Genomic DNA, 57,671 nt, shown 5'->3' with positions numbered 1-57,671 from the left:
TATTCGATCGACTTCGAGCGTGTCCTGGCTGACAGCGCCAGCCAGCGTCAGCTTCAATCCGCATCCAGCGAACTGCGCGGCTTCAAGCTCGCGATGTCGTCGGACTGGCGGTCCGCGGTGCTGCTGTTCGCGGTCGTGTGTTTCTGTGGCCAGATCGTCGTCTATGGAATGAATGTCTGGCTTCCGACGCTGATGCGCAAGGCCGGGTATCCGCTCGGATCGTCGCTGCAGTTTCTTCTGGTGATGCAATTCGGCGCCGCCGTGGGCAATCTGTGTGGCGCGTGGCTGGCCGATCGTTTCGGATCCCGCAAGATACTGATTTCCCTTTTTGCCATTTGCGCAATTTCGTTGCTGGTCATGAGCCAGAAGCCGGATTACATCTGGTTGATGCTCGCCGTGTTCGGTTCAGGTCTGGGTTCGATCGGATCGACAACGCTCGGCTACGGCTACATTGCCGCGTACTTCCCCGCATCCTGCCGCGGCTCAGCCATCGGCACAGCCCAAGGTCTGGGGCGGATCGGCTCGGTGCTGGGGCCGATGATCGGTGGGTGGGTTGTCGGGTCGACCCTGGGACATCAGTGGAATTTCTACGTGTTCGCGATTCCGTCCGTGATTGCCGCCATCATGGTGACCCAAATACCGAAAAAGACGCGTGTGGACGTGTCGTTGGCGAAGGCCTGATCCGACGTTGCCGTCTCGACGCGCGGCCGCGCACGGCGGCGTATGCACGCCCCGTCGACTGCAGGCTCGGCGACAGGTGCATGCTCGGTAGCGTACCGCCGCCGGAATGATCGCGAACGTGCCCGACGATTCCAAAACAGGAACGTCGGGCACGTTTCATTTGGAGCGCGAGGTGGCCTCGCGCGATCGAACATGACCGTCCCTCGGAGCAGATCGCCCGACGCGAAGGTGTCGCTTACCGTCTTCGCCATTTTCGAATTGCCGCTTCGAAAATGACCAGTTGGATCGCTTCCGACGTGGCCCTAACCTGAAGGTCATGACGAACAAGGCCGATGCGCGAGCAGACGCCACACAACTGGAGCGAAGACAAATGGCAAACTTTCTCGACGAATCGCAAACGATGTGGCTCGACACCGTGAACAAGTTCATGGACAACGAGATCACCGTCGAATACGTGCGCAAGTGCGACATGAATCGCGACTACCCGTACGAGGCGTACGAAAAGATCGCGAAGCAAGGGTGGCTGGGCATCCTGATTCCGGAAGCCGAGGGCGGCTCGGGCGGCGACATTTTCGACTACTCGCTGATGGCCGAAGGCCTCGGCAAGTTCGGCTTCGACTTCGCGTGCTCGGTGCTCGTGCCGACGTTCACCGCGATGAACATCATCAAGTTCGGCACGCCCGAACAGAAGAAAAAATACGTGCAGCCGTTCATCGACGGCAAGATCCGCTTCTCCGTGTCGATTTCCGAGCCCGATGCCGGTTCCGATGCGGCGAACACGAAGACGCGCGCCCGCCGCGACACCAACGGCGACTGGATCGTCAGCGGCCAGAAGCTGTGGTGCAGCGGCGCGGCGGCGAAGGACACCGTGATCGCGATGCTGGTGCGCACGAGTACCGACGACAAGCACAAGGGCCTGTCGGTGCTGCTGATCCCGAACAACACGCCGGGGATGGTGATCAACAAGCTGCCGACGCTCTCGCGTCACGCGACCGGTACGACCGAGATCTTCCTCGACGAGGTGCGTGTGCCGGGCGACGCGCTGCTGGGCGAGGAAGGGCAGGGCTGGAAGATCATCACCGAACACCTCGAGCTCGAGCGCTGCGCGGTGGCCGCCGCTTATACGGGTAACGCCCAGCAGGCAGTGACGACGGCGACGCGCTACGCGCACGACCGTATCCAGTTCGACCATCAACTGTACGACTTCCAGGTGATTCGCCACCTGCTCGCCGACTGCCAGACGAAGGTCGACGCGGCGCGTCTGCTCTGCTATCGCGCGGCGCGGATGGCGGCGGACCATGTGCCGTGTAGCCGCGAGGTGTCGATGGCGAAGCTGTATGGGTCCGAGACGCTGAAGGAGTGCGCGCTCGCCGGCATGCAGATCCTCGGTGGCTACGCCAACCTGCCGGAAGCCGACATGGAGCGCTACCTGCGCGAAAGCATTCAATCGACGATCGGCGGTGGCACGTCGCAGATCCAGCGCACGATCATCGCGAAATCGATGCGCCAGTAACGTCGTATCGCTTCATCCGAACGGAGCGCGCGGGCAGGACCGCGCGCCGTTACCTCGAATTCAACAGGAGACACCGTAATGAGCGTTATCAACAACAGCATCAACATTCCGCTCGACGAGCTGGAGGTGGGCACCAAGTTTCGTTCGCCTGGCCGTACCGTGACCGAGAGCGATGTCGTGATGTTCTGCATGTTCACGGGCAACTGGATCGAGATCCACTCGAACAAGGAATACGCGGAGAGAACGCGCTGGGGCGAGCGCATCGTGCAGGGCATGCTGACGTTCTCGCTGATCTCCGGCCTGCTGCAGTTCGGCCCGGCGATCCAGGCGAACTACGGCGTCGACAAGATGCGCTTCCTGAATCCGGTGAAGATCGGCGATACGGTCTACGCGAGCGCCGAAGTCATCGCCAAGAAGGAGAAGGACGACAAGTTCGGCGTCGGCACAATGCTGATCCAGGCATACAACCAGCGCGGCGAAGTCGTGCAGCGCAGCGAATGGAGCCTGCTGATGCTGCGCAAGCGCGCGGATCTCGAGGCGCTGATCGCTGAAGCGCAGCCCGAGTTCAAGGTCTGAGGAGCGCGGTCATGACTCCTCGTCCGGTTGCGGCGATCGTCGGCATGGGTGACGCCTATGCGTCACGTGCGAATCGCAAGGACCCGCTGCAGTTGGCCGCCGAGGCAACGCTCAACGCGCTTGCCGACGCGGGCATCCGCAAGGACCAGGTCGATGCGGTATTCACGGGACGCTCGCCGTGGGCCGACAAGCGTTCGCAGTGGAGCAACATCTTCATCTCGCACATGCAGATGCCGGTGACGCTCACGAGCGAGCTGACGATGCATGGCGCCGGCCTGACGTCGACGCTCGCGATCGCATCGCAGATGATCGCGGCCGGCCGTGCGGAATATGTGCTGTGCCTGCAAAGCGATGCGACCGAGCTGTTCGTCGACGCGGTGGCGATGGGCGCGGAAGCCGACGCGGACCCGCAGTTCGAAATCCCGTACGGCCCGACGATTCCGGCGTTGTATGCGCAGGCGGCGCAGCGCTACTTTCACGAGTTCGGCATCACCGAGGACGATCTCGCCGATGTCGCGATCGCGAATCAGCGCTGGGGACGTCATCATCCGCACGCGGCGAAGGCGAAGTTCGGCGAGATCGATCGCGCGGCCGTGCTGTCGTCGCCGTATGTGGCGACGCCGCTGCGGCGCTGGATGTGTTCGACGTGGGGCGGCGGCACGGGTGGCGCGCTGGTCGTGACCTCACCGGAAAACGCGCGCAACGCACGTGATCCGGTGTACCTGCTCGGTTACGGATCGGCCACGACGCACGAATACCTGACCGACCGCATGAACATGCGTCGATGCAGGTTCGACAGTCTCGGCGCATTTCCGAGCCTGACGACCACGGCAACGGCCGAGGCGGCGCGACAAGCGTATGCGATGTCGGGCCTGACGCCTGCCGACATCGACATGGCGCAGATCTCGGTGAACTTCGCGCACATGGGGCCGATCGTGATGGAGGATCTCGGTTTCGCGAAGAAGGGACGCGGCATCGATCTCTATCGGGAAGGCCGTACGAGCGTCGACGGCGATTTGCCGACCGACACGAACGGCGGCTGGCTGTCGTTTGGCCAGCCTGGCATTTCGTGCAACATGGACAGCATCGTCGAGGCCGTTCGCCAGTTGCGCGGTGAGCCGCTTGGACTGGCGCCAACGCGCCGGCCGAAGACCGCGCTCGTGCAGGGCGCCGGAGGGATGCTCGCCGCGGGTGCGGTTCTGCTCCTGTCGTCCGAGACCTGATACCCGATCGAGAGGATCCCATGACGGAAACCCATTTGCCGAATAGCTGGCCGCAACCGTACCGGTTGCTCGATGCGCAGCCTTACTGGGACGCGTTGGCCGACGAGAAACTGACGTTCCAGCGCTGTACCGCATGCCGTGAATCGGTATGGCCGGCTCATTCGTTTTGCACGCACTGCGGTGCGAAGTCGCTGGACTGGACGCAGTCGTCCGGCCGCGGCGAGATCTACTCATACAGCACGATCACGCGTGGGCCGACGCCGGTGTGGGCCGGCATCGTTCCGTACACCGTCGGTTTCATTCGCATGGACGAGGGCTATTTCCTCTTCTCGCAGATTGACGAAGTACCGGAGGCGTTGCGGATTGGCCAGCGTGTCGAGGTTCGGTTCGTGCAGCGTGGCGAACAGAAGTTGCCGGTATTCGTGTTGTCGAAACAATAACGCTGACTGCGTGATCAGGCATCGCACGTCGGCACGCGGCCGAGTCCGTATCGATGCGGCACCGGCCGATGTTGCGATGACCTGATCGAGACATTGAAGTGGAGGAGCGACATGTTACGAGATCTACCGCTTTCGAACGTGGTGGTGGTTGAATTGAGCGACAGCGCGTCCGCGCCGTTCAGCGGGAAAATACTCGCGTCGCTCGGAGCAGAAGTATGGAAGGTCGAACGGGCGACGGGCGATTCCGCGCGTGGGTGGGGCCCGAGCATGTGGAAAGGCAGCGGCGCGGCTTATCACGCATTGAATCGCGGCAAGCGCAATATCTGCATCGACATCAAGGACAAGGAGCAACTGGCGACGTTGCATCGGCTGATCGCCGAGCGTGCCGACGTATTCATTCACAACCTGCGGCCGGGGGCGGCCGCGGATTATGGGCTCGACGCAAACAGCCTGCGGATTACGAAGCCGGAGCTGATCTGCTGCGAGATCGGTGCATTCGGCCATGTCGGACCGATGAATACGCTTCCCGGTTACGACCCGCTGATGCAGGCGTTTTCCGGGATCATGAGCATCACGGGTGAAGAAGGTCAGGCACCGGTGCGAGCGGGGGTGTCGATCGTCGATTTCGGCGCGGGCATGTGGGCTGCCATGGGCATTCTGGCAGCGCTGTATCGGCGCCAGATGAAGCACTGCGGGGCGACCGTCAATGCCTCCCTGCTGGAGACCGCACTGGCGTGGATGTCCGTCGGCATCGCGAACTACAACGCCGACGGCGAACCGGGTGGCCGGCATGGGTCGGGCGTCGCGTTTATCGTGCCGCACCGTGCGTTCGCGACCGCGGATGGCTTCCTCATCGTGAGTTGCGCGAACGATCCGCTCTTCGCGCGGTTGTGTGCCGCGCTCGACCATCCGGAATGGGCGACGGACGAGCGGTTCGCGACGAACGCGGGGCGCCTGAAGAACCGCGCCGAGATCGACCGCCTTATCGGCGACCGGTTGTCGACGGGAACGCGGGAGTTCTGGACGGAACGGTTGCAGGCCGCTGGCATTCCGGTTGCGCCGATTCAGACGACCGCGGAAGTGCTGGCGCACGAGCAGACGCAGGCGCTCGGCATCATCGAGAAGCCGTCGGACGACGAGATCGGTATCGTCGGCCTGCCGCTTTCGTTCGACGGCAAGCGGTCCCCGCCGCTGCATCTCGCGAAGGATACCGGCGCCGACAATTCGCTGCTCGACAGTCTGCTGAAGGTCAGTCATTAGCCGCCTTTCCCGAGGCAGACAACGATGCGGCATGGCGGATACAGTGCCGTTCGAGTCGTCTGTCGACGCTTGATTCGCCCGCCAGCCATGCGATTTGCGTCGGGTTGGCGGGGGCATTTATTGGCGTACCGGACAGATGACGTTGGTGTACGATCAGGGTCGACGTCAGTCGACGAGGAAGCACATTGCGCTGCCATCGATGCGTTATCGTGGAGAGGCGTTTGAGAGTGGAAGTGCACGCCGTGTGACATGACGCCTGACAACGTCATGAAGACGTGCACGTGAGGAGACATGAGTACATTCAACCGATTGCACCTGATTCGTCAGGTGGATTTGTTCACGCTGAAGCTGTTCGTGTCAGCGGTTGAGGAGCAGCAGATCGGCCTGGCCGCGATCCGGGAGAACATCGCCGCGTCCACTGCAACCAAGCGTATTCAGGATCTCGAAGATATTGCCGGCGTAAAACTCCTCGAACGAGGCCCGAAGGGCGTCTCGCCCAGCCCGGCGGGCGCGGTGCTCCTGCGCTATATCCGCAAGATTTTCGATGACCTGGACGATATGCGGTCCGAGATCGCGTCGTTCACCGACGGCATGCAGGGCGAGCTGACGATCGCATCCGCACGGTCGATCATCGTTCCGTTTCTTTCGCGCGAAGTAGGCGAGTTCAGTCGGGAATACCCGCTTGTCGAACTCGTCATGCAGGAGCTCGAGAATGCCGAAATCGTGCAGGCCGTTGTTCGGGGCGAAGCCGATGTCGGGGTGTTCGCCGCCACACACGAGCTGGACCTCGGCGGCGTCGATGTCACGCCGTACCGGGAAGACCGGCTGATTGCCGTCGTTCCGAAGGGGCATCGCCTGAGCGAGCAGGCCAGCGTGACCTTCAAGGATCTCCTGCCCGAGAATGTCATCGCCGTCACGGCGATGCTTGGGGCGGTACGTGCGGCCACGCGGCGGCTGGGCGAAGAGTACAAGCCGCGCTACAGCGTCCGGAGCGCCGGTGTTGCAGTGAGTCTGGTGCAGGCCGGGCTGGGCGTCACGATTCAACCGGAATGCCTCGTCAGTCATGAACTGTTCAGCCGGGTTGCCGTGCTGGAATTGGCCGAACCATGGGCGTTGCGACGCATTCATATCGCCACGGCGCGCGGCCGAGACCAGAATCCGATTGTGCGCGCACTGATCAAGCAACTGCTGGACCGGCCTCGCGACTGAGTGACCGCGTCGGTGCTGGATGGCCACGTTCTCGCACTTTCGACATGGAAATCACCACGACAGACAAGGAGACGCTACGATGCAGCCCATTGTGCTCGGCAGGTTGGAGATTCAGAAAGTTGTCGAGATGGAAACGAGCCTTCCGATCGAAGTGCTGTTTCCGGGCGTCACTGCAGGCGACCTTTCGCGGCTGAAGGGCTGGTACTGGGACGATGTGCTTTCGCTCGATCCGGCTCAAGCGGGGTGCGGCCTGAGCATGCACAGTTACCTTGTACGATTCGGCGGAAAGACGATCCTGGTCGACAGTTGCAACGGGAACGACAAGGATCGCTCGACCGAAGCCTTTCATCGGCTGAATACGCCATGGCTCGACCGGCTGCGGAAACTCGGCATTGCTCCGGAAGATGTCGACATGGTCATGTGCACGCACCTGCACGTGGATCATGTCGGCTGGAACACGCGTCTCGACAACGGGCGCTGGGTACCGACGTTTCCCAATGCGCGCTATGTCATGAACAGGCGCGATGTCGACCATATCAGTTCGCCGAGCACCGATGCGATGATTCGCGAGCCGTGGCTCGATTCCGTCTCGCCGGTGATCGATGCCGGGCAGGCCGATCTCGTCGACGGAGACGAGGTCATTCTCGGGAAGGTCGGTGACGGCATGTGGCTGCGGCCGGCGTATGGCCACTCGCCCGGCAGCTGCATGATCCAGGCTTGCTGCGGCGGTTCGCCGGCGGTGTTCTCCGGCGACGTGGTGCATCATCCGGTTCAACTGATCCGTCCGGATCTTCATTTCGCGTATGACTGGAACGGCGATCTGGCGGAACAGGTTCGCATCGCGCTGCTCGAGGAAATCGCGGGAACCGACACGATGCTTTTCCCGGCCCATTTCAGGTATGGATCGGGCGGGCACGTCGAGCGGGATGGTGACAAGTATCGCTTCCGCTTCACCCAGGTCTGATGAGTCGGTCCCGTACGCCGGTTCATCGAGTGGTACCGATGCCCACTTGGTTCGTATCGGCGTACGGCGTCAGACGAAGGCGGGTTTGACGCCCTCGGTTCCCGGTTTGTTGACGCCCACGTTGCCGCGCATCAGCTTGTCGGGATGTTCGACGAGCTCGGTAACCAACGCAGCGACGCTTTTGCGCGAAACCTCGGTTCCCTTGAACGGTTCGTTCCGTGCCGTGACCTCATAGGCCACTTCATCGTTGTCCTGAAGCCATGCCGCGCGGAGGATCGTGTATTCCGAGTCGGAGGCTTCGATCAGATCGGCAGACTTGCGATAGGGCGGCAGATACTGCCCGATCTCCCGACGGTTCCACTCGCCGAATTCGCCCGGTACTTCATCGTAGATGCCGAGCGAGTTGATGAAGATCAGCCGTTTGACGTTCTTGGCCTTCATGGCGGCCAGGATATGTTCGGTCTGGGTGTCCACGTCGCCGGCCAGGTTGGCATAGACGATATCTTGCCCTTCCATGATCCGTGGCAGGAGTTTCTTGTCCAGTACGTCGCCGATGACGACGCTCGCGTTGGCGGGCTCGTTGCCGGCCAGTTTTTTGGGATCGCGGATGAGGAGAGTCTGTTTGACGTCCTTTTTCTCGCCCAGCATCCGTACGACCCAGCGCGCGATCTGTCCGCTGGCGCCGAGGATCAATACCTTGGTCATGGTGTTTATTCCGGATTTGGAAAGTAGGCTTCGCGCAAGAGCGCGGGAGCATGGTCGATGAGCGTGGCGAGACCTGCGCATGAGCGGCCACGAGGCCGCAGGTGCCCCCGCATGGAGCGTTGAGCAACGACGCCAGGAAGACTCGTGTCGGCTCCCTGGCGCGAGACGCGGCGATCGCGGCGATGGGGATTACAGGTTTTCCTTGTAGAAGGGAATCAGCTTGGCCAGCGCCTGGCCGACCGGCTCAGGCTTGTCGTAGAGGTCGTAATGCGACCAGCCTTCGACGACCACCAGTTCCTTCTTCTTCGACGCCGCGCGGCCGATAATTTCGCAGCCGTCGCGGTAGGCTCCGAAGGCACCGACCTGATCGCCGACCACCACCATCAGCGGCTGCGTCAGCAAGGTTTCGCAGAGGTGGAAGGCGTCCCAGCCGATGGCGACGGCCTGATGCGAGAACAGCGCGCGGTTGAGGCCGTTGGGTGCGCGGCCACGGTCACTGCGGTAGTACTCGGTGGCGCCCAGCACGTCGATTTCCTTGATCCCGGCTTCTTTGGCCGCCTCGGGCGAAGGCGGCAGCAAGTCGTCCACGCGCAGCGCGGCACCGCGGGCCTCTGCCGTGCGCTGCTTGGCCATGGCCTCCAGCGCACCGATCGGATCAAAGCCGCTGAAGCCTTCGCGCATCAGGCGGCCATAGTTGGCGCCAGTGACCGTACCAACCGCCTTGATGCGGCGCTCGGTCATCGCTGCATTGATCGAGTAGCCGCCGCCGCCGCAAATGCCCAGCACGCCAATGCGTTCTTCATCCACATAGGGGAGCGTTACGAGGTAGTCGCAGACCACGCGGAAATCCTCGACGCGCAGTGTCGGGTCTTCGGTAAAACGTGGTTCGCCGCCGCTGGCACCCTGGAAGCTGGCGTCGAAGGCGATGACGACGAAACCTTCCTTGGCCAGCGCCTCGCCATACACGTTCCCCGATGTTTGCTCCTTGCAGCTGCCGATCGGATGCGCGCTGATGATGGCGGGATATTTCTTGCCTTCGTCGAAGTTCGGCGGGAAGTGGATGTCGGCTGCGATATCCCAATACACATTCTTGATCTTGACGCTTTTCATGACAGCTCCGTTCAGGGAAGGGGGTAAGTTCGCCAGGCCGAATCGTGGGTAGCCAAGCGGCAACGACTCGAATATAGAGAGCCGATTGGAATTCCGTAAGATCGCAATCTGGACTACAGTGGTATCTTCAAATTGACAATGGCACCTGCATGGATCCCTCACTGCTTCCGTCTCTCGCGTGGTTCGCCCATGTTGCACATCATCGTAGCTTCACGAAAGCGGCTGCGGAAATGGGGGTTTCTCGAGCGAACCTGTCGCAGAACGTGAAGGCGCTCGAACGCCGGCTGAACGTCAAGCTGCTGTATCGAACGACTCGCGACATGTCGCTGACCGAAGAGGGGCAGCGGCTCTACGAGGTGTGGTATCCCGCCCTGGTCGCGGTCGAGCGGACAGTCGACGCGTTACACGAGGCGCGCGACGAGCCGTCGGGGTTGATTCGTATGAATACTTCGCGTGTCGCGGCGAAGACATTGATCGAGCCACACTTCGAGGAGTTCAGTACCCGCTTTCCGAGACTGGGTCTCGAGTTGGTGATGGATGACGGTCTTGCCAACATCGTCGCCGACGGGTGTGACGTTGGTATCCGGATCGGCGAGAGCCTCGCTCAACACATGGTTGCCGTGCCGATAACGCCGAATCTGGAGATGGCGGTGGTCGGCACGCCGGCCTACTTCAAGCGCTACGGCAAGCCGGTGACGCCGACCGATTTGGCGCAGCACAATTGCTTGCGCTTCCGGCAAGTGAGTGGGGCAATTCATCCGTGGGAATTTACGTCGCCGGAAGAGTCGGGCCACAGTTTCATGGTGGAGCCGCGGGGCAGCATTACCACCAATGACGACGACGGGATGATCCGCGCGGCGTTACAGGGTGTCGGACTCATCCAGCACATCGACATCGCCGTGCAGCAACATCTGGATTCCGGCGCACTGGTGCGTGTGTTGCACGCGTGGTGCAAGCCCTTTGCGGGCTTTTATGTCTACGCGCCGACCCGCGCGCAGATGCCGGCCAAGGTCAGAGCGCTCATCGATTTCCTGGTGGAGAAGCGCGAGGCAATTGTTGCCTCCCGCGCCAGATAGGCTGAGCGGCGTTCGATGCCGACGAACTTTCCTGCTTTGACGTATTGCATCCATAGGCCTCACCGGCTCGTTGACGCACGGGGTATAGGGCAGCTGTTTTTCGGTCCTGCACGAGTCGACCTGTTGCGGGGGATGACCGAGGTAAGCGCTTCTGCGCTGCAGTGCATACACGCTGTAGTGGCTTTTGCGTGCCAATCGGGTCGTCTGCGTCGGTGGTCTCCCGTATGTCAATACCGTTCGCTAAACCGTGGCGGCTGGTGGAAGGGCGATCCGAACGTAGCAGAGATCGCTGGGAGGTGTGCGTGGTGGTTCGAGTCCGCTGACTTCCACCGTCGTTCGCCACAAGCTATGTCCGCCTTTTAGTGCTTATTTGGTGTTCGCGCGGGACGACGGAAATTTTGTAAGGAGGGGCGCAGCGGAAAGCCGTGCGGGCATTGGCTCAGATCACGGTCTCAATTCAAAGTTAAATGAAATGTGATCACTCGCCGCCGAAAAATTTTGCACAATGGCGGCAGCGCGGCCCATGGCCGCGATTCCCCCCGGAGAACCCGGCCAGCCGGACCGGGGCCGGCCCGAACCGATACCAGGCACCGACGTGCCTTCGCCCGCCGCCATGGACCAACCGAAACGCATCCTGATCGTCGAGGACGACGCCGATATCGCCGACGTTTTGAGCCTGCACCTGCGCGACGAGCGCTACGAGGTCGTGCACAGCGCGGACGGCGCCGAGGGGCTGCGCCTGCTCGAACAGGGCGGCTGGGATGCGCTGATCCTCGACCTGATGCTGCCGGGCGTCGACGGCCTCGAAATCTGCCGGCGCGCGCGTGCGATGACGCGCTACACGCCGATCATCATCACCAGTGCGCGTTCGAGCGAGGTGCACCGGATCCTCGGCCTCGAGCTCGGCGCCGACGACTATCTGGCCAAGCCGTTCTCGGTGCTCGAGCTCGTTGCCCGCGTGAAGGCGCTGCTGCGGCGCGTCGATGCGCTCGCGCGCGATTCGCGGATCGACGCGGGCACGCTCGACGTCGCGGGGCTGGCGATCGACCCGATCGCGCGCGAGGCGAGCGTGGACGGCGCGCGCATCGACCTCACGCCGCGCGAATTCGACCTGCTGTATTTCTTCGCGCGGCATCCGGGCAAGGTGTTCTCGCGGATGGACCTGCTCAATGCCGTGTGGGGCTACCAGCACGAAGGCTACGAGCACACGGTCAACACCCACATCAACCGGCTGCGCGCGAAGATCGAGGCCGATCCGGCCGAGCCCGTGCGGATCCTCACCGTGTGGGGCCGCGGCTACAAGCTCGCCGCGCCGGGCCAGCGGGACGCATGATGAAGCTCACCCTTACCCAGCGGCTGTCGCTCGTGTTCTCGGTGCTGCTGCTCGCGTGCTCGGGCGCGTCCGCGTGGCTGCAGATCCGCGCGAACGACATGCGCGAGCAGGAAGTCGTGCAGGGGCTGTCGCGCGACCTGGCCGCCAACATCGTCAACAGCGTGACCCACAGCGCGCCGCTGATGGACGCGAACGGGCTGCGCCCGGACGCGGTGCGCACGTTGTTCGGGCAGTTGATGGGCGTGAACCCGAGCGTCGAGGTCTATCTGCTCGACAACGCGGGGCGGATCAAGGGCGACGATGCGCCGCCCGGCCACGTGAAGCGCGATCGTGTCGATCTCGCGCCCGTGCAGCGCTTCATCGCGGGCGAGCCGCTGCCGATCCTCGGCGACGACCCGCGCAGCCCCGATGCGCGCAAGGTGTTCAGCGCCGCGCCGCTGCAGCTGGCGGGCCAGCCGCCGTCCGGCTACATCTACGTGGTGCTGCTCGGCGAGGCGCATGACCAGCTGGCCGCGCGCGTCGACGCCGGCAATGTGCTGCGCACGACGCTGTGGTCGATGGCGCTGGTCGCGCTGCTCGGCCTGCTCGCGGGCCTCACCGCGTTCAGCTTCATCACGCGTCCGCTGCGCCGGCTGACGGACGCGATGCGCCGCTTCGACGCGAACGGCGCGCCCGACACGCAGCCGCCGGTGCCGCGCTCGCGGCCGGGCCGGCGCGGCGATGACATCGTCGTGCTCGAATCCGCGTTCGCGCAGATGGCCGACCGGATCGGCGACCAGTGGCGCGCGCTGACGCACCAGGACCAGCAGCGGCGCGAATTGATCACGAACATCTCGCACGACCTGCGCACGCCGCTCACGTCGCTGCACGGCTATCTGGAGACGCTGTCGCTGAAGTCGGACACGCTCGCCGAGAACGAGCGGCGGCGCTACCTGTCGATCGCGCTCGCGCAGAGCGCGACGGTCGGCCGGCTCGCGCAGGCGCTGTTCGAGCTCGCGCGGCTCGAATCGGGCGGCGTGCAGGCCGAGCGCGAGCCGTTCTCGCTCGTCGATCTCGTGCAGGACGTGTTCCAGAAATTCGAGCTGACCGCGCAGGCGCGCGGCGTCGCGCTGCATGCGCGGATTCCGCCGCGGGTGCCGGTCGTGTCGGCCGATCTCGGGATGATCGAGCGCGTGCTGACCAACCTGCTCGACAACGCGCTGCGGCACACGCCCGCGCACGGCGAGGTCGAGGTCGCGCTGGAGCCGCGCGGCGACCGCGTGCTCGTGACCGTGGCCGATACCGGCGAAGGGATTCCGGCGGCGCGGCGCGAAGGGCTGTTCCAGCGGCCGCAGCGGCCGATGAGCGGCGGCGCGGTGACGAGCGGCGGGCTCGGGCTGCTGATCGTGCACCGGATGCTGGCGCTCAACGGCAGCCGTATCCGGCTGGTCGACCGGGCCGGGCGCGGGGCGGTGTTTGAGTTCGCACTGGCGGTGGCCACGCCCGGCGCCGGCGACGGGCGCTGATCGTCGCCCCTGCAATGCCGGCGTTCAACCGCCGCGCTTGCGCCGCACGTCGCTCGGCGTCATGCCGGTCCAGCGCTTGAACGCGTGGCGGAAACCCACCGCGTCGCTGAAGCCGAGCGTCGATGCGATGTCCTCGGTGCTGAGCGTGGTCGTGCTGAGATAGTCGATCGCGAGCGCCTTGCGTACGCTGGCCAGCAGTTCGCTGTACGACGTGCCCTCGGCTTCGAGCTTGCGGCGCAGCGTGCGCGACGTGATGCACAGGATCGCCGCGATCGCGTCGATGTCCGGAAACTGTCCGGGCGTGCGCGTGAGTTCCTGGTACACGCGCCGCGTGACGCCGGCCTGGCTGCGCAATTCATCGAGCAGGCTCGCGCAATGCGACGACACCTGCGCGGCGGTGATCGGGTTCGCGAGCTGCGGCGCGCGCGTGAGCCACGCGGCCGGGTAGCTGAGCACGTGATGCGGCTGGTCGAACGCGATCGGGCATTCGAGCGCATCGGCCAGCATTGCCGCGTGCGCCGGCTGCGGCTGCGCGAACTGCGCGCGCGCCGGCACGCACCACGCCCCCATCACGTCCTTGATGATCGTCACGTGCAGCGCGAACTGCATGTCGATCAGGAAACGGTACAGCGGCTCGTCGAGATCCGGTAGCGCGACTTCGTGCCGGTCGGGAAACTGCCACGACACGAAGTCGCCGTGTTCGACCCAGCGGATCGCGAGCATGCCGTTCGCGAGCCGGTGATATTTGACGGCGGATTCGAACGCATGCGCGAGCGATTCCGAACACAGCATCGCGTAGCCGTACATCCCGTAGCTCGACACGTGCAGCCGGTGGCCGACACGCACGCCGAGGTCGGTGCCGTCGTAGCGGCCGATCGCATTGCGCGCGGCCGTGAGGAACTGCAGCGGCGACGTGAGCGTGAACGGGTCCGCGACGGCGGCCGGCGTGAGACCGGTGCCGTCGAGCACCGCGACCGGGTCGAGGCCGGCTTGCGCGGCCACGTCGAGCAGCACGGCCAGCTTGGCCGGCGTGAAGCGCTGCTGGCGCAACGCGTGGGTCGGCTCGACGTCCGGCAGGCGGGCTGCGCGGGCGGTCGTCGGGGTCAAGAGCGCACTGCGCGGCATGGGAGCATCCTGCGTCCGAATCGATATCGTTGACGGCACGCAATTCTGCTCGGGATCGGTCCCATGCGCCACAGGGTTCACCCTGATACGCGTGCCAGTGCGACCCGGTGCAGCGGGCTTCGGTGGCACCCCTGCCGCCGCAGCCGGGCCGGCCAGGTCGGCAGTGTCCGGCGAAGTTACCTGGACAGGTGCGGCTCGCCTGTCCGTTTCGATCATCTTTTCGGCCGCCCGGATCATTTTCAAAGTGCGCCGCGCGGGCGATAGTCGCCGATCAGGCGATGGTCCGCGCTTCTCCGGCGTGCAGGCCATCGTGCGAACGGCGCGGCCGGCGCGCCGTCCCCCGTGGAGTGAGACATGACGAAGAGACACTGGACCGGGTCGTATGGCTCGATCCCCGCCGAGATCGATCCCGATCGCTTTCCTTCCGTAAGCGCGTTGCTGGACGACGCAATGCGCCGATTCGCCGATCGCCCGGCGTTCCACTCATATGGCCGCACGCTGACCTATGGCGACGTCGACCGCCTGTCGACCGCGCTGGCCGCCTATCTGCAGCAGGTCGTGGGCGTGCGCAAGGGCGATCGCGTGGCCGTGATGCTGCCCAACGTGCTCGCGTTTGCGGTCGCGTTCGTCGCGGTCGCGAAGATCGGCGCGATCCAGGTCAACGTGAACCCGCTCTACACGGCGCGCGAGCTCGAGCATCAGCTCAACGACGCGGGCGTCGAGGTCGCGCTGGTGTGCGGCGGGTCGATGGGCACGTTCGCCGAAGTGGTCGGCGGCACGCGCGTGCGCACCGTGCTGAGCGTCGGGCGCGGTGATCTCGGTGTCGTCGATGCGCCGGCCGGCACATGCGACGCGCTGCCGCCCGGTTCGATCCCGCTCGCGCGCGCCATTGCCGCCGGCGAATCGCTCACGTTCGAACCGGTTGCGCTCGGCGGCGCGGACCTGCTGCTGCTGCAGTACACGGGCGGCACGACTGGCCTGTCGAAGGGCGCGGCGCTGTCGCACCGCAACCTCGTCGCGAACATCGAGCAGTTCGGGGCGATCGTGCCGGCCGCGCGCGTGCCGGGCGAGGAGGTCGTCGTCACGGCGATCCCGATGTATCACATCTTCGCGCTGACGGTGAACTTCCTGTCCTACTTCGCGATCGGCGCGCAGAACTGGCTGATCGCGAACCCGCGCGACATGGACGGCTTCATCGACGTGCTGAAGGCCGCGCGGCCGACGGTGTTCGTCGGCGTGAACACGCTGTACGCGGGGCTCGCCGGCCATCCGCGCCTGACGGAAGTCGACTGGTCGCGGCTGAAGCTGTCGGCCGGCGGCGGCGCGGCCGTGATCGACGTGATCTCGTCGCGCTGGAAGGCGGTGACGGGCAACTTCATCCGCGAGGGCTACGGGCTGTCGGAAACGTCGCCGGTCGTGTCGTTCAACCCGCAGTCGATCGACTCGTTCACGGGCACCACCGGCCTGCCGCTGCCGTCGACCGACGTGAAGCTGCTCGACGACCAGGACAACGAGGTGGCGATCGGCGGCGCGGGCGAGATCTGCGTGAAGGGGCCGCAGGTGATGGGCGGCTACTGGCAGAAACCGGACGCGAATGCGGCCGCGTTCACGGCCGACGGCTATTTCCGCACCGGCGACGTCGGCGTGTTCGACGAAGCCGGGTTCCTGCGGATCGTCGACCGCAAGAAGGACATGATCATCGTGTCGGGCTTCAACGTGTACCCGAACGAGGTGGAAGCGGTCGCGACCGCCGTGCCGGGCGTGGCCGAATGCGCGTGCATCGGCGTGCCGGATGCGCGCACGGGCGAGGCCGTGAAGCTGTTCGTGGTGCTGGCGCAGGATGCCGACGTGACGGAGGAGCAACTCGTCGCGCATTGCCGCGAGAGCCTCGCGGCCTACAAGGTGCCGAAGCTGATTCGCTTCGTCGACCGGCTGCCGAAGTCGACCGTCGGCAAGATCCTGCGCCGGGAACTCAGCCGCACCGACTGATGGCGTCGGCGCGCCGCGCCGCGCAGTGTCCGGCGTGCCGATAGCCCGGAAGGCTCCGCGCGGGCCGCTCAAGTACAATGCGAGCGGTTCGATCGACGGGGACGCGATGACCGGTTCAGATTCACTTTCCGCCCAGCCCGGGCCCGCACCCGGGCGTGCGCTGCCGTCGCCGAGCGCGACGGTGCCGATCTCGCTCGTCAACGGCTTCCTCGCGAGCGCGGCCGTGCAGCGCGACGTGGTCGAGCGCTACCTGGGCGGGGCCGGCATCCCGATCGAGCTGCTCGTCGAACCGCATGCGCGCGTGACGGAGGAACAGTTCTCGACGCTGTACCGCACGCTCGCGATCGAGCTCGACGACGAGATGCCCGGCATCTTCTCGCGCCCGCTGCGCGGCGGCACGCTGAAGTACCTGTGCCTGAGCCTGCTCGATGCGCGCAACCTCGAAACGGCGCTGCATCGTTTCGGGCAATTCTTCCATATCCTGCTCGACGATTTCTTCGTCGAATCGAAGCGCGACGGTCTCGTCGCGCAGACGGTGCTGCGCCCGAACGACGCCGTCGGCCCGATCGGCGCGCTCGGCCAGGAGCTGATGCTCAAGCTCGTGCACGGCGTGTGCTCCTGGCTGATCGGGCAGAAGATCCCGCTGCTGCAGATCGAGTTCGCGTGCCCGCGGCCGCGCCATGCGGTCGAGCACCTGTACTTCTTCACTGGCGCCGTGCAGTTCGACTGCGAGCGCACGCTGATGCGCTTCAGCGCGGACTACCTCGACGCGCCGATCCGGCAGAGCAAGCGGAACCTGCGCAAGTTCCTCGCGCGCGCACCGGGCGACTGGATCTTCGAATCGTTCAGCGAACAGCTCGTGTGCCATCGCGTGCGGCAGTACCTGTCGGAAGCGTTGCCCGACCTACCGGTGATCGACCAGGCGGCCGAGCACCTGCATTGCTCGGTGCGCACGCTGAGCCGCCACCTGGCCGCGGAAGGGACGACGTTCCAGGCGCTCAAGGACGAACTGCGGCGCGACATCGCGATCCAGCGGCTGACCGATACGCCCGATACGATCGCGGCGATCGGCGCCGACATCGGCTTCGACGATCCGAGCGCGTTCCATCGCGCGTTCCGGCACTGGACAGGGAGCACGCCGGGCACTTACCGGCGGCGCGCGTAACGCGTCACGCGTCATGCATCGCTTCAAGGTAGCCGGTTCCCATAACCGGATACCTTCGCGCGCTCCCATGGACGGCTCCCCTGGCGGAACGGTTTACGAATCGGCGGGACAGGCAGGGCGCCCGTTGCCGAAGCTGCGCACCGTGCTCGCGATCCGCGTGGCGAACTGCTCGATCATGCGCTGTTGCACCCGCACCATGTCCGCGTAGCCGCCGGGTGCCGCCTCGTTGAGCCGCGTGCTGCACGAAATGCGCGGGCCCGGCGTGTCCTGCTGCACGCCGACGACCCAATCCGCTTCGAACTGGGCCATGCTCCCGGGCCACGCATCGAAGCGGCGCACCTGCGTGCGGATGCTCATGACGGTCTGGTCCGACGGCCGCGGCAGGCCGGTGACGTTGCGCGCGCCCAGCTGCTCGACGAGCGCCGACGAAAGCGCCGCGCGCAGCTCGTCGCCGAGCGGCGCGACCCAGCGTTCGTTGTCGAGTATCCGCGCGGCGCCGGTCCCGCTGCGCACGACCATCTGCTGCTGGTCGAGCTGGGCAGGGATGCCGACCGGCAACACGTTGATCGCCAGCGGCGCGGCGGCGCGCGCGGTGGTCGACGTTGCCGTTGTCGTCGCGGACGTGGCTGGTGAGACGAGGGTGTAGTAATGCACCGGGTTCGACGCGCAGGCGGTCAGCGCGATGACGGCGCCGGCGCCCAGGGCGATCGTCCTGGCGCGAATCGGGAAGCTCATGGTTGTCGTGGCTCCTGCTGGACAGGCGAGGTGGAAGGGGCGACCGGCGCGATCGGCGCGTGATCGGCGCCGGTGCCCCGGAGCAGCGCGTCGGGACGGCGGCCCAGCATGTCGGTGAGCGTGCGCAGCGAGCGCGCGGTACGCTGGACTTCGGTCAGCGTGTTCGTCAGGTTTTCCTGAAGCGGGCCGTCCTCGGCGATGCCCTGGCGCAACGCGCCGAACGTCTGGTTCGCCTGGTCGAGCGCGCGCGTCGTCGACGGCAGCAACTGGCCGTTGACCTGCCTGAGCGTCGCGTCCAGGTTCGTCAGGCTCGAATCGACATGCTTGCCGATCGACTCCAGCGGCAGCTTGTTGATCTTGTCGACGATGTCGGCGAGCTGCTCCGGCAGCTTGTCGAAGGTACTCGGCACGGTGGGCAAGGTCAGCGGCGTGGCGTTCGCGTCGAACGGCACCTTCGGCGCGTTCTTCACGAAATCGAACGAAATGTAGAGCTGCTCCGTCAGCAGGTTGCCGGTACGCGCCTGCGCACGGAGCCCATGCTCGACCAGGCCGGCGAGAAACTGGGCCGCGCGCGGATTGCCGTTGCCTTCGGTCTTCTGCAGCTTCTCGATGACGGGGCCGAGCCGGTACGGATAGACCTTGACCATGACGATGGACTGGAAGCGCCGGGTGGTGCGGTCGAAGTCGAGCTGGGTCGAGACCACCTTGCCCATGTTGACGCCGGAGAATTCCACCGGCGCCCCGACCGCGAGCCCGCGCAACGGCTGCTCGAAACGCAGCCGGATGAGTTGGGATGGCCCGTCCGGCGCCGCCATCGCGGACGTTTCGTTGTCGGCGAGCGTAAACAGGTGGTTTGCACGGGCCGCCGCCGCATCGCTGTCTTCCGGCGTCGCGAACGCGATGCCGCCGCCCACGATCGTTGCGACCGACTGGGTCTTCAGCTTCAGGCCGTTCGCGTCGAGCGACAGATCCATCCCGCTCGCGTTCCAGAAGCGCGTATCGGTCGTCACCAGCCGGTCGTACGGCGCATCGATGAACACCTGCAGGTTCATGTCGCGGCGCTGCATGTCGAGCTTGTAAGACGCGACGTGGCCGACCATCAGATGGCGGTAATAGACCGGCGAGCCGATATCGAGCGAGCCGAGATCGGTGGCGCGCAGCGCGAAGCTCGTCCCCGGCATGCCGTTGATGACGGTGGGCGGCGTCTCGAGCCCGGTGTAGGCCTTGCGCGATTGCGTCGAGCCGCCCGTGTCCATGCCGATGTAGGCGCCGGAGAACAGCGTATCGATGCCCGATACGCCGCTCATGCCGACACGCGGCCGCACGACCCAGAAGCGCGTGTCGTCGCGAATGAGGTTGCGCGCATTCTTCACGAACGACACCGTCGCGACGACGTGCGAACTGTCGTCGCTCAGCGAGATGGCGGTCACGGTGCCGATCACGACGTCCTTGTACTTGACGGGCGTCTTGCCGGCCTCGAGGCCTTGCGCGGTGTTGAACGTGATCGTGATTTCCGGTCCGACGGACAACCACGCGTGGATCACCATCGACAGGCCGATCAATGCCGCGACGAGCGGCACGAGCCAGACGAGCGAAAGCCGCAGGCGGTTGCGCGTCACGGGCGGGTCGTGGGGTTCGAGGCCTTGCGGGCCGGATGGAGGATTCATGCTTCTTCGGCGTCCCAAATGAGGCGTGGGTCAAAACTCATCGCAGACAGCATCGTGAGAATGACGACCATGCCGAAAAACAAAATGCCGGCGCGCGGCTCGATCTCGGACAGCGGACCGAACTTCACCAGCGCACAGATGATCGCGACGACCAGCACGTCGAGCATCGACCAGTAGCCGACCAGCTCGACCGCGCGATACAGCACGGCCCGCTCGCGCATGGCCGACACGCTGCGCCGGCCCGTCGTGACGAGCAACATGCCGAGCGCGAGAAACTTCGTGCACGGCACGACGACGCTCGCGATGAAGATCACCGACGCGATGCCGTACGAGCCGGCTTTCCAGAACACCACGACGCCGCTGAGAATCGTCGATTCGCTGTGGCTGCCGAGCAGCGTGGTGCGCATCACCGGCAACAGGTTGGCCGGGAGATAGAAGATCAGGCTGGCGATCAGCAGCGCCCACGCGCGCACGAGGCTGTCCGGGCGACGCGCGTGCAGTGCCGACCCGCAGCGCGGGCAGCGTGCCGCTTCCGCGGCATGCGCGTGCGCATCCTGCGCGGCGCAGGCGGGGGGCCGGCAGACGAGGCCGCACGCATGGCACCCGACCATGCCTAGCTGGCTGGCGCGCACGGGCAGGCTCACGAGCGGCCTCCGGCGGGTTCCACCGGCACGACCCAGTCCCACAGCTGGCGCGCATCGTGGCCCGCGATCAGCGGGATCAGCACCATCAGCACGGCCGTGGCCCACAAGCCGGCGCCGGGAATGATCTGCATGAGGCTGGACAGCTTGATGATGGCGATCAGGATGCCGAGCAATCCGACTTCGATCATGCTCCACGGCCGCAGCGCGACGAGCAGCCGCATCAGCGGGCCGAACGCGGGCGCGCGACGCCCTGCACGGGCAAAGGCCAGCAACCAGATCAGCGTGGCGATCTGCAGGAACGGCACCACCACGATCGCGAGCGCCGTCGGAATCGCGATCGGCGCGGCGTAGCCTTTGGCCAGCGCGAGCGCGGATTGCCACAGCGTGGCTTCGCTGTGCAGCCCCTGCACGCTGATCCGCATGATCGGGCAGAGGTTGGCGATGGCAAACACCACGCCTGCCGCCATCGCCAGCGCGAGCCACCGGTCGATATCGAGCCAGCTCGAGCGAAACAGCACGGCCGAACAGCGCTCGCAACGCGCGACCTCGTGCGGCGCCAGCGCGCGGCGTCGGTAGACGCTGTCGCAATGCTCGCAGGTGATCAGGGCCGGAAACGTGTCCATGGGTTCGTGTTGCTCGCGCATGCGGTCTCGATGATGGGGTTCGCAGTGTGCTTGGCGTCGATGGACGCTTTGGTGCGGTTTGATGGAGAAATGATGGAGCCGTCACGGGCTTGAAGGCGTTGCGTCTCCATCGATGGCGATCGCGTCACGCCTTCGCGGAAATGGCGCGAAGTTCCTCGAGATCGAGGTCGCGCGTCAGTTCGTGCAGCGTGTGCTCGTCGATGTCGCCGGCGCGATAGAGGCGCATGAGCTCGGCCCGACCCGCCGCGATCAATTCCAGCACGGTGTCCGAACGTGCAACGAGGTGGGGCTTGTATTCGTCGGCGTGGCGCGCGTAGCGGGCCATGTCCTCGGCCTTGTGCCGGTGAATGTCCAGGAGCATCGGGTGAACGAGTTCGCCTGCCGCGTTGTACGCCCGTTTTGCCATCAACTCGTACTGCACCTTGGCAATCACGGCCTGCGCCTCGCTCATGCTCAGGCGAGGCTGGTCGCTTTCCGGCGCCGCGAGCCCGGTCCAGCGGATCAGGGCACCGAGCGACTGCCCCTGCACCAGCACGGTGGCGAGGATGACGGCGATGGCGGTGACGAGGATGAAATCACGCCCCGGAAAGCTCTCCGGGAGGCTGGCGGCGAGCGCCAGGGTGATCACCCCGCGCATGCCGGCCCAGCTCAATACCGTGGCATCGGCCAGCCCGAGCGGATGGAAGCGGGTCACGCCCAGCTTCCGCAGCAGGATGAGCGCGCCGTCCGACACATACACCCAGGCAAACCGCGCGAGGATGACGGCCAGCACGACGATCAGCACCGGCACGCCCATCTCCGCGAGCATCGAGTCGAGCCCGTCGCCCCGCTGGATCAACTCATGCAGCGAGGATCCGATGATCAGGAACACGAACGCCTCGAGAATGAAGATCGTGACGGACCAGAAGCCGGTGCCGTACAGTCGCGCCGACGCGCCGAGCACGCGGTGCTGGAACCAGGCGCAGATGAGGCCCGTCGTCACCGTGGCGATCACCCCCGACACGTGGAAGCGCTCGGCCAGCAGATAGGAACCCCACGCACACAGCGGGCCGGCGGCGATGACCAGGCTGTCTTCGTCGAGATGGCGCATCAGGATGACCCACGCGCCCCCCACGAGCGCGCCGACCAGTACGCCGCCCAGCGCGAGCAGGGCGAAGCTGCCGAGGGCTTCGGCCGGACTGAACAGGCCCGTCACGCCCGCTGCCACCGCGAAGCGGAACAGCACGAGGCCCGTTGCGTCGTTGAACAGGCTCTCGCCCTCCAGGAGGATCAGGAGGCGGCGCGGCAGTTTCACCCGCTGCAGTGCGGCGCGGGCCGACACCGCATCCGGCGGCGCGACCAGCGCGCCCAGGGCCGCGCAGGCGGCCCAGGGCAGGGCGGGCACGAGCCAGTGCGCGACGAGGGCCACCACGACCGTGGTGAAGAGCACCGCCCCGATCGCCAACGCCCCGACGCCCAGCATGTGCCGGCGCAGGTGGTCGAGTGAGATGCCCAGGGCGCTGTCCATCAGCAACGGGGGCAGGAAAATCACCAGCACCAGTTCCGGATCGATATGCACCTCGGGTAGGCCGGGCAGGAAGGCGATGAAACCGCCGCCGATGATCAGCGCGACGGCAGGGGGCAGCCCGAGCTTGTGCCCGACGTAGTGCAAGACAAGGATCGCCAGCAGCAGCGCGATCATCAATTCGAAAATGGCCATGGTGAGGGTTCTGTAGTCGGCGCTTCAGCGCTTCGGTGGTGAGTGGCCCATGAGCGCTTCGGCCGGATGGAAGGCGCACTGAGCGGCCCGGTTTCCAGGAGCCCGACAGCGTCGGCGCCCGGCCGGGAGCGGGAAGGGCGCCACGTCTATGTCGTGATCCGCGCAAAGTCGATGCAGGCGATGTGAATCGCGAGAATCATCGCGGACGCGTTCGTCGGCCGACCATTTCGCACGCTTGGCCGAAATATCTCGTCGCCGGGGGTGATGGGCCTACCGCTCATCGCGCATATCCCTGCCCGTCTGGCGAATCCTTTGTGCCAGTTTTGATAGCCGTAATGTCCGCCCGTCGAATCCCGCCACGAAAGCACCACCGTGCTGGACGTCGGTTGATCCAGGATATCGATCGTCGCGCTGCATCTCGATCGGTCGCCGGAAGTCATTTTTCTGCGTGTATCAAGTGCGCCGTCGTTGCGCTGCCGGTTGATGCGCGCGCCGTCGCTGCATGCGTTGAGTGAGTGCATCATGTGGCGCCAGCGTTCTTCCGGTTCGATTGCGCCGATCGGAATCAACGTTACGCGGCCGATCCGTGCATCGTCGCTGCTTTCCCGTTCGCGAGCATCGCCATCGATCGACGAAGAGACATTGCCCTGATTGCTCATTTCGACCCTCGCTGCGCGCATGCGGTTGATCAGATCTCTGGAAAAGACGTCTTTCCGATAACGATTCGAAAACAACGGAATCGCAGCGTAGCGGCCGGCGTGCAATGAGCGTCGGCGTGTTGCTATGAGCCCGTTGCGCGCGCCAGTCTGACGAGATCGACGATCGTCGCGACCAGCGCGGCCAGCAAGACGGCTGCGAGCATCAGATAGCTCGGCGTCTCCCGGATCACCACCGCGATCGGGTTGTCGGTCGCGGGAGACGACACGGCCAGGAGCAGGCCGTAGGCGACGAACCATCCGGTCGCGATCGTCAGCACGACCGCGACCGTCAGGAGTCCGACGATCCGCGCCATGTGCCTTGTGCCGCCGCGATCCATGGCGCGCGTTCACTGGCTGCTGCGCAGCCGGTAGCCGACCCCGCGCATCACCTCCGGCATCCCGGACGCGCCCGCGCATTCGAGCTTCTTGCGCAGCCGGCTGATATGGCTGTCGACGGTGCGCTCCAGCGCATCGACGTCGGCAAGGCAGGCGTCGATCAGTTCGCTGCGCGTGAACACGCGGTTCGGCGAGCCGGCCAGGTGCGCGAGCAGCCGGAATTCGGTCAGCGTCAGCGAGACGCCGGTTTCTCCGGTGTCGGTGCGGACCGTGGTCAGATAGCTTTGCGTGTCGATTTCAAGGTTGCCGACCTTGAGGAAGCGACCGGACGTGGCCGTTTCGAAACGACGCAGGATCGCGCGGATGCGCGCGACCACCTCGGCCGGATTGAACGGCTTCGTGATGTAGTCGTCCGCGCCGAAACGCAGCCCCTGCAAGCGATCGATCTCGCGGTCGAGCGCCGTGATGATGACGATCGGCGTGTCGCTGCGGCGGCGCAGTTCGACCAGGACTTCCCAGCCGTCCTTCTTCGGCATCCTGACGTCGAGCAGGATCAGGTCGGGCTTCAGGACGGGCTCCACGTCGAGCACGGCCTGGCCGTGATCGACGCGGTAGGTGCGAAAGCCGTCGTGGGCGAGGTACGCGTCGAGTATGTCGGCGATCTCCGGATCGTCTTCGGCAATGAGTATCAGAGGGTTCATCGGGTTCACTGGAAGTGAGCGTGACCGTTAGGGCGATCCGGCGGCGCGGCACGTGCGCCGCCGGACTTCACCGTGCTTTCAGTCGTCGCGAACGGATGGGCGACGGCCCATTGCTCAGTTTTTTGCCACGCTGTTGGCGGGAGGCACGTCGGTGTCGGTCAGCCCGCCACCGAGCGCCTTGTAGAGCGCGACCGCGTTGCCCAGTTCGGCGTTGCGCAGATCCAGCAACGTCTGGCGCGCGGCGTACAGCTGGCGCTGCGAGTCGAGCAGTTCCAGCCGATCCTCGATGCCGGCGCGATAGCGCAGGTTCACGAGATCGGTCCGGCGCTCGGCGCTCTTGACGACCTTGGTCTGCGCGTCGATCTGGCGGCTGAAGGTCTCGCGCCCGGCGAGGCCGTCGGCCACTTCGCGGAACGCGGTCTGGATCGAGCGTTCGTACTCGACGACCGCGCTGGATTTGCGCACTTCCGCGAGATTCAGCTCGGAACGCAGCCGGCCGCCCTGGAAGATCGGCAGCGTGACCTGCGGCGCGAAGCTCCACACGCGCTGGCCGCCGTCGAACAGGCTGCCCAGCCCCGGGCTGAGGAAGCCGATCGACGACGTCAGCGACAGGCGCGGGAAGAATGCCGCGCGCGCCGCGCCGATGTCGGCGTTGGCGGCGACGAGATTCTGCTCGGCCTGCTGGATGTCCGGCCGGCGGTACAGCAATTCCGACGGCAGTCCGGCCGGCAGCTTGGTCATCACCGGCTGGCGCTCCAGCGACAGCGGATCGGGCAGGTTCTTCGGCAGGTCGGTGCCGACCAGCAGCCGCAGCGCGTTGCCCGCCTGCTCGACGGCACGCGAACGCGCCTCGAGATCGGCGCTGGCGCTCGCGACCTGGCCTTCGGCCTGCGCGATGTCGACGCCGCTCGCCTGGTCGGCGAGCTTCAGGCGGCGCGCGAGGTCGAGCGACTGGCGCCAGTCGTTCAGCGTGCGTTCGGACAGCGCGCGCTGCTCTTGCGCGAGACGCTCGGCGAAATACGCGTTGGCCACGGAGCCGACGAGCGCGATCTGCACCGCCCGGCGGCCGTGATCGGTCGCGAGGTAGCGCGCGAACGCGGCATCCGACAGCGACTTCACGCGGCCGAACAGGTCGATCTCGAACGCGCTGAGACCGATGTTCACGCCGTACTGGTTCTGCGTGTTTTCGAGCAGCGGCGGGTTCGATTGCGAGTCGGCGGCCGTGCGTTGGCGCGTGAAGCTCGCGCCGGCACCGATCGACGGCAGGCGCGCGGAACGCTGGATGCCGTACTGCGCTTCGGCGGCCTGGACGTTCAGCGCGGCCAGGCGCAGGTCGCGGTTGTTCTCGAGTGCGAGCTCGATCAGGCGCTGCAGGCGACGGTCGCCGAACATCGAGCGCCAGCCGAGATCGGCCGCGTTCGCGTGCTGGTCGGCCGCGACCGCGGTCGTATAGGCGGTCGGCACCGGCAGCTCGGGCTTGACCAGCTTCGGCGCCATCGAGCACGCCGACAGCGCGAGCGCGGCGGAAACCGCTGCGGAAAGAATGAGTAGTCGCATGGCATCAACCTTCATGTTCGTGGGTCACGGCGGCGGGCTTCTTGCCGGATGCGCGCCAGGCCGAGATGCGTTCCTGGATGCTCATCACGAACACGTAGAAAACCGGAACGAAGAAAATGGCCAGCACGGTGGCGGTCACCATGCCGCCGAACACGCCGGTGCCGATCGCGTGCTGCGTCTCGGCGCTGGCGCCGGTCGCGATCATCAGCGGGACGACGCCGAGGCCGAACGCGAGCGAGGTCATCAGGATCGGGCGCAGACGCAGCTTGGACGCCTGCACGGCCGACTCGATCAGCCCCATGCCTTCCTCGCGCAACTGCTTCGCGACTTCCACGATCAGGATCGCGTTCTTCGCCGACAGGCCGATCACGGTGATCATCCCGACCTTGAAGAACACGTCGTTCGGCATCCCGCGCAACATCACCGCGGCGAGCGCGCCGATCAGGCCGAGCGGCACCACCAGCATCACCGACAGCGGAATCGCCCAGCTCTCATAGAGCGCCGCGAGCACCAGGAACACGACGACCATCGACAGCGCCATCAGCATCGGCGCCTGCGAAGCCGACTCACGCTCCTGCAGCGACTGGCCGGTCCACGCGACCGTGAAGCCCGGCGGCAACTGCGCGGCCAGATGCTCCATCTCGGCCATCGCCGCGCCGCTGGAGTAGCCGGGGGCCGAGCCGCCGGAGATCCGTGCGGACGGGTAACCCTGGAAGCGCACCAGCTGCAGCGGGGTTTCCGACCAGACCGGGCGCACCACTTCGGACAGCGGCACCATGCCGCCGGTCGCGTTGCGCACGTAGAGCTTCATCACGTTCTCGATCTGCATGCGGGCCGGCGCATCCGCCTGGATGATCACCTGCTGCATGCGGCCCGCGTTCGGGAAGTCGTTCACGTAGGTCGAACCCATCGCGGCCGACAGCGTGTCGCTGATGGTCGTGAACGACACGCCGAGCGCTTCGGCCTTGTCGCGGTCGATGTCCAGCTTCACGCTCGTGCCGGCCGGCAGGCTGTCCGGATAGACGCCGGTCACCACCTTGCTTTGCGCGGCCAGTTCGAGCAGCTTGGCTTCAGCCGCCTTGAGTGCCGCGTAGCCCTGGTTCGCGCGATCCTGCAGGCGCATGGTGAAGCCCGAGCTGGTGCCGAGCCCGTCGATCGCCGGCGGCAACAGGCTCATGACCGTGCCTTCCGTCACGCCGCCCATCGCGGCCTGCGCGCGCATCGCTTCGTCCATCGCGTTTGCCCCTTCGCGCTTGTCCCAGTCCTTGAGCACCGCGTAGTTCAGTGCCGCGTTGGAGCCGAGGCCCGAGAAGCCGTAGCCGATGATGGAGATGCTCGACTCGATGCCCGGACGCGACGCGAGATGCTTCTCGAGGGTCTTGACCACGTCGCCGGTGCGCTCGACGGTCGAATCCGACGGGAGCAGGAAGCCGGTCATGAAGTAGCCCTGGTCTTCCTCGGGCAGGAACGACGACGGCAGCATGCGGAAGCCGAACACCAGCGCGGTGGAGATCGCGACGAACAGCAGCATCACGCGGCCCGTGCGGCCGACCAGCTTGCCGACGCGCGTTTCGTACCAGCTCGTCATGCGGTCGAAGCGGCGGTTGAACCAGCCGAAGAAGCCGCGCTTCTCGTGGTGGCCGTGCTCGACCGGCTTGAGCATCGTCGCGCACAGGGCCGGCGTCAGCGTCAGCGCGAGCAGGGCCGAGAACATGATCGACACGGCCATCGACATCGTGAACTGCTGATAGATCACGCCGACCGAACCGCTCGACATCGCCATCGGCAGGAACACGGCCGTCAGCACCAGCGTGATGCCGATGATGGCGCCGGTGATTTCCTTCATGGCCTTGATCGTCGCGTCCTTCGGCGACAGGCCTTCTTCCACCATCAGGCGTTCGACGTTCTCCACGACGACGATCGCATCGTCGACGATGATGCCGATCGCGAGCACCATGCCGAACATCGTCAGCACGTTGATCGAGAAGCCTGTCATCAGCATGACCGTGAAGGTGCCGAGCATCGCCACCGGCGCGACGATCGCCGGGATCAGCGTGTAGCGCACGTTCTGCAGGAACAGGTACATCACCAGGAACACGAGCACCATCGCTTCGATCAGCGTGTGAATCACCTTCTCGATCGAGATCTTCACGAACGGCGCGGTATCGAACGGGATCGAGTAGGTCATGCCGGACGGCATCGTCTTGGCGATCATGTCCAGTTGCTCGCGCACGGCCTCGGCGGTCTTCACCGCGTTGGCGCCCGGCGCCAGCTGCACGCCGGCGAAGGTCGCGGGTTTGCCGTTCTCGCTGTTGACGAAGGTGAACGACTGCGGGCCGAGCTCGACCCGCGCGACGTCGCCGAGCACGACCTTCGAGCCGTTCGCGTTCGCGCGCAGCACGATCTTCGCGAACTGCTCGGGCGACGTGAGCTGGCCTTGCGCGGTGAGCGGAACCGTGACGCGCTGGCCCGGCAGCGCGGGCGCCGCACCGAGGCTGCCCGGGGCGATCTGCACGTTCTGCTGGGCGACGGCCGTCGTCAGGTCGTTCATCGACAGGCCGTAGGTGATCAGCTTCTGCGGATCGACCCAGATGCGCATCGCCTGTTCGGAGCCGAACAGCTGCACCTTGCCGACGCCTTCGACACGGCGCAGGTCCTCGACGACGTTGCGCGCCATGTAGTCGGCCAGCGCGTTTTCGTCATAGCGGCCGCTGTCCGACTTCAGGCCGACGAACAACAGGAAGCCGGTGGAGGCGGACTCGACGATCACGCCGTTTTGCCGCACGACGGGCGGCAGGCGCGGCTCGACCGACTTGAGCTTGTTCTGCACCTCGACCTGCGCCATCGCCGAATCGGTGCCGGGCTTGAAGGTCGCGGTGATCTTCGCCTGGCCGGAGGTATCCGACGCCGATTCGAAGTACAGGAGGTTGCGGACGCCGGACAGCTCGCGCTCGATGAGGCTCAGCACGCTGTCGGTCATCGTCTGCGGCGTGGCGCCCGGGTAGGTGGCGGTAATGGTGACGGTCGGCGGCGCGACCGACGGATAGCGCGCAACCGGCAGTTCGGGGATGGCGATCAGGCCCAGCAGGATGATGAAGAGGGCGATCACCCACGCGAAGACCGGGCGCCGGATGAAGAATTGGGACATGACTGGATGCTCCCCGTGACTCAGTGCGACGAAGCGGTCTTGACCGCTTCAGGCGCCTTCCAGGCGGTCGCCGTCACGGGCGCACCGTCGCTCAGGCGCTCCATGCCTTCGACGACGATCTTCTGGCCCGCCTGCAGACCCGACTTGATCCGATAGCTGCGGTTCGTCAGCTCGCCCACCTCGATGGCCTTCAGGTGCGCCTGGCTCTTCGCGTCGAGCACCCAGACCTGCGGCTTGCCGCCCGCGCGGACGATCGCCTGTTGCGGCACGGTCAGCGCGTTCTCGAAGTGCCCACGCGGGATGCGGGCACGCACGTACATGCCCGGCAGCAGCTCGCGCTTCGGGTTGTCGACCAGCACGCGCAGCAGCACGTCGCCGGTGCCCGGGTCGACGTTGACGCCCGAGAACAGCATGCGGCCCTTCACGTCGTAGCGCGAGTCGTCGTCGCGCAGCACGTCGACCGGCAGCCCGTTGCCCGCGGTGTCCGGCTGGGCCGCGAGCGCGCCGCGCAGCGCTTCGAGCGACGCGGCCGGCTGGCGCACGTCCACGTAGACCTGGTCGATCTGCTGGATGCGTGCCATCGGCTGGCTGTCGCTGCTCGCGACCAGCGCACCCTCGGTCACGAGAGCCTGGTCGATGCGGCCGGTGATCGGCGCCTCGACGGTCGCGAACTTCAGGTCGAGCTGGCGGCGGGCGAGCGTCGCGCGCGCCTGCGCGACGTCGGCGGCCGCCTGGTCGCGTTGCGACACCGAGTCGTCATACACCTGGCGGCTGATCGCGTCGGCCTCGACCAGCGGCTTGAGACGGGTGGTCTGCACCTTGGCCCGCGCGAGCGCGGCTTCCGCGCGTTGCAGGGCGGCCGCGGCCGTGTCCATGTCGGCCTTGAACGGCGCCGGGTTGATCTGGAACAGCGGCTGGCCGGCACGGACTTCCGTGCCCTGCTCGAACAGCCGTCGCTGCACGATGCCGCTGACCTGCGGCCGGATCTCGGCGATCCGGACGGCCGCGACGCGGCCCGGCAGGTCTTCGGTCAGGTCGAGGGGCGCGCCTGCGAGCGTCATCGCCGCAACCGGGGTGGCCGGCGCGGCGGCCTGCTGTTCGGTGGGCCCGCAGCCCGCCAGCATCGCCGCCACCAGCGCGCACACGGCACCGTAGCAGGCTCGTTTCTGATTTTTCATGTGGACTCCATAGACGCAGGCACCCAGTGGCCCGCATTTTCGGATCGAAGTGTGCGTGCGCCCGATGGAGTTTTTTGTGCGGAAAGATGGAGGTTTGATGGAGCGGGTGAAAGATTGGCCGATGGGCGATCGGCAGGCGGGGCGAGCCGGAAGAGGACGGGCGCCGGGGCGGCCTGGCGCTATCCGGATGCGGGGTGGGCATCCCGGAATGCCGCAATCATCTGATGAAATGCCGGTCGCCGTGCGTGCCATTGGCATGCACGGGCCGGTGCCCGGGGGGATGCTATTGAGAGGTTCGCTTCGGCGGGAGCGGCGTGCGCTTCGCGCGGGTCACGGGCGCCCTTGTTCAGCGGTGGAGGGCGTGTGCGCCGCGCCGCAGGGCGGCAGACCGGCGCACGGGGCGTATCGACCGCTTGCGGCGAGGCTTACCGCGGGTCGGCATCGAGGGGGCGTTGCGGGGCGAGCGCCGCATCCTTCCGATCCGATGCCGCCGTGCGCCCCGACGCGGGGCTGTCGGGCCAGCGCAACGCGAACGACGTGCCGCCGCGCGCGGTTGGGCGACACGATGCTTCTCCGTCGTGCGCCTGCGCGATGGCCGCTACCACGGCCAGCCCCAGGCCGCTGCCGCCCTTCTGGTCGGAATGCGTATCGTCCACGCGCCGGAAGGCATCGAAGATCCGGGCTGCGCAATCGGCGGGGATGCCCGGACCTTCGTCTTCGACCACCAGCTGGCACGTACCGTCTTCGACGCGGGTGTGAATGCGGATCGCACCGGGCACCGCGTAGCGCCGTGCATTTTCCAGCAGCGCGAGCAGCGCCTGGCGCATCCGGAACGCGTCGCAGCGCACGGGCCGCGTATCGAGATCGAGCACCATGTGTTGACCGGCCGCGGCCAGTGAATCCTCGAACATCTCGACGACCGCCTTGACGTGCGTCGCCAGGTCGGTCTCCTGGATGCTGACGCTCAGATGCCCGCTTTCGGCGAGGCTGATCACGCGCAGATCCTCGATCAGGCGCGTCAATCCTTCCGCCTGGGTCAACAGGCTGCGGAACAGCGCCTCGCCCGGCTGGAAGACGCCTTCGGCCAGCCCCTGCAACCGACCGCGCAGGACCGTGACCGGCGTACGCAGTTCGTGCGCGATCGCGGCATTCCAGAATGCCTGCTCGTCCGTCATCCGCTGCAGCTGGGCGGCGAGCGCATTGAAGTCGTCCGCGATCAGCGCGGCTTCGCGAATCGATCGATCGCCGGCGACGGCGCGCGCGGTCAGGTCGCCTCTGGCGACGCGGCGAATGCCGTCCGCGACCGAGTTGAGCGGTACGAGGATCCGATGCGCGAGCCGGGTCGACACGACAATGGCGAGTATCAGGCCGATTAGCAGCGTGATGCCCAGGCATATCCACTCGGGGGTGGACGGAATCCAGCTTGCCTGGTGGCAGAACTCGCCCCAGTGCCGGAGCATCACGTAGTAGAACACATAGGTCATCAGCACGACGATCAGCATGATGCCGAGCGCCAGCTCCGCCATCGACACCGCAATCTTGCGGCCCAGACCACCGAGTTTCATTTCGTGCTCCCAAGCGTGGCGTTGCGTCGATTCACGACGGGAAGGTTGTGCAGCGTGATTGCCGTGGTGTCAGGGGAGAGGGGGGATCGGGGCGGGTGAGCGGCGGGCCGGTCAGGAGCGGCCGAAGCGGTGCGGGAAGTCGCTGCGTGCGTCGGTGCATCGAGGGTTCCGGTGGCAGGGGCGCCGGAGGCGCCATGTGGCCCAGGAGCGGAAAAGGTCACACTGGTGTCGACCGGATCGCTCCCGGCCGACAGAGACAGCGGCCGAACAGCTCGATTAGTGCGGGACAGTTGGGATGCTTGCGTCATGGTGTCCGCTTTGGATTCTGCTAGTGGCTCCATCGAGTCGCAATGTTACCGCACGAAACGCGCTGCCCGATGACACGGCGGGTCGGCATGCATCGGAAGGTGGGCGGTGGTGATGTCGTCGCGCGGTACACGCCGGTAGAGGGGGACGCAGGGCCTGACATCGCCGGAATCGCAATTCGGCTGTCGGTGCGCAACCCGCTTGCGTCAATGCATACAGGGGGGGCCGCCGCCTCGGCTCAGGGGCAGGGGCGGGTCGCCAACGGTATGCAAAGCGGATGGGAATGGTCGGCAGTCCAGCTGGGGTTCTTCAGGGCGATGGCGGTCGCCCGTCATTCCGCGAAGGAACGAATGGCGCGGATGGCGCCTGGAGACGATCGCCGCACGGCTCTTTGCGGTCGTGTTCGTTCCGGAATTCGTTCAGGAGCGCGAAGTCTGGGCGAATGCAAGCAAGACCGCCGTCATCCGCGTGTTGCGGTGGCGGACGATGTGATCGGTCTGTAATTGCCGGGGCGTACGGGCAAGCGCGTGCAAACGGGCCCGATGGTCGCCGGACAACGGATCGACGGCAACATGGCGGCGCGGCTGGGCATCGATCACGGGCATGCCCGGTACGCACATTGAACCGTCACCTTGCTCCAACGCCGCCGGCTCCCATAACCGACAACCTTTGTGCGGTCCCATGAACGGCTGCCATCGATGATGTCGACGCCGGGAGTGGCGCAAGCATGCGACACGAGAATGTCGCCCCGGTCTATCCGGCCGCGACGCTAGCAGCCTCACCACGCTCCTTCGCCGCCCGCAGATGCCGATCGCGATCGGCCAGCCAGTCTTTCCGCTCGCCGCGCCAGCCCACCGCGTGGATCCGGTCCATCCGGCGAGCGGCCACGGTGGCCGCGCAGGCCAGGCCGGAAAGCGGGATATCGAGCAGGCGCCAGCGGCCGGCATGCGGCGTATCGACCTCGCGGAATGCCCCCGCGAGCGGCGCCAGCGAATCGAGCGTCGCGCCGTGTCCGGTTCCGCACGCATTCGAGAGGCTGTCCAGCCGCAACTGGTCGCGCGATACCGGATCGGCGAGCGCGCTGGTCTGCGCGATGCCCAGCCCGATCGGGCCACGGGCGATCGCGATGACGATCCAGATGCCGGCATGGCCGATCACCACGTCGAGCCCGTCCAGCAAGTCGCAGCCCGCGACCGCGATATGGTCGGCATCGCGGTCGATCAGCGTCAGCGCGTCGGCTGCCTGGCCCGCCAGCGTTCCCAGGATTGCGCGCAGCGCCGACCGGCCGATCGCGAAGCGGCGGCCGTGCGCGCGATTCGGATGCGTGCGGGCACGCCGCAGCTCCGCTTTCGACAGGTAGAGATGGCCGCGCTCGCTGGTGACGAGCTGCCATTCGCCGCGCAGTCGCCACAACAGGATTTCGCCGGGATCGGGGAGCCGCGACGGACAAGACGCCAGCGCGTGCGAGCCCGTGATCGTCAGGTTTGGATAGCGCATGCCGGCCCTCGTGTCGGGGGTGAATGCAACGCGGCGTGGCGCACCGGCATGCGTCATGCCGGTTGTCCGGCCTGCCGCGCATCCTCCCCCGAAGGCTGCCGCGTGAGCCGCGCGGCGAGCGAGACGGCCTGCCCGAACGACGCCACCGCATGATGCGGAATCCCGAATGCCTTGACGGCGACTTCACCCTGCGCGGCCACTTCCGCGCGCCGGTCGGGATCGGGTTCGACGCTGATGAGCGCCTTGCAGACGGCGCCCAGCGCTGCCTTGTTCTGCTTGAGCCAGACCGCGCGATGCTTGCGGTCGTCGTGGCTTTCGTCGGTATCGAGTTCGACGTAGACGATCACGAACGGCTCGCCGTGACGCATCAGCGTGTCGATCTCGCCTTCCCAGCGGGGCGCGTAGCCCGGCCTCGCGTGTTCGGCGCGAAACACGCAGACCGGAAAGAGATGGATGTCGTGTAACGCGAAATCATTCGGATTGAGAGCGGGCATCGGGATTTCTCCGGTGGATGAGCGACGCCGAAGCGTCGGGGCGCCGGGGGGCGGCGTTCACTGCGCATTCGCTTGCGGCGCGCCGGCCTGCGCGACCGGCGGCGCGTCGCGCCAGCCGACGCCGAGCGACTTGTAGAGCGCGATCGCGCCTTGCACCTGCGCGAGCCGGCTGAGTGCGAGCGCATCGCGCGCGCGGTACGTCGCGCGCTGCGCGGTCAGCACCGACAGGTATTCGCCTAGGCCGTTGCGGTACAGCCGCGTCGCGCGCGCCTGCGCATCCTGGCTGCTGTCGACCGCCGCGGCGAGCATGGCCTGCTGGTCGCGCGCGGCGCCGATCGCCACCAGCGCGTCCTCGACATCGCGAAACGCGCCGCGGATGCGCTGCTCGTACGCGAGCCGCGCGGCTTCGGCGGCCGCGCGTGCGGCGTCGACGCCGGCTTTCGCGCGGCCGCCGTCGTACAGCGTCTGCGTGCCGTCGAGTGCGACCGACCACGCGACGCTCGCGCCCGAGAACAGGTCCTGCACGAGGCTGGCCGTCGTGCCGAGGCTCAACGGAATCGCGAAATGCGGAAACTGCTCGGCGCGCGCGACGCCGATCTGCGCGGTCGCGGCGGCCAGCCGCCGTTCGGCGGCGCGGACGTCGGGGCGCTCGCGGATCACGTCCGACGGCAACGTGACGGGCAGCGCGGGCGCGACCGGCAGCGTCGCGCCGGGCGCGCTCAGCGTGTCGCGCAGCGTTTCCGGAAAGCCGCCGACGAGCACGCCGATCGCATGCGCGAGCCGCGCGACGTCCTGATGCAGCGGCGGCAACGTCGCCTGCGCGAGCTGCAGCTCGGCCCGCGCCTGCGCGACCGCGAACGACGTGCCGAGACCGCGCCGGTTCGACTGCTCGGTCAGCCGCCGCGTGGCGTCGAGGCTCGCGACGTTGTCCGTCGCGATCCGCAGCCGCTCCTGGGTCGCGCGCAGTTCCGCGTAATCCGACGCGAGCTCGGCCAGCAGGCTCACGAGGATCGCGTGGCGATCGTCGTCGAGCGCCTCGATCTGCGCATCGGCCGATTCGACCGCGCGCCGCGTGCCGCCGAACAGGTCGAGTTCCCACGACGCATCGAAGCCGAGCCGGTAGGTGCGCGACTGGCCGATGCCGGGCGGCCAGTCGAGCGCCCGCGACGAACGGATCGCATCGGCGCTCCCGCCCGCCGTCACGGTCGGGCCGAGGCGGCTCGCGATCTGGTCGCGTTCGGCGCGCGCCTGCAGCAACCGCTGGCGCGCGATCGCGAGATCCTGGTTGTGCGCGATCGCTTGCGCGACCAGCGCATCGAGCTGCGCGTCACCGAACGTGTGCCACCAGTCCTGCAATTGCGCGGGATCGGCGGCTACCGTGTCGCGCGACGCGATCCAGCTGGACGGATGCACGGGCTGCGGCGCCGCGTAATCGGGGCCGACCGTCGTGCATGCGGCCAGCGCGCACGTGCAGGCCGCGATGAAGGTGCGCGCGTAGCGTGTCGGACGCAGTGGGGGAAGCGGGCATCGCATCGTCGCCCCCTTCACATCCACGCGTGCAGCCACGACGCGAGCCGGCCGCGCGGCGTGCGTTCGCGCCCGCGTTCGCCGACTTCGACGCTGCACGTCATGCCGGCCGCCAGCAGCACGCCGGCCGGCACCCGGTCGATCTCGATGCGCACCGGAATGCGCTGCGCGAGCCGCACCCAGCTGAAGGTCGGATTGACGGCCGGCAGGCCGAGTTCGTCGAGCGTGCCGTTCTCGTCCGCGATGCCGCGGCCGATGCTCGTCACGTGCCCGCTCAGCAGCGGATCGAAGCCCATCAGCCGGATCGTTGCGGGCGCACCCGTCGTGATGCGGCGCAGCTTGGTTTCCTCGAAATAGCCGGTGATCCAGAAGCTGTGTGCGTCGAGCACCGAAATACCGGGCTTGCCCTCGACCGCGTAGTCGCCATGACGCAGGCGCAACTGTGTCACGTAGCCGTCGACCGGCGAGCGCAGCGTCGTGCGCTCGAGGTCGAGCTTCGCGACCTCGAGCGCGGCCAGCGCCTTGCGGTGCTCGGCCTGCGCGATCGACACCGCGCGGCTCGAACGCTGGATGTCCTCGCGCGGCACGAGATCGTCGAGGCCGGTGCGCCGCTGCGCTTCGTCGCGCTTCTGGCGCATCGACTCGGCGGTCGCGGCGACCTGCGCTTCCGCCTGTTCCACTGCCAGCGCGAAGCGTTGCGGATCGATCCGGTACAGCACGTCGCCTTTCGCGACGCGCTGGTTGTCGACCACCGCGACGTCGACGACGGTGCCCGACACTTCGGGCGCGATCCGCACGACGTGCGCGCTGACACGCGCGTCGCGCGTCCACGGCGCGAGGACGTACGCATGCCAGAGCGCGGCGACCAGCACGATCGCGACGGCCACCGTGGCGAGCGTCAGCAGGGTTCGGGTGAGGGGTTTGAGCGACATGACGCGATACGTTCCGACGAGAGACTAGAAATAGAGGATCAGCGTGGCGACCAGCACGAGCGAAATCGCGAACTCGAACAGCGCCGGATGCCACACGCGGCGCAGCACGCCGAGCCGGGCGAGCAGCGCGCGCACGGCCATGTAGAGCGGCACGGTCGCGCACGCATAGACGAAAAAGGGCGGCAGGTAGATGCCGGCCAGCGGGAATTCACTGAGCATCGCGGGTGCGCTCCGGAACGGCGGTGAAATAGGCGGCGTACGTGTGCAGCAGCACGTGGACGTCGGCGAACGCGGCCATCAGCCACTTCAGTTCGGTGTTGCCCGGCTGCGCGGCGGCGAGGCCGGCGAGCGCGTGCGCGGCGCGCCGCGCATGCCGCGCCGCACGAGCCGGGGCGGCCGCGTGCCGCGCGAGGCCGGCGAGCCCGGCGCGCACGCGGCGCCGCGCGATGTCGGGCAGGCCGTCACGCTCGGCGCCGCGACGAATTCGCAGCAACTCCTTGCCGACGTGCAGCGCCGCGAGCGCTTCGATGCTCGCCTGCGTCATCGCGGCCGGCTGGCCGGCGAGCAGCGCGCCGAGCTGCGCGATGCGGTGCTGCTGGCGCTGCTGCCAGCCCGCCGCCACGACGCGCTTCCCCGCCACGACTGCGAGCGTGTCGTCGCGGATCGTGCGGCGCAGCCGCGTGGCGTCGGTGGCCAGGTTGCGCGGCAGGATCAAGCGGAACGTGAGCAGCGTGAGGAAGGTGGCGAGCACCCACGCGACCGACTGGTTCAGGAACAGCGCGACGTCGGGGCGGAACGGATTGGTCGCGCCGGTCAGCGTGTTGAACGCGACGAGATACGCGAGCCCCGCGAGCGCGGTCTTCGGCACGCTCGTCGCATAGATGCCGGGCATCCAGAACAGCGCGAGCGCGACGACCAGCAGCGGAAAGCCTTCGATGCGCGGCAGGATGCCGAACGCGCACACGAACGCGGCCGGCACGGCCAGCATCGTGCCCTTGATGAACGCCTGCGCGCCGGCGGCCGGGTTGCCGGCGGTCGCGAGCAGCGCGCAGTACGGCGCGACGACGAGCAGCATCATGTCGCCCTGGTTCCAGCCGGTGACGAGCCAGAACGCACCGGAGATCGCGATCGCGCAGGCCGAGCGCATGCCGTTGCGCAGGGCCGCCCCCGTGTCGCGGTGAAAGCGCACCCGTGCGGGCCGATAGCCCGGCCGCGGGCGCCGCAATTCGACGAGCCCGTCGAGCGCCGCGCAATAGTCGTCGATCTGTTCGATCAATCGCTCGCCGGCGATCAATAACGCCGCTTCATCGCGCGGATCGCCGAGCGCGATACCGTCGAGCGCCACACGCAGGCTTTCGCGCGCATCGACCAGCCGCGCAAGCGCGTGCGCCGCACCGCCGGGGCCTTCACCCAACGCGTCGGCGGCGGCCTGCCATGCGGCCGCGAGACGCGGCTGCAGCGACGCGACTGCTTGCGCGCCGGGGCTGTCGGCCGGCAGCGGCGGTGTGCCGCCCACGAGCGCGCCGAACAGCGACGCCATCCCGTGCCGCACGGCGGCCGCGCGCTGCGCGAGATCTTCCGATTCGGCCTTGCCGAGCGCGAGCAGATCGTCGATGCCGTAGATGCCGGCGAACAGCGCGTGCCGCTTGTCGTCGGCGGGCGCCGCCGCGAGGCCGTTGCGCTGCGCGGCGATGACCCGTGCGACGTCGGCCGTGACGCGTGTCACCAGCGCTTCGAGTTTTGCGTGGACATCGCGCGTGCCGAGCAGCATCGACACGAGGCTCAGGCACAGCACGCCGATCGCGACCGTCGAGCCGCGCCCGATCACATGCTCGAAGGTCAGCTCGGGATGCTGCATCGCGCCGTAGGTCGCGAGGCCGATCGTGTAGCCGGCCACCACGGTGCCCGACGCGCGGAAGTGCCGCAGCAGCGTCATGCCGGCGACGCAGACGCCGAGCCAGAACGCGAAGCCGAGAATGAACAGCAGCGGCTGCTGCGCGAAGCAGCCCATCAGCACGAACGCGACGACCATCCCCGCGATCGTGCCGACCACGCGCCACACGCCCTTGCCGATCACCGCGCCCTGCACGGGATTGATCACGAGCAGCACCGTCGATGCCGCCGAGTACGGCGTTTCCAGTTCGAGCAGGTACGCGACGCCGAGCGCGAGCGCGGCGGCGACGACCGAGCGCGCGACATACGCACCGCGTGGCGTGAAGATGTCGATGCGCGCGATCAGCGCCGCGGCCGCGCGATTCAGGCGGCGGGGCGGCGCCGCGACGGCGCGCGTCTGATCGGCTGCGTCATGCACTGCGCTTGCTCCATGAGAAAGGACGAAGCCAGTCTACGGTCGAGCGATGCATGCGGAACAGTGACGTCTTTGCACTCGACGAGTGCGTACGACGCATGCGTCATGCGTGCGCCGGATGCAGCGCCGGCTGGCCGGTGCACAGCCCGCGCACGACACGCCGCAGCCACTGGTGCGCGGGGTCGCTCTGGAAGCGCGGATGCCACGCCTGCGTGATCAGCACGGTTTCGAGCGGCACCGGCAGCTCGAATGCGCGCACGCCGAGCCCGGCCCGCACCGCGCCGCGCGCGAGATGCTCGGGCAGCGGCAGGATCAGGTCCGATGCCTGCAGCGCGAAGATCGCCGCATACGGCGTCGGCACGACGAGCAGCACCTGCCGCGCGAGGCCGCGCGCGGCGAGCGCGTCGTCGATCGGCCCCGCCGACTTGCCGCGCCGCGACACGCCGATGTGCGGCCAGCGCGCGAAGCGCTCGGGCGTGATGTCGTCGTCGAAGATCGGGTGATCGTCGCGCGCGAGGCCGACGAAGGTCGTCGTGAACAGCGGCTGGACGCGAATCTCCGGCCCGAGGCGGCGCGACGCGCTGATGAACAGGTCGATGCGGCCGCTGCGCAACGCGTCGTCGTCGATGTCGTCTTCCTCGGGCATGAAGCGCAGCATCGCGCGCGGCATCCCGCGCGCCATCTCCTCGAGCAGGCGGCTGCTGTGCAGGCCGACGAAGATGTCATTCGCGCGCACGTTGAACTGCTTGTCGAGCGTGCCGAGATCGATTTCCGCGGACGGGGCGAGCAACTGCGACGCGCGCTCCACGGTTTCGCGGACGGCGCCGCGCAGTTCGAGCGCGCGCGGCGTCGGCACCATCTTGCGGCCGGCCTGCACGAAGATCGGGTCGCCGACCGTCTCGCGGATGCGCGCGAGCGTGCGGCTCATCGCGGGCGGGCTCAGGTTCATGCGGCGTGCGGCGCCGACGACGCTACCCTCTTCGAGCAGCGCGTCGAGTGAAATCAGCAGGTTCAGGTCGGGTGCCATCGGCTTCTCCGTGTCATCGCGTGCATGCGGCGCAATGGTAGTGCGGGATACGCGCGCGCAGCGTGACTGCAGCGCACGCAACGATTGCGCGCGGCATCACGCGTGACGCACGCATCGGGGTGTCATTGGCCGGCGCCGGCATCGGGCGGCAGCGAGCGGACGGCGGCGAACGCGCCGTTCACGTACATCAGCGGGTTCACGTCGTCGGACATCGCAACGCGCGTGACCCGTCCGACCAGGATCGAATGCGAGCCGACCTCGACCTGTTCGAGCGTGTCGCAGAAGAACGACGTCTGCGCGTTCTCGAGGTAGGGCAGCCCGGTCGCCGCGTCGGTGCGCCATGCGTCGTGCGCGAAGCGCGTGTCGGAGCCCGTCGTGCTGCACGCGAGCGCGAGCGGCACGTGGCAACTGCGCAGCGCGTTCACGCAGAAGCGCCGGCGGCCGGTGATCGACGCGTGAATGCTGGCGCGCCGGTTGATGCACACCAGCACGGTCGGCGGATCGAGCGCGACGGAGGTGAACGAGCTGGCGGTCAGCGCACACGGGGCGGCCGTTTCGCCGTCGCCACCGGTCGTGACGATCGTGACGGTGGCGGCCACGCCGCGCATCGCCTGCTTCAGTTGCTGCGCAATGTCCACGGTGTTCGTCATGATGCGGTCCTGTCACGAGGAGCCCCGGTGCCGCGGGTCGTACCACGCGGCGCCGGGGCGGGCGTCAAAGCTGGTACGCGTCGGCCCAGGTCCAGTGGTAGGACTTGAAGTCGGCGCGGCGCGACTTGAGCTCGGCGTCGCGCGCCTGTTGCTCGGGGCCGTCGGGCAGGTGGAACACGCCGCCGTTGCCGGCCGACGCGAGCTGGATCCGCGCGCTGCGGTCGATCCGCAAGCGCTGGTACTCGACCAGCGCGGCGCCGAGGGCGTCCTTCGACGCGAGCCCGGTCACGCACCGGCCGAGCACGACCGCGTCCTCGAGCGCCTGCGCGGCGCCCTGCGACTGGTACGGCAGCATCGGATGGCACGCGTCGCCGAGCAGGCATACGCTGTCCCACACCCAGCGCGTGAGCGGCTGGCGGTCGTGCAGCGACCAGCGGCTCAGGTCCGACGCGCAGCGGATCAGCCCGACGAGGCGCGGGTCCCAGCCATCGAGCTCGGCCTCGAGCGTCGCGCGGTCGCCCTTGCTGCTCCACGATTCGCGCGTGCTGCCGTCGCCCGGCACGATCACGACGAGGTTCAGCAGCCGGCGCTCGCGCACCCAGTAATGGATCGCGTGCCGGCCGGGCCCGAGCCAGATCGTCACCTGCGGCTCCTTGACGATCTCGAACACGGGCGAGTGCGGATCGATCGCGTCGACGTCGATCAGCGCGCGATACGCGTCGTCGCCGCTGTAGTGCGGCGCATCGTCGCCGAGCAGCGCGTGGCGCAGCGTCGAGTGAATGCCGTCGGCCGCGACGACGAGATCCGCGCGCCAGCGCGTGCCCGCCGCATCGACGACGGTCGCGCCGTCCGGCCCGCACGCGTCGAGCCCGCGCACCGCGATGCCGCCGAGCACGGCGACGGGCGGGCCGGCCGTGTCCGGGTCGCGCACGGCGTCGAGCAGCGCGGCATGCAGGTCGGCGCGATGCGCGTTCCAGTACGGCGCGTTGAAGGCGGCCTCGACGTCGTCGCCGAGCGGGAAGGAACCGAGCAGGCTGCCGTCCTGCCAGCGGCGGCGGATCGTCGCGGTCGGGGCGACGGCGGCCAGCCGCTGCCGGTCGAGCACGCCGAGCGCACGCAGCGCGCGCGTGGCGTTCGGCACGACCTGCAGCCCCGCGCCGACTTCCCGGAACGCCCGGCTTTGCTCGAGGACGGTGACGCGATGGCCGGCGCGGCGCAGCGCGAGCGCGGCGGCCAGGCCGCCGATGCCGGCGCCGACGACGATCGTGTCGAGTGACAGGGACGGTGTCATGGGCGAGTCCGCCGTGGGTCCGGAAGAGATCGGCATGGCGTCATAGCCCCGGCAGCACGTCGCGGGCGAACACTTCCAGGTTGTTGCTCATCAGCTCGTACGGCTGCGCGCCGTAGTCGATGTGCCACAGGATCGCGTCGAGCCCGAGGTCGGCTTCCAGCGCGCGAATGCGCTGGCGCACGGTGTCGGGCGTGCCGAGCACGGCGGTTGCGTCGAGGTCGGCCGTGTCCATGCCGCCCATCTTGTTCTTCATCGCCTCGTTGTAGCCCTGGTAGGCCGACGACTGCACCTGCTCCCACGACTTCGCGGCGTCCGCGAAATAGCGCCAGTGATGGCGCAGGCGCGGCTCCGCGAGCGCCAGCGCGTGCGCGTCCGACGTGCCGATCATCAGCGGGATGCTGATCGCGACCTGCGGCCGGCGGCCGGTGTGGCCGTGATGGCGCTCGAACGTCTCGCGATAGAGGGCCACCATGTCCTGCGTCTTCGCGAGCGCGTCCTTGCGCGGCGGCGCGGCCATCAGCAGGTTGAAGCCGCGTTCGCCGATCCACTCGAAGCTGGACGGCGTGAGCAGCGCCGCGACCCAGACCGGCGGACGCGGCTGCTGCGTCGGGCGCGGCAGCGATCGCGCGTCGCGGTAGCGGAAGAACGGCGTGTCCTCGCTGACCGATTCCTCGGCGAGCAGGCGCACCGTCGCGTCGATCGTCTGCTGGAAGCGCGCCTTGCTCGAATCGAGATCGATGCCGAACGCCTCGAATTCGTACGGCAGGAACGCGCGCGCGAAGCCGAGCTCGAGCCGCCCGTTCGAGATCGCGTCGAGCTGCGCGGCCTCGGCCGCGAGCTGGATCGGATGATGGAACGACGCCTGGATGCCGCCCGTCATCAGGCGGATCGACTTCGTCTGCGCGGCCGCGGCCGCGAGGAACATCAGCGGCGACGGGCTGTAGCCGCCATACGGCTTCAGGTAGTGCTCGGTCATCTTCACGTACGTGTAGCCGAGCCGGTCCCCCAGCGCGCTGAGCTTCAGCGCGTTCGCGTAGTAATCGGCCGCCGGGCGGTCGGCCGGGCCGGTATCGGGCAAAAAGGACACGCCGAACTTCATAGACACCTCACAGGTTGATGTGCTGCCGTTGTCTGCAAAGGGGAACCGATGCCGCGTCGAATGCGTCCCCCGGTCGGGAAACAGGATCGCTCGCAATGTACTTGCAAGGATGATCCAATCATAGGATGATTGGGTCTATGCAAGTCTTACACGACGCAAGATTTGCTGCAAGCGTTGCTCGGTTGTTGCTCCAGTTCCGCCCGCAAGCGGGCACTCCGGGGGCAGGCTGAAGTCGCACGGGCCGGCCTCTCCATTTCTGGCGAGGAATCAAGGATGGACGCTCTTCTATCGGTTTCTGGCAAGGCGCTCAGGATGCGGCGGGTGGTGCGTGCCGCGTCGGGCAAGTGTCTGATGGTGCCGCTCGACCATTCGCTCGCGGACGGGCCCATCGCCCCTCCGCAGCAGTTGCGGCAACTGGTGGGCGACATTGCCGCGCACGGCGGCGACGCGATCGTCGTGCATCGTGGCCGCGCACGCTTCCTGTCTCCCGACGTGCTGAGCGATCTCGCGCTCGTCGTGCACCTGAACGGCTGCACGCGCTACGCGGAGGACACGAACGCGAAGACGCTGTTCGCGAGCGTCGAGGATGCACTCGCATGCGGCGCGGACGCGGTCAGCGTGCACGTGAATCTCGGCTCGAAGACGGAGAACCAGCAGCTGCTCGACCTGAGCCGCATCGCGACCGAGTGCGCGCGCTGGTCGTTGCCGCTGCTCGCGATGATCTATCCGCGCGGCCCGGGCCTTGGCGATCGTCCGCAGACCGAACTGATTGCCCACGCGGCGAACGTCGCGGCGGATCTCGGCGCCGACATCGTCAAGCTGCCGAACAGCGGCGACGCCGCGAGCATGGCCGACATCATCGCCGGCTCGTCGCTGCCGGTGCTGGTCGCGGGCGGCGCGAAGCTGCCGGAAGACGAGTTCGTCGCGTTCACGTCGCGCGTGATGAACGCGGGTGCGCTCGGCATCGCGGCCGGTCGCAACGTGTTCGCCGCGCCGAAGGCCGCACCGCTGATCCGCCGCCTGTCCGATGCCGTGCACGGTGTCGAGCGGCGTGCCGCGCACCTGGCCGCCTGAGCCGGTGCGCCGGGCCGTCGCGCCCGGTTCATTCCGACCGTAGAGGATTTCCATGCATCGCTATCCGTGGATCGACCTGCGCGCGCTCGGCGCGCAGGCAGGCGCCGTCGCGGCCGACGCAGTGAGGGCCGGCGCGTGCCGTTTCGTGGTGGCCGAGGCCGAGCGCGACACGTGCGCGCCCGGCGCGGCGGCGCAACTGTCCGTATCGACGCCGGGCGTCGCAACGCTGGTCGACGACGTGCATGCGCCGCTCGCAGGCGTTCGCGTGAGGATCGACGGCGCGGCCGATTTCGATGCCGTGCGCACCGCGATCGCGCGGCACGCGCTCGTCCTGATCGACTACGCGCTCGTGACCACGGTGCCGCTCGAGCGCCTGCTCGCGGGTGTCCGCGAGGCCGCGTGCCGCATCGTCGTGTCGCTGGCCGATCCGCACGGCGCGGCCTACCTCGCGCGCAAGCATGCGCAGTCGCCGGTCGACATCGCGTTCGCCCCGCGCGATGCGGCCGCGTTGCGTGGCGTGCTGGCCGCATGCGGCGAGCTGCGCGCCCGCGAGCCGCTGAAGCTGAAGACATTCGAGGTGCAGCGCGTCGAGCCGCTCGGCACCGGGCTGCATGCGGTGATCGACGGCTGTTCGCAGCTGGACGGCGAAGAGTGCGTGCTGGCCGGCGCGAGCGCGACCAGCATGCTGCTCGTCGTCGCGGCCGGCGCCGCGCACCCGCCGGGCCGGCCGCTCACATTCGGCATCGACGCGGGCTCGGCCGAATCGTTCGTGTTCTGCGGCGGCGACCGCGCGCGCCAGCTTTCGCTGCTGCGTTCCGGCGAGCGGATCCTGACGGTCGGCGCGGCCGGCGACACGCGCGCGATCGTGGTCGGCCGCGTGCGGATCGAATCCGCGCCGCTCGTCGCACTGCACACGCGCAGCGCGTCCGGCGCGAACACGCGCGTCGTGATGCGCGGCGACCGCGCAGTACGGTTCCGGACCGACGACGGCGCGCGCGTCGGTCTCGCCGATGTCGCGCCCGGCGTCCGGCTTGCCGGCTACGAACCGGGCGCCGGCTGGGTGGATTGCCGGATGAGGGCCGCCGCGTCGCGCTCGGTCGTTTCCGTCAGCCGCTAGTTTCATCCTGTCACTCAACCTGCGTTATCCCCTTCGAAGGAGATTGGCCTTGAAGAAGCTTTCCTGGATTGACCTGCGCAACATCGGCGAGCTCGCGGACGAGATCACCGAGGAAGCGCTGCATGTCGGCGTGTCCGCATTCGTCGTGAAGGATGCGGCGCAGGCCGGGCGGCTGCCGCCGAGCGCGTGCAAGGTCGCGGTCGTCGATCGGCAGACGGCCGATGCCGCGCTGCTCGAGCAGGTGCAGATCATCCTCGTGAAGGATGGCCTGCCGGTCGATTTCGCGGTGCCGGATGGTGCCGAACTCGGCGTGTTCATCGAGGTGACGGGCGAGGCGACGCTCACGCGCGCCTGCGAGCTGTCGACCACGACGCCGTGGCTGCTCGTCGAATTCCTGCAGGACCCGAGCAAGATCCCGCTCGAGATCCTGCTGGCCGCTGCCGACCAGGCGTCGGGCGAGCTGATCACGGTCGTCGCCGACCTGGAGGATGCGGAGGTCACGCTGAACGTGCTGCAGCGCGGCCCCGAAGGCGTGCTGCTCACGCCGACGCAGGTCGGGCAGGCCACGCAGCTCGTGTCGATCTGCAGCGACACGGTCGAGGATCTGCAGCTCGAGGAAATCGAGATCGTCGGGCTCACGCACCTCGGGCCGGGCGAACGCGTGTGCGTCGATACCTGCTCGCGCTTCGAGCAGGACGAGGGCATCCTCGTCGGCTCGTATTCGACCGGCATGATCCTCATCAGCAGCGAGACGCACCCGCTGCCGTACATGCCGACGCGCCCGTTCCGCGTGAACGCGGCCGCGCTCCATTCGTACGTCGTCGCGCCGGACAACCGCACGCGCTATCTCGCCGAGCTCGAATCGGGCGCGGAGATCCTCGCCGTCAACGTGCAGGGCAAGGCGCGCCGCGTCGTGGTCGGGCGCGCGAAGGTCGAGACGCGGCCGCTGCTGCTGATCGAGGCGAAGAATGCCGCCAATCGCGCGATCAACATCATCGCGCAGGACGACTGGCACGTGCGCGTGCTCGGGCCGAAAGGCAGCGTGCACAACATCACGGAGCTCAAGCGCGGCGACCGCATCCTCGGCTACACGCTCGATGCGCAGCGCCACGTCGGCTACCCGATCCGGGAATTCCTGCACGAGCAGTGATCCGTATGCTTCATTGACGATGCGATCGCCCGGTGCGTCACGTGCCGGCGCGGTCGGCTCATGTTCAGGAGTACTTTATGGAAAATGCGGCAAAACAGGTGCTGGATACGCTGTTCGGACGGTGGCGCAGCCGGATCCTGTATGCGGGCACGCGGCTCGGCGTGTTCGATGCGGTCACGACGGATGCGCCGGTGTCGTCGGCCGCGCTCGCGGCGAAGCTCGATGTCGACGAGCCGCTGCTGTACCGGCTGCTGCGCGCGCTCGCGTCGCTCGGCCTGCTCGACGAGGACACGCGCCGCGGCTTCCGGGCCACCGCGTCGGGGGCGCTGCTGCATGTGGACGCCCCGAGCACGCTGCGTGATTTCGTGCTGCTGCAGGAAGGGCCGGAGCATTACGCGATCTGGGCGCATCTGCCCGACATGGTGCGCGAGGGGCAGCAGAACGGTTTCGTCCGCGAGTTCGGCGCGATGGCGTTCGACTATGCGAAGGACCACGACCGCTACCGGACCGATTTCAAGCGCGCAATGTCGAGCTTCTCGACCGTGCAGTCGGAACAGGTGGTCGATGCGCTGCGCGACGTCACGTTCGCGCCGGGCACGCATGCGTGCGACATCGGCGGCGGCCAGGGGCACATGCTGTGCAGCCTGCTGCGGCGGTTCCCGTCGCTGACCGGCGTCGTGTTCGACCTGCCGGAAGTGATCGACGGCGATGCGGACGACTGGGTGCAGCGCATGGGTGTGAGCGCACGCTGCAGCAAGGCGGGCGGCAACATGTTCGACGCGGTGCCGGCGGCCGACGTCTACCTGCTGAAGCTGATCCTGCACGACTGGAACGACGACGAGTGCGTGGCGATCCTCAAGCGGGCACGCGAAAGCGCCCGGGACGGCGCACGCGTGTTCGTGATCGAACGGGTCGTGCCGGCGCCGGGCGTCGCGCATTTCTCGAAGCTCTACGACATCCACATGATGTGCTGGGGCAGCGGCCGCGAGCGCACGCGGGACGAATACGACGCGCTGCTCGGCGCCGCCGGCTGGCGGCCCGCCGGAGTCCGCTCCGCGCCGGACGGGCAGATCGACGTGATCGAGGCCGTCGCCGCGTAGCGCACGCTGGGTGCGACGGGCGCGTCAGGCGGCGGGCGTCTCGCGGGTTTCGAGCCAGGTCATTTGCGGCTTGAGGATCGCGAGCGTCGCGCGAACGGCCTTGTTCTCGTCGCGCTGTTCGATCGCGTCGAGCACCGCCTGGTGCGCCCGCATGTCCGGCTCGGGGATCTCGGCCTCGTCGAGTTCGACGAGGATGTCCTCGACGTTCGCGAGGATCGAGCCCGAGAAGTAGCGATACAGCGCTTCGAGCGCGTGATTGTGCGATGCGGCGGCCACGGCGATATGAAACGCGCGGTCACGCTCGACGAACTTCTTCACGTCGCGCGACGCTTCGCGCTCGCCACGCGCCTTCAGCAGTTTGCGCAGTGTCGCGAGATCCTCGTCCGTGCGCCGGCGCGCCGCGTAGCGCGCGCATTCCGTTTCGAGCATGCACTGCAGCTCGAGATGGTCGCTGCGCGCGGCGCGATCGACGTCGCGCATCGTCTCGGCCGGATCGACATTGCGGCGCACGTAGGTGCCGTCGCCCTGGCGCACTTCGAGCACGCCGGAATACGCGAGCGTGCGAACCGCCTCGCGCACCGTGTTGCGCCCGACCTCGAGCTGTTTCGCGAGATCGAGCTCGGTCGGAATGCGCTGACCGACGCGCCAGATGCCGGAAGTGATATTGGATTTGAGGATATCGATCGCCGAATCGACGAGCGAGTGTCGGGTGGCCGGGGGCAGGCTTGACATTGCGTGTTTCGCTTGAAGCTTGAGGGTGTCGCTATCCTATCATCCGATCAATCGTTTAGTCGTTCAGGATAACGATATTCAAACGTGACATTTTGTTAACGTCAGACGAATAAACCTGCGGCCGTCAGTTGCGTGCCGCGCATTCGTTGATTGCTTCCGCCGGCATTTACCGGCGCTGCGTCGGCGTAAATGATTCCCATTCGCTGTTCAGTCGAGGTCGCCGTTGCACGAGCGGCCCGTCTTCCGACTCGAGGGCGCGGCATATCCGCCGACGTCCGTCTCCGCTTTCCGGATAACCCGAGATGAATCGATCACACACCGGCCGCCGTGCGCGGCCAGGATTTCCGTTGCCGCGCGCGGCGTGGCGGCGCGTACCGGGCTGGGCGGCCGCACTGGCCTGTGCGACCGCGATGCCGGTTGTTGCTTCGGCGCAGGATGCGCGGGAGGCGGGCGAACCAGCGGCGGATGCCTCGCTGCTCGCGCCGATCGTCGTTGACGGGCGACGCGAGACAGGTGTCGGCGCCGTGCAAGGCATCGCGGCCGACGTGTCGCGCGCGGGCACCAAGACCGACACGGCGATCGTCGAGGTGCCGCAGGGCCTGTCGGTCGTCACGCGCGAACAGATGGACCGGCAGGACGTGCACAGCGTCGGCGACAGCCTGCGCTATACGCCGGGCGCCTACGCGGATTCACGCCCCGGCGGTGTGCTCGAGAGCGTGTTCCTGCGCGGCTTCGGCGGCTTCGCGGCGGCGGCGATCAATCCGCAGATGCTCGACGGCCTGCCGCTGCCGAAAGGCGTGAACTGGGCCGCGAGCGTCGTCGATCCGTGGACGCTCGAACGCATCGACGTGCTGCGCGGCCCGGCGTCGGTGCTGTACGGGCAGGCGAGCCCGGGCGGCATCGTCGACATGGTCAGCAAGCGGCCCACGCGCGATGCGCAGCACCTGCTCGCCGTGCAGACCGGCAACCGCGATCGCGGGCAGCTTGCATTCGACTTCAGCGGGCCCGTGACGAAAGATGGAACATGGCGCTACCGGATCGACGGCCTCGCACGCCACGCCGACGAGCAGATCGATTATTCTCGGCAGCAGCGGATCGTCGTCGCGCCGTCGCTGATGTGGCAGCCGAATGCCGATACGCGTTTCACGCTGCTGGGGTCGTTCCAGCGCGATCCGCACAACAACTTCGCGGGCTGGCTGCCGGCAGTCGGTACGCTTTGGCCGGATTCGGGACGGCGGATTCCGACGCACTTCTTTCCGGGGCTGCCGGGGTTCGATACGTACGACCGCACGCAGGCGATGATCGGCTATGCGTTCGAGCATCGTTTCAATTCGACGTGGAAGGTTCGGCAGAACGTGCGCTATACGCATCTCGATGTCGACTTCGCGGGCGCGGCGGTCAATTTCATCGCGCCGTATCTGGCGCCGGGCGTGCTGAACCGTTCGCTGTCGTGGTCGCGCGAGCACGTGAACCATCTCGCGCTCGACAACCAGGCCGAGATGCGCGTGATGACGGGGCCGGTCGAGCATACGGTGCTGGCCGGGCTGTCGTATGAGCATGCGGTGGCGAATCTCGTCGGCTCGGGCTTCGGCGCGGCGCCGCCGCTCGATACGCGGGCGCCCGATTACGGGCAGCCGTATGCGGTGCCGCCGGTCGCGCAGCAGACGCGCCAGACGCCTGACCGGATCGGCGTCTATCTGCAGGATCAGGTGCGTTGGGATCGGTGGGTGTTCACGCTCGGCGGGCGCGAGGAGTGGTCACGCACGACCACCGATGACCTGCTGCGGTCCGCGAGCGTGCGGCAGAGTACGCGGGCGTTCACGGGGCGCGCGGGGGCGGTCTATCTGTTCGATAGCGGCTTTGCGCCGTACATGAGCTATTCGACTTCATTCGAGCCGGCGCTCGGCACGCGTTTCGATGGTCAGCCGTTCACGCCGACGAAGGCGAAGCAGTTCGAGGTCGGGTTGCGTTATCAGTCGCCGGACCGGCTGCAGAACGCGTCGATCGCGGCGTTCGATATTCGCCAGCGCAATGTCCTGACCGCCGATCCGGAGCATCCGTTCTTCAGCGTGCAGACGGGGGAGGTGCGATCGCGCGGGATCGAGCTGGAAGGGCGGGCGCGTGTGTGGAAGCAACTGGATGTAATTGCTGCGTACACCTATCTTGATACGACGGTGCAGGCCGATACGGATCCGACCGCGGTCGGCAAGCGCGTGGCAGCGGTGCCGCGCCATCTCGCGTCGCTTTGGCTGGACTATGCGGTTGAGCGGCCGGGGTTGCGCGGGTTGAGGGTCGGTGGTGGTGTGCATTATGTGGGGCGCAGCGCGGGTGACAACGTCAATACGTTCGATGTGCCGGCTGTCGTGCTTGTTGATCTCGGGCTGTCGTATGACCTTGGCGTCGAACGGTCCGCGTGGAAGGGATGGCGCGTTGCGGCGCATGTGAACAACCTGTTCGACCGGACTTATGTGTCGTCGTGTTTTTCGGCGGGCGGGTGTTTCTATGGCACGCGGTTGATGGTGACGGGCGATGTTAGTTATCGGTGGTGATCGGACGGTGGGGGGGTGTTGCGATGCTGGTGCGGGCTGTGCACGTGCGACTGGCCCGGCCGTGCCGCCGCCCGGATACACTGACGCCTTCGCCGTAGGCATCGCGGCTGCGTAGGCCGTCGGCTGCGGATTCGTGGAGAGATCACCCATGAGCATCGTCGTTCGTCGAAACCGGATCGCCATCTGCTTGTGCCGGGTGCTCATCTCGGGCGCGTTGATCGCTTCCGTCGTCGGCTGTGCGGCGACGGCGGTCGACGACACGTCCATCGCGCCGGATCTGCATGAAACCATCGTCAAGGTCCCGGTCGATGAGGGGGCGAGCACGCGCGACATCGTCGCCACCACCTACATGCCGGATGGCCCCGGACCCTTTCCGTTGATCGTGCTGAGCCACGGCAGCCCGCCCGATCCGCCCGATCCGCGCGACCGGCCGAAGGTGCGCCGCTATCGCGCGTTGCCGCAGATCCGGACGTTCGTGAAGCTCGGCTTCGCGGTCATCGTGCCGATCCGCCGCGGGTACGGAGCGACGGGCGGGGTCGATGAAGAGGATGCGGGTTCGTGCCGGCATCCGGATTACCTTGCTGCGGGGCAGCAGGCCGCGCGCGATGTGCTCGCGGCCGTGCGGTATGCGCAGACGTTGCCGCAAGTGGATCGAAACCGCGTTGTATTGGTCGGGCAATCGGCGGGTGGTTTTGCGTCGCTGGCGGCGGCGAGCTACGCGCCGCAGGGGGTGGTTGCGGTGGTGAACTTTTCTGGTGGGCGTGGGGGGAACCCGACGACTCATCCCGGCATGCCGTGCGATCCGAAGCAGATGGCCGACACGATCGGGCATTTCGCGAGCACGACACAGGTGCCGGTGCTGTGGCATTACGTGCAGAACGACAAGTATTTCGCGCCGGAGGTGGTGGCGACGTGGTTTGCCGCGTTTCAGGGGGCGGGTGGGCGCGGGCAGATGATTGTTGAACCGCCGTTTGGCAAGAACGGGCACGGGATGTTTGCGGTCAAGGAGGCGATACCGATTTGGTTGCCGCACTTTGAGGCGTTTGTGGGGCCGTTGGTGGTGGTGAAGTACGGGGATTAATTGAGGGCGGCCGTGTCCGTGCGCACGGAGGGCGCAGTCACTGGGCGGTTGTGATTGCCTGCCACTGGCCGAACGACAGAGCGCGCTTGCGAGTCGCGGCTGCTGGCATATTCACATGGTCAAAGTCACCTTTCCCGTGCGCATGAAGACGCTAGCTACCCGTGCGTTTGCGAACGGTACTTTAATGATGCGGTAATGCTTGTGCCTTGTCTAAAAGAGCCTTGGTCAGAAGGATGAATCGAGGCTTGCGCTACTGGGTGTTTGCAGCGGTCGCTACCGACCCGTTGGCACCCGTTACGCCTTAATAGCACCAACGTTGGGTAACTGGGTGAAGCGGCCGCCAGATACGACTGCCCGCCTGCAGCACCGCGACCGGAGTTGTCGCTAATAAGTAATAGTTGAGTACCGGCATCGACGCATGGACTGATCGATAGTCGTGCCCGCCACGGAATGACCGCTGTCGGTGGGTACGGATGCACTCAATATTTGGTCCACGTAACCGTTAACCGGATATGCGGGCGATCCGCGACGCCGACCGCTACTGGATTGATTTTAACGCTCGCGTGTCTCTTGGTAGGGAATTTTTCTTCTCAATAAATTAAGAAAAGGTAAGAAAATTGAATAAATCAAAAAATGGTAAGAATAAAATTAATGAATTAATCTCGAATCGCATCCCTAATGACAATCTGTCTTATGCTGTGTTGTTGAGCCTCAATGAGGGGAAGTCCTTGGGGTCAGGATTTAGGCTTAAGCTTGATGGAGCCAACTATCTCGTTACCGCTAAGCACGTTATATTTGACCGGCACGACCAGTTATACGGGACGGCACTAACTGTTACGTGCCATAGCCCGGATAAGAGTCTGGCTACACCTACGATTTTTCAGATCGATTTGAACGATGCGAAGATATTTGCTAGTAGCAAATTTGATATCGCGGCAATTTTGATTGGCAGGAATCAACCGCTGGATGGTCACGATCACGTTACTCCGCTTAAACAGCTGAAGAATTCGGTAAAACGGCCAACGACCCTGGTTGGAGAACCCTATGTGACGCCTCTGCAGCTTGGGAGCGGCGGCGCCGTTTCCGTTGATGTTGAAGCGGCGGGCATGCTTGATTCGATTTCGTTAGCGAGCGACGTCTACCTGCTAGGCTACCCCACTTCACTTGGGCTACAGACCAGCAAATTCTATGATTTCTCACGGCCGCTGATCCGAAAAGGAATTGTTGCCGGTGTTGACGCGGAAAAATCAGCGTTTGTTATAGACTGTCCGGCCTATCCGGGAAATAGCGGAGGTCCAGTTGTTGAGCATTGCCTCGATGGATACTTTAGGGTAATTGGCCTAGTTTCGAGATTTATTCCGTATGAAACAAAATGGCATAGCAATCGAGGTGATGTGATAAATGTTGACATCTCCAACTCTGGATATACAGTCTGCGTATCGATGGACGCGGTTCTCGAAATGTTTAAAGAAGCGGCCGTCAGTTGAGTCTCTACGAGTTGATTTCTCTACCTTAGTCCACCAATTACCGCGTCGAAGTACAGAGCGGACATAAGGAGATAGATTTGGTAGCCGCTCTTTGGCCGACGAAGAGGTGTTAGCCTTTGGCAATCGAGCGATCGATTTGGGTAGTGGATTCATTCAGGGGTGATCGGCTGAATCCACCAACCTTCTGAGACCTTCGCCGCACGAATACGTGCGGCACCTTTCAACCCGACTTCGGACGGTCAAAGTGCGCGTGGACTCATATCACCGCGGCGCCCGGTTGCTCTCCCTACAATTTCTTATCGGGTTTCCTGTAGGAGAGCCGCGAGGAACTGCTCGCGCGTCGACCCAGCGATGGCCGAGAATGCGCAATCAGGCAGTGATCATAAAGGCCATCAGGCTCAGTGGCACTTATGCGCGTTAAGAAAGTGTCCAGCGCACCCATCGTTCGATCAGGCGCCTCGGACATCAGCCAATGGCCAGCCCCTTCGATCACTTCCCCCCGCACGTTCACCGCCACCACGCGAACCTGATCGATCGTGAAGTCATCGGCAGCCTTCTGCCGGTCAGGACGAAAACCGGCATCTTGCAATGGCGTCTTCACGAATTGCTGGAAATCCTGTATGTCCTGCGGAAAGGCGTGGAACCATTCGAAGCTAGCGCGCATCCGGCCCGGCTGCGCATAGATGCTCGTATAGAGCTCTCGATCTGCCTCCGACACCGAATGATCGGGATTGGCGGCAAAGTCGTTCCAGAAATGGTCGAGGTAAATTCGCTCGCGGGCGTGCACGAGCTTCAGTGGCGTTTCGCCATAGAACGCGAAATGCCACTTCGCAGGCGAGTAGTAGTATGGCTGCCAGTTCCCGACACCCGGCAGGAACGATTCCATCAGCGCAAGGCGCCTGCTTTCATTCCGGTACTGGGCGGCGTAGGCGTATGCCACCATGAGGCCGATGTCGTGTCCCACGACCTCGACGTCACGCTTGCCGAGCGCCTTCACCAGCGCGTGAATGTCCTGGGCCATCGTCTACTTGTCGTAACCGGCTGCAGGGATGTCCGACTCGCCGGCGCCTGGCAGATCCGCCGCAATCACGACGTGATTCACGGCAAGTTTGGATATGAGCGGCAGCCACATGTGGCTCGTCTCGCCGTAGCCGCCAAGCAGCACGATAGGCGTGCCCCCTTGGCGCCCGCCTCCAGGTAGTGAAGCGTGATCCCGTTGACCGTCAGCGAATGTTCCGTGACCACGGGGGCACCGCGTACGATCGAGTCTGAAAGGCCAACAGTAAAACCAACGCGGCGCCAGCGCGCCGTAACCACCGCCCGAGCGATTGCATCGCCTGTTCCTCTCTTTGAGCGAATTCAACGAGGAATTCGAGTGACAGGGAGTCCGCGTCGATTTGGTGTGTACCGGTCTGCATGACCGCACTCGAATGGTCATGTCATTGTGTTGTGGCTGAGGAGTTCAGACGTACCATCGACGTGACGAAGACATTCGGTGTCTTCGGACGAGTCTGCACGAGGGCCTCGGTTCTATTGCGGCAATCCAGCCGTGGCTGCCACTCGGATAGCCCCGGCGGGCATGTCGATTGCTCACCGATTCATCTGAAGGATAAAAGCGGCTACCGCCCAAACCCCCACCCATCCGGCCTTTCCCCGCCCAACCCCCAAATCCCGTGGCCGATTTTGTCACCACATGGGCCGGATATGACAATAAGAATCGCCCGGCCTAGGATTACGATGCCTCACGTCGTCGCCCGGGCCTGAGCCGGTTTTCCCGCGTCTCGCCCGATAGCGCCCCTCATAAAACGTCTGATTGGAACATCGACCATGAGCTATCACGCCCCCGTCAAGGACATGCTGTTCGTGCTGAAGGAACTGGCCGGCATCGACGCCGTTGCGCAGTTGCCGGGCTTCGAGGATGCCGGCTACGACACGGCGCAGGCCGTGCTCGACGAATCCGCGAAGTTCTGCGGCGAGGTGCTGGCCCCGCTGAACGTCGAAGGCGACCGCAACCCGAGCAGCTGGAAGGACGGCGTCGTGACCGCGACGCCGGGTTTCGGCGAAGCATTCCGCCAGTTCGTCGAAGGCGGCTGGCAGGGCCTGCAGCACCCGTCCGAATACGATGGCCAGGGGCTGCCGAAGCTGATCGCGACGCCGTGCATCGAGATGCTGAACGCATCGAACCTGTCGTTCGCGCTCTGTCCGCTCCTGACCGACGGCGCGATCGAGGCGCTGCTGACGGCCGGCACCGACGAGCAGAAGCAACGCTACGTGCCGAAGCTGATCTCGGGCGAATGGACCGGCACGATGAACCTGACCGAGCCGCAGGCCGGCTCCGATCTCGCACTGGTGCGCTCGCGTGCCGAGCCGCAGGGCGACGGCACGTACAAGGTGTTCGGCACGAAGATCTTCATCACGTGGGGCGAGCACGACATGGCGGACAACATCGTCCACCTGGTGCTGGCGCGCACGCCGAACGCGCCGGAAGGCGTGAAGGGCATCTCGCTGTTCATCGTGCCGAAGTTCATGGTCAACGACGACGGCTCGCTCGGTGCACGCAACGACGTGCACTGCGTGTCGATCGAGCACAAGCTCGGGATCAAGGCGAGCCCGACGGCGGTGCTGCAGTACGGCGACCACGGCGGCGCGATCGGCTACCTGGTCGGCGAGGAAAACCGCGGCCTCGAATACATGTTCATCATGATGAACGCGGCGCGCTTCGGCGTCGGGATGCAGGGGATCGGCGTGGCCGACCGCGCCTACCAGAAGGCCGCGGAATTCGCGAAGGAACGCGTGCAGAGCCGCCCGGTCGACGGTTCGGCCAAGCAGTCGGTGACGATCATCCATCACCCGGACGTGCGCCGCATGCTCGGCACGATGCGCGCGCTGACCGAAGGCGCGCGGGCGCTGGCCTACGTGGCCGCCGCGCACAGCGACATTGCCCACCGCCATTCGGACGAGGCGACGCGGGCCCGTCATCAGGCAATCTACGAGTATCTGGTGCCGGTGGTGAAGGGCTGGAGCACGGAGATGGTGAACGACGTGGCGAGCCTGGGCGTGCAGGTGCACGGCGGGATGGGCTTCATCGAGGAGACGGGCGCGGCGCAGTATTACCGCGATGCCCGTATCCTGGCGATCTACGAAGGCACGACGGCGATCCAGGCGAACGACCTGGTGGGCCGCAAGACGATGCGCGACGGCGGCGCGGTGGCGAAGGCGCTGATCGCGGAGATCGGCGACACGGTCGCGGCGCTGGGCAAGCTGGACGGCGCGGCGGCTGCGTCGGTGAAGGCGCAGCTGGAGAAGGGCGCGAAGGCGCTGTCGTCGGTGGTCGATTACGTGGTGGCGAACGCGAAGCAGGACCCGAACGCGGTGTTCGCGGGCAGCGTGCCGTACCTGAAGCTGGCGGGCGTGGTGCTGTGCGGGTGGCAGATGGGCCGCGCGCTGGTGGCGGCGCACGCGAACCGCGCGAGCGACCCGGCCTTCTTCGATGCGAAGATCGCGATCGCGCAATGCTATGCGGAGCACGTGCTGGTGCAGGCAGGCGCATTCGAAGCGTCGATCGTCGGCACGAAGGGCAACGAGGGCGTGCTCGCGTTGACGGAAGATCAGTTCTGACCGGCTGACGGTCGGGACACAGGAGGAGACAGGATTTTGACCACACAGGACTTGCTCGCGCAATACGGCCCGCGCGAATCGATGGAATACGACGTCGTGATCGTCGGCGGCGGCCCCGCCGGGCTGTCGGCGGCGATCCGGCTCAAGCAGCTGGCCGCCGAGAAAGGCACCGAGATCGGCGTGTGC

The 57,671-nt window shown here is 66.5% G+C and carries 50 protein-coding genes (1 of these 50 running past the window's edge); 22 read left to right on the top strand and 28 right to left on the bottom strand.

Annotated elements, in window-relative coordinates; translation table 11 throughout:
• The 8 genes from QZM35_RS36790 to QZM35_RS36755 all read left to right on the top strand — a co-directional run.
• Positions 1 to 681, top strand: partial view of an aromatic acid/H+ symport family MFS transporter gene (locus tag QZM35_RS36790; protein WP_039341342.1) — the 3' portion only. It extends 633 nt beyond the left edge of the window; only the last 681 of its 1,314 coding nucleotides appear in the window; the start codon falls outside the window, past its left edge; its stop codon occupies positions 679 to 681.
• A gap of 370 nt (positions 682 to 1,051) precedes the next feature.
• Positions 1,052 to 2,194 carry an acyl-CoA dehydrogenase family protein gene (locus QZM35_RS36785; protein ID WP_039341340.1) on the top strand — a complete coding sequence of 381 codons (1,143 nt, stop codon included), beginning with the start codon at positions 1,052 to 1,054 and terminating at the stop codon, positions 2,192 to 2,194.
• Positions 2,195 to 2,272: 78 nt separating this feature from the next.
• Entirely contained in the window at positions 2,273 to 2,770 is a 498-nt protein-coding gene (locus QZM35_RS36780) for a MaoC/PaaZ C-terminal domain-containing protein (protein WP_039341337.1), read from the top strand.
• A gap of 11 nt (positions 2,771 to 2,781) precedes the next feature.
• Entirely contained in the window at positions 2,782 to 3,993 is a 1,212-nt protein-coding gene (locus QZM35_RS36775; RefSeq protein ID WP_301777723.1) for a thiolase family protein, read from the top strand.
• A 20-nt stretch (positions 3,994 to 4,013) separates the two neighbouring features.
• On the top strand, positions 4,014 to 4,433 hold the full coding sequence (locus QZM35_RS36770) for a Zn-ribbon domain-containing OB-fold protein (RefSeq protein WP_089434251.1): 420 nt from the start codon (positions 4,014 to 4,016) through the stop codon (positions 4,431 to 4,433).
• A 111-nt stretch (positions 4,434 to 4,544) separates the two neighbouring features.
• On the top strand, positions 4,545 to 5,693 hold the full coding sequence (locus QZM35_RS36765) for a CaiB/BaiF CoA-transferase family protein (protein WP_039341329.1): 1,149 nt from the start codon (positions 4,545 to 4,547) through the stop codon (positions 5,691 to 5,693).
• 291 nt (positions 5,694 to 5,984) lie between these two features.
• Positions 5,985 to 6,902 carry a LysR family transcriptional regulator gene (locus QZM35_RS36760; protein WP_039341326.1) on the top strand — a complete coding sequence of 306 codons (918 nt, stop codon included), beginning with the start codon at positions 5,985 to 5,987 and terminating at the stop codon, positions 6,900 to 6,902.
• A 79-nt stretch (positions 6,903 to 6,981) separates the two neighbouring features.
• A complete protein-coding gene (locus QZM35_RS36755) occupies positions 6,982 to 7,866 on the top strand; it encodes an MBL fold metallo-hydrolase (RefSeq protein WP_089434252.1) in 885 nt (294 codons plus the stop codon).
• Positions 7,867 to 7,935: 69 nt separating this feature from the next.
• Here the strand turns inward: QZM35_RS36755 and QZM35_RS36750 are convergent, their stop codons facing one another.
• Positions 7,936 to 8,571 (bottom strand): SDR family oxidoreductase, encoded by a 636-nt coding sequence (locus QZM35_RS36750; RefSeq protein ID WP_301777722.1) that lies wholly within the window; start codon positions 8,569 to 8,571, stop codon positions 7,936 to 7,938.
• A gap of 189 nt (positions 8,572 to 8,760) precedes the next feature.
• Positions 8,761 to 9,681, bottom strand: a complete 921-nt coding sequence (locus QZM35_RS36745; protein WP_039341316.1) for an alpha/beta hydrolase — start codon at positions 9,679 to 9,681, stop codon at positions 8,761 to 8,763.
• 149 nt (positions 9,682 to 9,830) lie between these two features.
• Between QZM35_RS36745 and QZM35_RS36740 the strand changes: the two genes are divergently transcribed.
• The 3 genes from QZM35_RS36740 (at position 9,831) to QZM35_RS36730 (ending at position 13,595) form a co-directional block, all read left to right on the top strand.
• A complete protein-coding gene (locus tag QZM35_RS36740) occupies positions 9,831 to 10,757 on the top strand; it encodes a LysR family transcriptional regulator (protein ID WP_089434254.1) in 927 nt (308 codons plus the stop codon).
• Between the two features lie 613 nt (positions 10,758 to 11,370).
• A complete protein-coding gene (locus tag QZM35_RS36735) occupies positions 11,371 to 12,090 on the top strand; it encodes a response regulator transcription factor (protein ID WP_039353478.1) in 720 nt (239 codons plus the stop codon).
• Positions 12,090 to 13,595, top strand: coding sequence for a HAMP domain-containing sensor histidine kinase (locus QZM35_RS36730; protein ID WP_301777721.1), 1,506 nt, complete (start codon positions 12,090 to 12,092; stop codon positions 13,593 to 13,595). Before QZM35_RS36735 ends, QZM35_RS36730 begins: the two co-directional genes overlap by 1 nt.
• A gap of 24 nt (positions 13,596 to 13,619) precedes the next feature.
• Here QZM35_RS36730 and QZM35_RS36725 read toward each other — a convergent pair whose 3' ends face one another.
• Complete coding sequence (locus tag QZM35_RS36725) at positions 13,620 to 14,720, bottom strand: AraC family transcriptional regulator (RefSeq protein ID WP_301777720.1); 1,101 nt, start codon at positions 14,718 to 14,720, stop codon at positions 13,620 to 13,622.
• A gap of 354 nt (positions 14,721 to 15,074) precedes the next feature.
• On the opposite strand from QZM35_RS36725, the gene QZM35_RS36720 reads away from it, so the two are divergent.
• Together QZM35_RS36720 and QZM35_RS36715 are read left to right on the top strand one after the other, a co-directional pair.
• Positions 15,075 to 16,709 carry an AMP-binding protein gene (locus QZM35_RS36720; protein ID WP_206147417.1) on the top strand — a complete coding sequence of 545 codons (1,635 nt, stop codon included), beginning with the start codon at positions 15,075 to 15,077 and terminating at the stop codon, positions 16,707 to 16,709.
• 34 nt (positions 16,710 to 16,743) lie between these two features.
• The gene (locus QZM35_RS36715; protein WP_301777719.1) at positions 16,744 to 17,874 is read left to right on the top strand and encodes an AraC family transcriptional regulator; all 1,131 of its coding nucleotides are present in this window, start codon (positions 16,744 to 16,746) and stop codon (positions 17,872 to 17,874) included.
• A gap of 93 nt (positions 17,875 to 17,967) precedes the next feature.
• On the opposite strand, the gene QZM35_RS36710 is transcribed toward QZM35_RS36715, so the two are convergent.
• The 22 genes from QZM35_RS36710 to QZM35_RS36605 all read right to left on the bottom strand — a co-directional run bounded on the left by QZM35_RS36710 (position 17,968) and on the right by QZM35_RS36605 (position 43,565).
• A complete protein-coding gene (locus tag QZM35_RS36710; protein ID WP_301777718.1) occupies positions 17,968 to 18,609 on the bottom strand; it encodes a membrane integrity-associated transporter subunit PqiC in 642 nt (213 codons plus the stop codon).
• Positions 18,606 to 20,276, bottom strand: a complete 1,671-nt coding sequence (locus QZM35_RS36705) for an intermembrane transport protein PqiB (protein ID WP_089429466.1) — start codon at positions 20,274 to 20,276, stop codon at positions 18,606 to 18,608. Before QZM35_RS36705 ends, QZM35_RS36710 begins: the two co-directional genes overlap by 4 nt.
• The gene (locus QZM35_RS36700) at positions 20,273 to 20,920 is read right to left on the bottom strand and encodes a paraquat-inducible protein A (protein WP_089429467.1); all 648 of its coding nucleotides are present in this window, start codon (positions 20,918 to 20,920) and stop codon (positions 20,273 to 20,275) included. The genes QZM35_RS36705 and QZM35_RS36700 overlap by 4 nt, the downstream gene beginning before the upstream one ends.
• Positions 20,917 to 21,564 carry a paraquat-inducible protein A gene (locus QZM35_RS36695; protein WP_089434258.1) on the bottom strand — a complete coding sequence of 216 codons (648 nt, stop codon included), beginning with the start codon at positions 21,562 to 21,564 and terminating at the stop codon, positions 20,917 to 20,919. The genes QZM35_RS36700 and QZM35_RS36695 overlap by 4 nt, the downstream gene beginning before the upstream one ends.
• A 124-nt stretch (positions 21,565 to 21,688) precedes the next feature.
• Positions 21,689 to 23,263 (bottom strand): Na+/H+ antiporter, encoded by a 1,575-nt coding sequence (locus tag QZM35_RS36690; protein WP_089434259.1) that lies wholly within the window; start codon positions 23,261 to 23,263, stop codon positions 21,689 to 21,691.
• Between the two features lie 146 nt (positions 23,264 to 23,409).
• Entirely contained in the window at positions 23,410 to 23,922 is a 513-nt protein-coding gene (locus QZM35_RS36685) for a DUF3331 domain-containing protein (RefSeq protein ID WP_301777717.1), read from the bottom strand.
• A 122-nt stretch (positions 23,923 to 24,044) separates the two neighbouring features.
• A complete protein-coding gene (locus QZM35_RS36680; RefSeq protein ID WP_174971090.1) occupies positions 24,045 to 24,275 on the bottom strand; it encodes a hypothetical protein in 231 nt (76 codons plus the stop codon).
• A gap of 33 nt (positions 24,276 to 24,308) precedes the next feature.
• Positions 24,309 to 24,998, bottom strand: a complete 690-nt coding sequence (locus QZM35_RS36675) for a response regulator (protein WP_301777716.1) — start codon at positions 24,996 to 24,998, stop codon at positions 24,309 to 24,311.
• A 114-nt stretch (positions 24,999 to 25,112) separates the two neighbouring features.
• Entirely contained in the window at positions 25,113 to 26,555 is a 1,443-nt protein-coding gene (locus tag QZM35_RS36670; protein WP_089429472.1) for an efflux transporter outer membrane subunit, read from the bottom strand.
• Positions 26,556 to 26,559: 4 nt separating this feature from the next.
• Positions 26,560 to 29,703 (bottom strand): multidrug efflux RND transporter permease subunit, encoded by a 3,144-nt coding sequence (locus QZM35_RS36665; protein WP_089429473.1) that lies wholly within the window; start codon positions 29,701 to 29,703, stop codon positions 26,560 to 26,562.
• 20 nt (positions 29,704 to 29,723) lie between these two features.
• Complete coding sequence (locus QZM35_RS36660; RefSeq protein ID WP_089434262.1) at positions 29,724 to 30,881, bottom strand: efflux RND transporter periplasmic adaptor subunit; 1,158 nt, start codon at positions 30,879 to 30,881, stop codon at positions 29,724 to 29,726.
• 425 nt (positions 30,882 to 31,306) lie between these two features.
• Positions 31,307 to 32,446, bottom strand: coding sequence for an ATP-binding protein (locus QZM35_RS36655; protein WP_089429475.1), 1,140 nt, complete (start codon positions 32,444 to 32,446; stop codon positions 31,307 to 31,309).
• A 1,059-nt stretch (positions 32,447 to 33,505) separates the two neighbouring features.
• Positions 33,506 to 34,249, bottom strand: coding sequence for a hypothetical protein (locus QZM35_RS36650; RefSeq protein ID WP_301777715.1), 744 nt, complete (start codon positions 34,247 to 34,249; stop codon positions 33,506 to 33,508).
• A gap of 53 nt (positions 34,250 to 34,302) precedes the next feature.
• Entirely contained in the window at positions 34,303 to 34,743 is a 441-nt protein-coding gene (locus tag QZM35_RS36645; protein WP_301777714.1) for a hypothetical protein, read from the bottom strand.
• A gap of 57 nt (positions 34,744 to 34,800) precedes the next feature.
• Positions 34,801 to 36,276, bottom strand: coding sequence for an efflux transporter outer membrane subunit (locus QZM35_RS36640; protein ID WP_301777713.1), 1,476 nt, complete (start codon positions 36,274 to 36,276; stop codon positions 34,801 to 34,803).
• An 11-nt stretch (positions 36,277 to 36,287) separates the two neighbouring features.
• Positions 36,288 to 37,202 (bottom strand): HlyD family secretion protein, encoded by a 915-nt coding sequence (locus QZM35_RS36635; RefSeq protein WP_301777712.1) that lies wholly within the window; start codon positions 37,200 to 37,202, stop codon positions 36,288 to 36,290.
• Positions 37,203 to 37,226: 24 nt separating this feature from the next.
• Complete coding sequence (locus QZM35_RS36630; protein WP_089429479.1) at positions 37,227 to 37,421, bottom strand: DUF1656 domain-containing protein; 195 nt, start codon at positions 37,419 to 37,421, stop codon at positions 37,227 to 37,229.
• Positions 37,411 to 39,513: an FUSC family protein gene (locus QZM35_RS36625; protein ID WP_089434267.1), complete on the bottom strand. Its 2,103-nt coding sequence runs from the start codon at positions 39,511 to 39,513 to the stop codon at positions 37,411 to 37,413. The genes QZM35_RS36630 and QZM35_RS36625 overlap by 11 nt, the downstream gene beginning before the upstream one ends.
• A gap of 100 nt (positions 39,514 to 39,613) precedes the next feature.
• A complete protein-coding gene (locus QZM35_RS36620) occupies positions 39,614 to 40,537 on the bottom strand; it encodes a LysR family transcriptional regulator (RefSeq protein ID WP_089429481.1) in 924 nt (307 codons plus the stop codon).
• A 122-nt stretch (positions 40,538 to 40,659) separates the two neighbouring features.
• The gene (locus QZM35_RS36615) at positions 40,660 to 41,187 is read right to left on the bottom strand and encodes a flavin reductase family protein (RefSeq protein ID WP_089429482.1); all 528 of its coding nucleotides are present in this window, start codon (positions 41,185 to 41,187) and stop codon (positions 40,660 to 40,662) included.
• Positions 41,188 to 41,251: 64 nt separating this feature from the next.
• Positions 41,252 to 42,478, bottom strand: coding sequence for an FAD-dependent monooxygenase (locus tag QZM35_RS36610; protein WP_089429483.1), 1,227 nt, complete (start codon positions 42,476 to 42,478; stop codon positions 41,252 to 41,254).
• Between the two features lie 40 nt (positions 42,479 to 42,518).
• Entirely contained in the window at positions 42,519 to 43,565 is a 1,047-nt protein-coding gene (locus QZM35_RS36605; RefSeq protein WP_301777711.1) for an LLM class flavin-dependent oxidoreductase, read from the bottom strand.
• 285 nt (positions 43,566 to 43,850) lie between these two features.
• Between QZM35_RS36605 and QZM35_RS36600 the strand changes: the two genes are divergently transcribed.
• From QZM35_RS36600 to QZM35_RS36585, 4 genes are all read left to right on the top strand, one after another.
• Positions 43,851 to 44,651, top strand: a complete 801-nt coding sequence (locus tag QZM35_RS36600; RefSeq protein WP_301777710.1) for a 2-amino-3,7-dideoxy-D-threo-hept-6-ulosonate synthase — start codon at positions 43,851 to 43,853, stop codon at positions 44,649 to 44,651.
• Positions 44,652 to 44,703: 52 nt separating this feature from the next.
• Positions 44,704 to 45,768: a 3-dehydroquinate synthase II family protein gene (locus QZM35_RS36595; RefSeq protein ID WP_301777709.1), complete on the top strand. Its 1,065-nt coding sequence runs from the start codon at positions 44,704 to 44,706 to the stop codon at positions 45,766 to 45,768.
• Between the two features lie 49 nt (positions 45,769 to 45,817).
• A complete protein-coding gene (locus tag QZM35_RS36590) occupies positions 45,818 to 46,918 on the top strand; it encodes a 3-dehydroquinate synthase II family protein (RefSeq protein ID WP_089429487.1) in 1,101 nt (366 codons plus the stop codon).
• A 77-nt stretch (positions 46,919 to 46,995) separates the two neighbouring features.
• Positions 46,996 to 48,018: a methyltransferase gene (locus QZM35_RS36585; protein ID WP_301777708.1), complete on the top strand. Its 1,023-nt coding sequence runs from the start codon at positions 46,996 to 46,998 to the stop codon at positions 48,016 to 48,018.
• 24 nt (positions 48,019 to 48,042) lie between these two features.
• Here the strand turns inward: QZM35_RS36585 and QZM35_RS36580 are convergent, their stop codons facing one another.
• A complete protein-coding gene (locus QZM35_RS36580) occupies positions 48,043 to 48,750 on the bottom strand; it encodes a FadR/GntR family transcriptional regulator (RefSeq protein ID WP_089429489.1) in 708 nt (235 codons plus the stop codon).
• A gap of 302 nt (positions 48,751 to 49,052) precedes the next feature.
• Between QZM35_RS36580 and QZM35_RS36575 the strand changes: the two genes are divergently transcribed.
• The 3 genes from QZM35_RS36575 to QZM35_RS36565 all read left to right on the top strand — a co-directional run bounded on the left by QZM35_RS36575 (position 49,053) and on the right by QZM35_RS36565 (position 53,867).
• Positions 49,053 to 51,299, top strand: coding sequence for a TonB-dependent siderophore receptor (locus QZM35_RS36575; protein WP_301777707.1), 2,247 nt, complete (start codon positions 49,053 to 49,055; stop codon positions 51,297 to 51,299).
• A 148-nt stretch (positions 51,300 to 51,447) separates the two neighbouring features.
• On the top strand, positions 51,448 to 52,380 hold the full coding sequence (locus tag QZM35_RS36570) for a S9 family peptidase (protein WP_301777706.1): 933 nt from the start codon (positions 51,448 to 51,450) through the stop codon (positions 52,378 to 52,380).
• A 617-nt stretch (positions 52,381 to 52,997) separates the two neighbouring features.
• The gene (locus QZM35_RS36565; RefSeq protein ID WP_089434273.1) at positions 52,998 to 53,867 is read left to right on the top strand and encodes a serine protease; all 870 of its coding nucleotides are present in this window, start codon (positions 52,998 to 53,000) and stop codon (positions 53,865 to 53,867) included.
• A 286-nt stretch (positions 53,868 to 54,153) separates the two neighbouring features.
• On the opposite strand, the gene QZM35_RS36560 is transcribed toward QZM35_RS36565, so the two are convergent.
• Together QZM35_RS36560 and QZM35_RS38200 are read right to left on the bottom strand one after the other, a co-directional pair.
• A complete protein-coding gene (locus QZM35_RS36560; RefSeq protein ID WP_179255350.1) occupies positions 54,154 to 54,888 on the bottom strand; it encodes an alpha/beta fold hydrolase in 735 nt (244 codons plus the stop codon).
• A 3-nt stretch (positions 54,889 to 54,891) separates the two neighbouring features.
• Positions 54,892 to 54,999 (bottom strand): alpha/beta fold hydrolase, encoded by a 108-nt coding sequence (locus tag QZM35_RS38200; protein ID WP_367620804.1) that lies wholly within the window; start codon positions 54,997 to 54,999, stop codon positions 54,892 to 54,894.
• A gap of 695 nt (positions 55,000 to 55,694) precedes the next feature.
• Between QZM35_RS38200 and QZM35_RS36555 the strand changes: the two genes are divergently transcribed.
• Together QZM35_RS36555 and QZM35_RS36550 are read left to right on the top strand one after the other, a co-directional pair.
• Positions 55,695 to 57,485: an acyl-CoA dehydrogenase gene (locus QZM35_RS36555; protein ID WP_089429492.1), complete on the top strand. Its 1,791-nt coding sequence runs from the start codon at positions 55,695 to 55,697 to the stop codon at positions 57,483 to 57,485.
• 36 nt (positions 57,486 to 57,521) lie between these two features.
• The coding region (locus tag QZM35_RS36550) for an FAD-dependent oxidoreductase (RefSeq protein WP_124636892.1) at positions 57,522 to 57,671 on the top strand (150 nt) is incomplete at its 3' end.

Origin of the sequence: Burkholderia sp. AU45274, from assembly GCF_030482505.1 — a bacterium.
Lineage (GTDB): Bacteria > Pseudomonadota > Gammaproteobacteria > Burkholderiales > Burkholderiaceae > Burkholderia.
This window is presented reverse-complemented; position numbering and strand designations above follow the sequence as displayed.

Coding starts and splice junctions, on each gene's coding strand:
- QZM35_RS36785 (WP_039341340.1), top strand. CDS start 1,052: ATGGCAAACTTTCTCGACGAATCGCAAACGATGTGGCTCGACACCGTG.
- QZM35_RS36780 (WP_039341337.1), top strand. CDS start 2,273: ATGAGCGTTATCAACAACAGCATCAACATTCCGCTCGACGAGCTGGAG.
- QZM35_RS36775 (WP_301777723.1), top strand. CDS start 2,782: ATGACTCCTCGTCCGGTTGCGGCGATCGTCGGCATGGGTGACGCCTAT.
- QZM35_RS36770 (WP_089434251.1), top strand. CDS start 4,014: ATGACGGAAACCCATTTGCCGAATAGCTGGCCGCAACCGTACCGGTTG.
- QZM35_RS36765 (WP_039341329.1), top strand. CDS start 4,545: ATGTTACGAGATCTACCGCTTTCGAACGTGGTGGTGGTTGAATTGAGC.
- QZM35_RS36760 (WP_039341326.1), top strand. CDS start 5,985: ATGAGTACATTCAACCGATTGCACCTGATTCGTCAGGTGGATTTGTTC.
- QZM35_RS36755 (WP_089434252.1), top strand. CDS start 6,982: ATGCAGCCCATTGTGCTCGGCAGGTTGGAGATTCAGAAAGTTGTCGAG.
- QZM35_RS36750 (WP_301777722.1), bottom strand. CDS start 8,571: ATGACCAAGGTATTGATCCTCGGCGCCAGCGGACAGATCGCGCGCTGG.
- QZM35_RS36745 (WP_039341316.1), bottom strand. CDS start 9,681: ATGAAAAGCGTCAAGATCAAGAATGTGTATTGGGATATCGCAGCCGAC.
- QZM35_RS36740 (WP_089434254.1), top strand. CDS start 9,831: ATGGATCCCTCACTGCTTCCGTCTCTCGCGTGGTTCGCCCATGTTGCA.
- QZM35_RS36735 (WP_039353478.1), top strand. CDS start 11,371: ATGGACCAACCGAAACGCATCCTGATCGTCGAGGACGACGCCGATATC.
- QZM35_RS36730 (WP_301777721.1), top strand. CDS start 12,090: ATGAAGCTCACCCTTACCCAGCGGCTGTCGCTCGTGTTCTCGGTGCTG.
- QZM35_RS36725 (WP_301777720.1), bottom strand. CDS start 14,720: ATGCCGCGCAGTGCGCTCTTGACCCCGACGACCGCCCGCGCAGCCCGC.
- QZM35_RS36720 (WP_206147417.1), top strand. CDS start 15,075: ATGACGAAGAGACACTGGACCGGGTCGTATGGCTCGATCCCCGCCGAG.
- QZM35_RS36710 (WP_301777718.1), bottom strand. CDS start 18,609: ATGAGCTTCCCGATTCGCGCCAGGACGATCGCCCTGGGCGCCGGCGCC.
- QZM35_RS36705 (WP_089429466.1), bottom strand. CDS start 20,276: ATGAATCCTCCATCCGGCCCGCAAGGCCTCGAACCCCACGACCCGCCC.
- QZM35_RS36695 (WP_089434258.1), bottom strand. CDS start 21,564: ATGCGCGAGCAACACGAACCCATGGACACGTTTCCGGCCCTGATCACC.
- QZM35_RS36690 (WP_089434259.1), bottom strand. CDS start 23,263: ATGGCCATTTTCGAATTGATGATCGCGCTGCTGCTGGCGATCCTTGTC.
- QZM35_RS36685 (WP_301777717.1), bottom strand. CDS start 23,922: ATGAGCAATCAGGGCAATGTCTCTTCGTCGATCGATGGCGATGCTCGC.
- QZM35_RS36680 (WP_174971090.1), bottom strand. CDS start 24,275: ATGGCGCGGATCGTCGGACTCCTGACGGTCGCGGTCGTGCTGACGATC.
- QZM35_RS36675 (WP_301777716.1), bottom strand. CDS start 24,998: ATGAACCCTCTGATACTCATTGCCGAAGACGATCCGGAGATCGCCGAC.
- QZM35_RS36670 (WP_089429472.1), bottom strand. CDS start 26,555: ATGCGACTACTCATTCTTTCCGCAGCGGTTTCCGCCGCGCTCGCGCTG.
- QZM35_RS36665 (WP_089429473.1), bottom strand. CDS start 29,703: ATGTCCCAATTCTTCATCCGGCGCCCGGTCTTCGCGTGGGTGATCGCC.
- QZM35_RS36660 (WP_089434262.1), bottom strand. CDS start 30,881: ATGAAAAATCAGAAACGAGCCTGCTACGGTGCCGTGTGCGCGCTGGTG.
- QZM35_RS36655 (WP_089429475.1), bottom strand. CDS start 32,446: ATGAAACTCGGTGGTCTGGGCCGCAAGATTGCGGTGTCGATGGCGGAG.
- QZM35_RS36650 (WP_301777715.1), bottom strand. CDS start 34,249: ATGCGCTATCCAAACCTGACGATCACGGGCTCGCACGCGCTGGCGTCT.
- QZM35_RS36645 (WP_301777714.1), bottom strand. CDS start 34,743: ATGCCCGCTCTCAATCCGAATGATTTCGCGTTACACGACATCCATCTC.
- QZM35_RS36640 (WP_301777713.1), bottom strand. CDS start 36,276: ATGCGATGCCCGCTTCCCCCACTGCGTCCGACACGCTACGCGCGCACC.
- QZM35_RS36635 (WP_301777712.1), bottom strand. CDS start 37,202: ATGTCGCTCAAACCCCTCACCCGAACCCTGCTGACGCTCGCCACGGTG.
- QZM35_RS36630 (WP_089429479.1), bottom strand. CDS start 37,421: ATGCTCAGTGAATTCCCGCTGGCCGGCATCTACCTGCCGCCCTTTTTC.
- QZM35_RS36620 (WP_089429481.1), bottom strand. CDS start 40,537: ATGGCACCCGACCTGAACCTGCTGATTTCACTCGACGCGCTGCTCGAA.
- QZM35_RS36615 (WP_089429482.1), bottom strand. CDS start 41,187: ATGACGAACACCGTGGACATTGCGCAGCAACTGAAGCAGGCGATGCGC.
- QZM35_RS36610 (WP_089429483.1), bottom strand. CDS start 42,478: ATGACACCGTCCCTGTCACTCGACACGATCGTCGTCGGCGCCGGCATC.
- QZM35_RS36600 (WP_301777710.1), top strand. CDS start 43,851: ATGGACGCTCTTCTATCGGTTTCTGGCAAGGCGCTCAGGATGCGGCGG.
- QZM35_RS36595 (WP_301777709.1), top strand. CDS start 44,704: ATGCATCGCTATCCGTGGATCGACCTGCGCGCGCTCGGCGCGCAGGCA.
- QZM35_RS36585 (WP_301777708.1), top strand. CDS start 46,996: ATGGAAAATGCGGCAAAACAGGTGCTGGATACGCTGTTCGGACGGTGG.
- QZM35_RS36580 (WP_089429489.1), bottom strand. CDS start 48,750: ATGTCAAGCCTGCCCCCGGCCACCCGACACTCGCTCGTCGATTCGGCG.
- QZM35_RS36575 (WP_301777707.1), top strand. CDS start 49,053: ATGAATCGATCACACACCGGCCGCCGTGCGCGGCCAGGATTTCCGTTG.
- QZM35_RS36570 (WP_301777706.1), top strand. CDS start 51,448: ATGAGCATCGTCGTTCGTCGAAACCGGATCGCCATCTGCTTGTGCCGG.
- QZM35_RS36560 (WP_179255350.1), bottom strand. CDS start 54,888: ATGGCCCAGGACATTCACGCGCTGGTGAAGGCGCTCGGCAAGCGTGAC.
- QZM35_RS38200 (WP_367620804.1), bottom strand. CDS start 54,999: ATGTGGCTGCCGCTCATATCCAAACTTGCCGTGAATCACGTCGTGATT.
- QZM35_RS36555 (WP_089429492.1), top strand. CDS start 55,695: ATGAGCTATCACGCCCCCGTCAAGGACATGCTGTTCGTGCTGAAGGAA.